At 61.6% G+C, this 56,054-nt stretch carries 56 protein-coding genes (2 of these 56 cut by a window edge); 16 read left to right on the top strand and 40 right to left on the bottom strand.

Features of this window, described 5'->3' with window-relative positions; all coding sequences use genetic code 11:
• Window positions 1–38 carry the beginning of a putative quinol monooxygenase gene (locus E8E75_RS08995; protein WP_280358561.1) on the bottom strand. It extends 265 nt beyond the left edge of the window, so 38 of the gene's 303 nt are visible here — the first part of the coding sequence; the start codon lies at window positions 36–38; its stop codon lies off the left edge, out of view.
• Window positions 39–98: 60 nt separating this feature from the next.
• Between E8E75_RS08995 and E8E75_RS08990 the strand changes: the two genes are divergently transcribed.
• A complete protein-coding gene (locus E8E75_RS08990) occupies window positions 99–512 on the top strand; it encodes a VOC family protein (RefSeq protein ID WP_120654897.1) in 414 nt (137 codons plus the stop codon).
• Window positions 513–570: 58 nt separating this feature from the next.
• Here E8E75_RS08990 and fpr read toward each other — a convergent pair whose 3' ends face one another.
• Window positions 571–1,350 (bottom strand): ferredoxin-NADP reductase, encoded by a 780-nt coding sequence (gene fpr / locus E8E75_RS08985; RefSeq protein WP_120654896.1) that lies wholly within the window; start codon window positions 1,348–1,350, stop codon window positions 571–573.
• Window positions 1,351–1,482: 132 nt separating this feature from the next.
• On the opposite strand from fpr, the gene E8E75_RS08980 reads away from it, so the two are divergent.
• Complete coding sequence (locus E8E75_RS08980; RefSeq protein ID WP_120654895.1) at window positions 1,483–2,409, top strand: LysR family transcriptional regulator; 927 nt, start codon at window positions 1,483–1,485, stop codon at window positions 2,407–2,409.
• Between the two features lie 3 nt (window positions 2,410–2,412).
• Here the strand turns inward: E8E75_RS08980 and E8E75_RS08975 are convergent, their stop codons facing one another.
• Window positions 2,413–2,778, bottom strand: coding sequence for a diacylglycerol kinase (locus E8E75_RS08975; RefSeq protein ID WP_077527711.1), 366 nt, complete (start codon window positions 2,776–2,778; stop codon window positions 2,413–2,415).
• Window positions 2,779–2,849: 71 nt separating this feature from the next.
• Window positions 2,850–3,500 carry a response regulator transcription factor ErdR gene (erdR, locus tag E8E75_RS08970; RefSeq protein WP_153920843.1) on the bottom strand — a complete coding sequence of 217 codons (651 nt, stop codon included), beginning with the start codon at window positions 3,498–3,500 and terminating at the stop codon, window positions 2,850–2,852.
• A 202-nt stretch (window positions 3,501–3,702) separates the two neighbouring features.
• On the opposite strand from erdR, the gene E8E75_RS08965 reads away from it, so the two are divergent.
• Complete coding sequence (locus E8E75_RS08965) at window positions 3,703–4,608, top strand: DMT family transporter (RefSeq protein WP_153920841.1); 906 nt, start codon at window positions 3,703–3,705, stop codon at window positions 4,606–4,608.
• Here the strand turns inward: E8E75_RS08965 and E8E75_RS08960 are convergent, their stop codons facing one another.
• A complete protein-coding gene (locus E8E75_RS08960; protein WP_120654892.1) occupies window positions 4,609–5,319 on the bottom strand; it encodes a tRNA-uridine aminocarboxypropyltransferase in 711 nt (236 codons plus the stop codon).
• A gap of 210 nt (window positions 5,320–5,529) precedes the next feature.
• On the opposite strand from E8E75_RS08960, the gene E8E75_RS08955 reads away from it, so the two are divergent.
• Window positions 5,530–5,943 carry a quorum-sensing-regulated virulence factor family protein gene (locus E8E75_RS08955; RefSeq protein ID WP_120654891.1) on the top strand — a complete coding sequence of 138 codons (414 nt, stop codon included), beginning with the start codon at window positions 5,530–5,532 and terminating at the stop codon, window positions 5,941–5,943.
• Between the two features lie 227 nt (window positions 5,944–6,170).
• Window positions 6,171–7,250, top strand: a complete 1,080-nt coding sequence (locus E8E75_RS08950) for an LOG family protein (protein ID WP_153920839.1) — start codon at window positions 6,171–6,173, stop codon at window positions 7,248–7,250.
• A gap of 78 nt (window positions 7,251–7,328) precedes the next feature.
• Here E8E75_RS08950 and recX read toward each other — a convergent pair whose 3' ends face one another.
• From recX to E8E75_RS08935, 3 genes are all read right to left on the bottom strand, one after another.
• Entirely contained in the window at window positions 7,329–7,790 is a 462-nt protein-coding gene (gene recX, locus E8E75_RS08945; RefSeq protein WP_120654889.1) for a recombination regulator RecX, read from the bottom strand.
• Between the two features lie 7 nt (window positions 7,791–7,797).
• The gene (gene recA / locus E8E75_RS08940) at window positions 7,798–8,844 is read right to left on the bottom strand and encodes a recombinase RecA (RefSeq protein WP_120654888.1); all 1,047 of its coding nucleotides are present in this window, start codon (window positions 8,842–8,844) and stop codon (window positions 7,798–7,800) included.
• Window positions 8,845–8,931: 87 nt separating this feature from the next.
• Window positions 8,932–9,444, bottom strand: coding sequence for a CinA family protein (locus E8E75_RS08935; protein WP_120654887.1), 513 nt, complete (start codon window positions 9,442–9,444; stop codon window positions 8,932–8,934).
• A gap of 70 nt (window positions 9,445–9,514) precedes the next feature.
• Here E8E75_RS08935 and mutS point away from each other — a divergent pair, with 70 nt between their 5' ends.
• A complete protein-coding gene (gene mutS / locus E8E75_RS08930; protein ID WP_178123540.1) occupies window positions 9,515–12,088 on the top strand; it encodes a DNA mismatch repair protein MutS in 2,574 nt (857 codons plus the stop codon).
• A 140-nt stretch (window positions 12,089–12,228) separates the two neighbouring features.
• On the top strand, window positions 12,229–12,552 hold the full coding sequence (fdxA, locus tag E8E75_RS08925) for a ferredoxin FdxA (RefSeq protein WP_120654885.1): 324 nt from the start codon (window positions 12,229–12,231) through the stop codon (window positions 12,550–12,552).
• A gap of 530 nt (window positions 12,553–13,082) precedes the next feature.
• Here the strand turns inward: fdxA and rpoS are convergent.
• From rpoS to E8E75_RS08885, 8 genes are all read right to left on the bottom strand, one after another.
• Window positions 13,083–14,087 (bottom strand): RNA polymerase sigma factor RpoS, encoded by a 1,005-nt coding sequence (rpoS, locus tag E8E75_RS08920; protein WP_120654884.1) that lies wholly within the window; start codon window positions 14,085–14,087, stop codon window positions 13,083–13,085.
• A 107-nt stretch (window positions 14,088–14,194) separates the two neighbouring features.
• A complete protein-coding gene (locus E8E75_RS08915; RefSeq protein ID WP_256661054.1) occupies window positions 14,195–15,097 on the bottom strand; it encodes a peptidoglycan DD-metalloendopeptidase family protein in 903 nt (300 codons plus the stop codon).
• A gap of 132 nt (window positions 15,098–15,229) precedes the next feature.
• Window positions 15,230–15,865 carry a protein-L-isoaspartate(D-aspartate) O-methyltransferase gene (locus E8E75_RS08910; protein ID WP_174235610.1) on the bottom strand — a complete coding sequence of 212 codons (636 nt, stop codon included), beginning with the start codon at window positions 15,863–15,865 and terminating at the stop codon, window positions 15,230–15,232.
• Window positions 15,866–15,906: 41 nt separating this feature from the next.
• Window positions 15,907–16,656: a 5'/3'-nucleotidase SurE gene (gene surE / locus E8E75_RS08905; protein ID WP_120654882.1), complete on the bottom strand. Its 750-nt coding sequence runs from the start codon at window positions 16,654–16,656 to the stop codon at window positions 15,907–15,909.
• Window positions 16,644–17,702: a tRNA pseudouridine(13) synthase TruD gene (gene truD, locus E8E75_RS08900; RefSeq protein ID WP_153920837.1), complete on the bottom strand. Its 1,059-nt coding sequence runs from the start codon at window positions 17,700–17,702 to the stop codon at window positions 16,644–16,646. Before truD ends, surE begins: the two co-directional genes overlap by 13 nt.
• On the bottom strand, window positions 17,699–18,172 hold the full coding sequence (gene ispF / locus E8E75_RS08895) for a 2-C-methyl-D-erythritol 2,4-cyclodiphosphate synthase (protein ID WP_120654880.1): 474 nt from the start codon (window positions 18,170–18,172) through the stop codon (window positions 17,699–17,701). The genes truD and ispF overlap by 4 nt, the downstream gene beginning before the upstream one ends.
• 53 nt (window positions 18,173–18,225) lie before the next feature.
• A complete protein-coding gene (fghA, locus tag E8E75_RS08890; protein WP_120654879.1) occupies window positions 18,226–19,071 on the bottom strand; it encodes an S-formylglutathione hydrolase in 846 nt (281 codons plus the stop codon).
• A gap of 68 nt (window positions 19,072–19,139) precedes the next feature.
• The gene (locus E8E75_RS08885) at window positions 19,140–20,252 is read right to left on the bottom strand and encodes an S-(hydroxymethyl)glutathione dehydrogenase/class III alcohol dehydrogenase (RefSeq protein ID WP_153920834.1); all 1,113 of its coding nucleotides are present in this window, start codon (window positions 20,250–20,252) and stop codon (window positions 19,140–19,142) included.
• Between the two features lie 102 nt (window positions 20,253–20,354).
• On the opposite strand from E8E75_RS08885, the gene E8E75_RS08880 reads away from it, so the two are divergent.
• Window positions 20,355–21,269 (top strand): LysR substrate-binding domain-containing protein, encoded by a 915-nt coding sequence (locus E8E75_RS08880; protein WP_120654877.1) that lies wholly within the window; start codon window positions 20,355–20,357, stop codon window positions 21,267–21,269.
• Here the strand turns inward: E8E75_RS08880 and ispD are convergent.
• From ispD to rpsB, 23 genes are all read right to left on the bottom strand, one after another.
• Window positions 21,245–21,955: a 2-C-methyl-D-erythritol 4-phosphate cytidylyltransferase gene (gene ispD / locus E8E75_RS08875; RefSeq protein WP_120654876.1), complete on the bottom strand. Its 711-nt coding sequence runs from the start codon at window positions 21,953–21,955 to the stop codon at window positions 21,245–21,247. The genes E8E75_RS08880 and ispD overlap by 25 nt on opposite strands.
• The gene (gene ftsB / locus E8E75_RS08870) at window positions 21,952–22,236 is read right to left on the bottom strand and encodes a cell division protein FtsB (protein WP_077527690.1); all 285 of its coding nucleotides are present in this window, start codon (window positions 22,234–22,236) and stop codon (window positions 21,952–21,954) included. Before ftsB ends, ispD begins: the two co-directional genes overlap by 4 nt.
• A 163-nt stretch (window positions 22,237–22,399) precedes the next feature.
• Complete coding sequence (gene eno, locus E8E75_RS08865) at window positions 22,400–23,689, bottom strand: phosphopyruvate hydratase (protein WP_120654875.1); 1,290 nt, start codon at window positions 23,687–23,689, stop codon at window positions 22,400–22,402.
• A 144-nt stretch (window positions 23,690–23,833) separates the two neighbouring features.
• Window positions 23,834–24,679, bottom strand: coding sequence for a 3-deoxy-8-phosphooctulonate synthase (gene kdsA / locus E8E75_RS08860; RefSeq protein WP_120654874.1), 846 nt, complete (start codon window positions 24,677–24,679; stop codon window positions 23,834–23,836).
• A 3-nt stretch (window positions 24,680–24,682) separates the two neighbouring features.
• Complete coding sequence (locus E8E75_RS08855; protein ID WP_120654873.1) at window positions 24,683–26,314, bottom strand: CTP synthase; 1,632 nt, start codon at window positions 26,312–26,314, stop codon at window positions 24,683–24,685.
• A 173-nt stretch (window positions 26,315–26,487) separates the two neighbouring features.
• A complete protein-coding gene (tilS, locus tag E8E75_RS08850) occupies window positions 26,488–27,804 on the bottom strand; it encodes a tRNA lysidine(34) synthetase TilS (protein WP_153920832.1) in 1,317 nt (438 codons plus the stop codon).
• Between the two features lie 69 nt (window positions 27,805–27,873).
• On the bottom strand, window positions 27,874–28,824 hold the full coding sequence (accA, locus tag E8E75_RS08845) for an acetyl-CoA carboxylase carboxyl transferase subunit alpha (RefSeq protein ID WP_120654871.1): 951 nt from the start codon (window positions 28,822–28,824) through the stop codon (window positions 27,874–27,876).
• A 127-nt stretch (window positions 28,825–28,951) separates the two neighbouring features.
• A complete protein-coding gene (gene dnaE, locus E8E75_RS08840) occupies window positions 28,952–32,476 on the bottom strand; it encodes a DNA polymerase III subunit alpha (RefSeq protein ID WP_120654870.1) in 3,525 nt (1,174 codons plus the stop codon).
• 106 nt (window positions 32,477–32,582) lie between these two features.
• Window positions 32,583–33,185, bottom strand: a complete 603-nt coding sequence (gene rnhB / locus E8E75_RS08835) for a ribonuclease HII (protein ID WP_120654869.1) — start codon at window positions 33,183–33,185, stop codon at window positions 32,583–32,585.
• The gene (gene lpxB, locus E8E75_RS08830) at window positions 33,185–34,318 is read right to left on the bottom strand and encodes a lipid-A-disaccharide synthase (RefSeq protein WP_120654868.1); all 1,134 of its coding nucleotides are present in this window, start codon (window positions 34,316–34,318) and stop codon (window positions 33,185–33,187) included. The genes rnhB and lpxB overlap by 1 nt, the downstream gene beginning before the upstream one ends.
• A gap of 4 nt (window positions 34,319–34,322) precedes the next feature.
• A complete protein-coding gene (gene lpxA, locus E8E75_RS08825) occupies window positions 34,323–35,099 on the bottom strand; it encodes an acyl-ACP--UDP-N-acetylglucosamine O-acyltransferase (RefSeq protein WP_120654867.1) in 777 nt (258 codons plus the stop codon).
• The gene (fabZ, locus tag E8E75_RS08820; RefSeq protein WP_077527680.1) at window positions 35,096–35,536 is read right to left on the bottom strand and encodes a 3-hydroxyacyl-ACP dehydratase FabZ; all 441 of its coding nucleotides are present in this window, start codon (window positions 35,534–35,536) and stop codon (window positions 35,096–35,098) included. The genes lpxA and fabZ overlap by 4 nt, the downstream gene beginning before the upstream one ends.
• 48 nt (window positions 35,537–35,584) lie before the next feature.
• Window positions 35,585–36,646, bottom strand: coding sequence for a UDP-3-O-(3-hydroxymyristoyl)glucosamine N-acyltransferase (gene lpxD / locus E8E75_RS08815; RefSeq protein ID WP_120654866.1), 1,062 nt, complete (start codon window positions 36,644–36,646; stop codon window positions 35,585–35,587).
• Window positions 36,646–37,149 (bottom strand): OmpH family outer membrane protein, encoded by a 504-nt coding sequence (locus E8E75_RS08810; protein ID WP_120654865.1) that lies wholly within the window; start codon window positions 37,147–37,149, stop codon window positions 36,646–36,648. The genes lpxD and E8E75_RS08810 overlap by 1 nt, the downstream gene beginning before the upstream one ends.
• 42 nt (window positions 37,150–37,191) lie before the next feature.
• On the bottom strand, window positions 37,192–39,543 hold the full coding sequence (gene bamA, locus E8E75_RS08805) for an outer membrane protein assembly factor BamA (RefSeq protein ID WP_120654864.1): 2,352 nt from the start codon (window positions 39,541–39,543) through the stop codon (window positions 37,192–37,194).
• A gap of 74 nt (window positions 39,544–39,617) precedes the next feature.
• Window positions 39,618–40,970, bottom strand: a complete 1,353-nt coding sequence (gene rseP, locus E8E75_RS08800) for a sigma E protease regulator RseP (RefSeq protein ID WP_153920830.1) — start codon at window positions 40,968–40,970, stop codon at window positions 39,618–39,620.
• Between the two features lie 39 nt (window positions 40,971–41,009).
• Window positions 41,010–42,200: a 1-deoxy-D-xylulose-5-phosphate reductoisomerase gene (gene ispC / locus E8E75_RS08795; RefSeq protein ID WP_120654862.1), complete on the bottom strand. Its 1,191-nt coding sequence runs from the start codon at window positions 42,198–42,200 to the stop codon at window positions 41,010–41,012.
• Window positions 42,197–43,012, bottom strand: a complete 816-nt coding sequence (locus tag E8E75_RS08790; protein ID WP_120654861.1) for a phosphatidate cytidylyltransferase — start codon at window positions 43,010–43,012, stop codon at window positions 42,197–42,199. Before E8E75_RS08790 ends, ispC begins: the two co-directional genes overlap by 4 nt.
• On the bottom strand, window positions 43,006–43,767 hold the full coding sequence (uppS, locus tag E8E75_RS08785; RefSeq protein ID WP_120654860.1) for a polyprenyl diphosphate synthase: 762 nt from the start codon (window positions 43,765–43,767) through the stop codon (window positions 43,006–43,008). Before uppS ends, E8E75_RS08790 begins: the two co-directional genes overlap by 7 nt.
• A 14-nt stretch (window positions 43,768–43,781) precedes the next feature.
• Window positions 43,782–44,339 (bottom strand): ribosome recycling factor, encoded by a 558-nt coding sequence (gene frr, locus E8E75_RS08780; protein WP_120654859.1) that lies wholly within the window; start codon window positions 44,337–44,339, stop codon window positions 43,782–43,784.
• Window positions 44,336–45,079, bottom strand: a complete 744-nt coding sequence (pyrH, locus tag E8E75_RS08775; protein ID WP_077527672.1) for a UMP kinase — start codon at window positions 45,077–45,079, stop codon at window positions 44,336–44,338. Before pyrH ends, frr begins: the two co-directional genes overlap by 4 nt.
• Window positions 45,080–45,277: 198 nt before the next feature.
• On the bottom strand, window positions 45,278–46,147 hold the full coding sequence (tsf, locus tag E8E75_RS08770) for a translation elongation factor Ts (protein WP_120654858.1): 870 nt from the start codon (window positions 46,145–46,147) through the stop codon (window positions 45,278–45,280).
• Window positions 46,148–46,273: 126 nt separating this feature from the next.
• On the bottom strand, window positions 46,274–47,014 hold the full coding sequence (gene rpsB, locus E8E75_RS08765) for a 30S ribosomal protein S2 (RefSeq protein WP_280358544.1): 741 nt from the start codon (window positions 47,012–47,014) through the stop codon (window positions 46,274–46,276).
• A 264-nt stretch (window positions 47,015–47,278) separates the two neighbouring features.
• On the opposite strand from rpsB, the gene map reads away from it, so the two are divergent.
• From map to E8E75_RS08725, 8 genes are all read left to right on the top strand, one after another.
• A complete protein-coding gene (map, locus tag E8E75_RS08760) occupies window positions 47,279–48,061 on the top strand; it encodes a type I methionyl aminopeptidase (protein WP_120654856.1) in 783 nt (260 codons plus the stop codon).
• Window positions 48,062–48,090: 29 nt separating this feature from the next.
• Complete coding sequence (locus E8E75_RS08755; protein WP_120654855.1) at window positions 48,091–50,793, top strand: [protein-PII] uridylyltransferase; 2,703 nt, start codon at window positions 48,091–48,093, stop codon at window positions 50,791–50,793.
• A 76-nt stretch (window positions 50,794–50,869) separates the two neighbouring features.
• Complete coding sequence (gene dapC / locus E8E75_RS08750) at window positions 50,870–52,066, top strand: succinyldiaminopimelate transaminase (RefSeq protein ID WP_120654854.1); 1,197 nt, start codon at window positions 50,870–50,872, stop codon at window positions 52,064–52,066.
• A gap of 19 nt (window positions 52,067–52,085) precedes the next feature.
• Entirely contained in the window at window positions 52,086–52,433 is a 348-nt protein-coding gene (locus tag E8E75_RS08745; protein ID WP_120654853.1) for an ArsC family reductase, read from the top strand.
• A 2-nt stretch (window positions 52,434–52,435) separates the two neighbouring features.
• Window positions 52,436–53,059, top strand: coding sequence for a LysE family translocator (locus E8E75_RS08740; RefSeq protein ID WP_153920826.1), 624 nt, complete (start codon window positions 52,436–52,438; stop codon window positions 53,057–53,059).
• Window positions 53,060–53,086: 27 nt separating this feature from the next.
• On the top strand, window positions 53,087–54,121 hold the full coding sequence (gene dapD / locus E8E75_RS08735) for a 2,3,4,5-tetrahydropyridine-2,6-dicarboxylate N-succinyltransferase (protein ID WP_120654851.1): 1,035 nt from the start codon (window positions 53,087–53,089) through the stop codon (window positions 54,119–54,121).
• A gap of 149 nt (window positions 54,122–54,270) precedes the next feature.
• On the top strand, window positions 54,271–55,476 hold the full coding sequence (locus E8E75_RS08730) for a cysteine desulfurase (RefSeq protein WP_153920824.1): 1,206 nt from the start codon (window positions 54,271–54,273) through the stop codon (window positions 55,474–55,476).
• Window positions 55,473–55,880 (top strand): SufE family protein, encoded by a 408-nt coding sequence (locus E8E75_RS08725; RefSeq protein ID WP_120654849.1) that lies wholly within the window; start codon window positions 55,473–55,475, stop codon window positions 55,878–55,880. The genes E8E75_RS08730 and E8E75_RS08725 overlap by 4 nt, the downstream gene beginning before the upstream one ends.
• A 46-nt stretch (window positions 55,881–55,926) precedes the next feature.
• Here the strand turns inward: E8E75_RS08725 and tcdA are convergent, their stop codons facing one another.
• Window positions 55,927–56,054, bottom strand: the end of a protein-coding gene (gene tcdA, locus E8E75_RS08720; protein WP_153920822.1) for a tRNA cyclic N6-threonylcarbamoyladenosine(37) synthase TcdA. The gene runs 676 nt beyond the window's last position; the window shows 128 of its 804 coding nt (coding positions 677–804); its start codon lies beyond the right edge, outside the window; its stop codon occupies window positions 55,927–55,929.

Below are 56,054 nucleotides of genomic sequence, written 5' to 3'. Positions count from 1 at the left end.
CCGGGACGCAGGCGGGTCTTGAGAAGAAGGCAGTACACGTTGAACTCCGTTTTGTCTTATATTTACAAAAAATTGTATACAAAAACGGAGTCAAAGAAATGCCCAGCCGTCCAAGTCGCCTCAATGGCCTGCGCCATATCGCCATCGTCGTGCCCAATCTGGAAGAGTGCGAACGCTTCTACGTGGACGTACTGGGCATGGAAGTCCTCAACCGCGCCAACGAGGACCTGGTTTACCTAACCTGCGGTAACGACAATCTCTCCCTCGGCCGAGCCTTTGCTCCCAGTAGCGGCATGCAGGCGGTGGATCACTACGGCTTCGTGGTGGACAGCCTTGACGAGCTGGAGGCCTGGTTCCAGTACCTCAAGGCTCATGGCGTGACCATGCTTGACCGTCCCTTCGCCCATGGCGACGGCGCCTACAGCTTCCATGTGCTGGACCCGGCGGGGAACAAGATCCAGCCGATCTACCACCCGGCTATCTCCGGGCAGCGCTTCAGTTCCCCGGTCTGATTCTCCGGGAACGACAAAGCCCGCCAATTGGCGGGCTTTGTTTTGGAGCTGTCGAGGCTTACTTCTCTACGAAGGCGCGCTCGATCAGGTAGTCACCCGGCTCACGCATGCGTGCGGAGATCTTCAGGCCGAAGCTGTCGAGCACTTCGCTGGTCTCGTCGAGCATGCTCGGGCTGCCGCAGATCATCGCGCGGTCGTCCTGCGGGTTGATCGGCGGCAGGCCGATGTCCTCGAACAGCTTGCCGCTGCGCATCAGGTCGGTCAGGCGGCCCTGGTTCTCGAACGGCTCGCGGGTCACGGTGGGGTAGTAGATCAGCTTGTCTTTCACCGCCTCACCGAAGAACTCGTTCTTCGGCAGGTGCTCGGTGATGAACTCGCGGTAGGCAACTTCGTTCACGTAGCGCACGCCGTGCACAAGGATGACCTTCTCGAAACGCTCGTAGGTTTCCGGGTCCTGGATCACGCTCATGAAGGGGGCGAGGCCGGTGCCAGTGCTCAGCAGGTAGAGGTGCTTACCGGGGTTCAGGTCATCGAGGACCAGGGTGCCGGTGGGCTTCTTGCTGATAATGATCTCGTCGCCTTCCTTGAGGTGCTGCAGCTGGGAGGTCAGCGGACCATCCGGCACCTTGATGCTGAAGAACTCGAGGTGCTCTTCCCAGTTCGGGCTGGCGATGGAATAGGCGCGCATCAGCGGACGGCCGCTGGGCTGTTGCAGGCCGATCATGACGAACTGCCCGTTCTCGAAGCGCAGGCCCGGGTCGCGGGTGCACTTGAAGCTGAACAGCGTGTCGTTCCAGTGATGAACGCTGAGGATGCGTTCGGAGTTCATGTTGCTCATTTACGGGGCTCCGAAAGTTTGGGAAGTCGCCAGCGCCGCACTGGTCAGGGGGCGCAATTGCGCGACATTGTAATGACCGCCACAATATCTGTTAACTGAATTATCAAGATATAGGTTATCGGTTATATAGATATGCGATTTACTCTCAGACAGATCCAGGTCTATGTCGCCGTCGCCCAACAGGAAAGCGTCTCCCGTGCTGCGGAGCAGTTGTCGCTCTCCCAGTCGGCGACCAGTACCTCACTAACTGAACTGGAGCGCCAATCCGGATGCCAGCTGTTCGATCGGGCCGGCAAGCGCCTCAGCCTCAGTGCCCTCGGTCGCCAGTTGTTGCCCCAGGCCGTCGCCCTGCTGGACCAGGCACGAGAGATCGAGGATCTACTCAATGGCAAGACTGGCTTCGGCTCCCTTGATGTCGGCGCCACACTCACCGTGGGTAACTATCTCGCCACACTGTTGATAGGCGCCTTCATGCAACGCCACCCGGAATGTCGCGTGAGCCTGCACGTGCAGAACACGGCGAATATCGTCCAGCAGATTGCCTTGTACGAACTTGATCTGGGTCTAATCGAAGGTGACTGTCAGCACCCGGATATCGAAGTCGTACCCTGGGTGGAGGATGAGTTGGTGGTGTTCTGCGCACCGCGGCATCCACTGGCAGCCAAGGGCCAGGCGAGCATGGAAGAACTCAGCCGCGAGGCCTGGATCCTTCGAGAACGGGGCTCAGGCACACGGCTGACCTTCGACCAGGCCATGCGCCATCACCCTACCCCGCTGAACATACGGCTTGAGCTTGAGCACACCGAGGCGATCAAGCGCGCGGTGGAGTCTGGGCTGGGCATAAGCTGCATCTCGCGGCTGGCCCTGCGCGATGCCTTCCGCCGTGGCAGCCTGGTGCCGCTGGAAACCCCGGGCATCGATTTGCGCCGGCAGTTCTACTTCATCTGGCACCGGCAGAAGTACCAGACAGCGGCCATGCGCGAGTTTCTCGACCAGTGCAGGGCATTGACCGCTGGCGTGAACCGAAGCGACGAGATCGTGCTACCACCGATAGCCTGAGGATTACCCGAGGAGGATCGTGGCCCAGACGGCGGTGATCAGGGTCAACGCCGTGAACTGAGCCGCACTGCCCATATCCTTGGCGTTCTTCGACAGCGGATGGCGCTCGAGCGAGATGCGGTCGATGGCCGCTTCCACCGCCGAGTTCAACAGTTCGACAATCAGCGCCAACAGGCACGCGCCAATCATCAGGGCGCGTTCGCCACGACTGACATCGAGAAAGAAGGACAGCGGGATCAGTACCACATTGAGCAGTACCAGCTGGCGGAAGGCAGCTTCGCCAGTGAAGGCGGCACGCAGGCCGTCGAAGGAATAGCCGGCGGCATTGAGGATGCGTTTGAGGCCAGTCTGGCCTTTGAATGGCGACATAGTAGAAGGGGCTTTAGAAAGGAGCGCGCAGCCTAACGCAACGCGCTTCAAATTTGCGTGAAATGCCGAACTCAGGCCGAAGGAATCGATTCCATCTGTTGCAGCAGCAGTGCAGCCTGGGTTCGCGTACGTACATTGAGCTTGCGGAAGATGGCCGTTACGTGGGCCTTCACCGTAGCTTCGGAGACATGCAGCTCGAATGCGATCTGCTTGTTCAACAGCCCTTCGCAGACCATGGTCAGTACGCGGAACTGCTGAGGCGTCAGGCTGGCGAGGCCTTCACTGGCCGCCTTGGCCTCATCGGACAGGGCCTGGGCCTCCTGAAGCTGAGGCGGCCACCAGGCGTCGCCATCGAGCACCGCGCGCACCGCGCTCTGGATCACTTCCAGTGGACTGGACTTGGGAATGAAGCCGCTCGCACCGAACTCACGCGAACGTGCGACTACCGCGGCCTCTTCCTGTGCAGAGATCATTACGACGGGAATCTGTGGGTACTGGCCACGCAATAACACCAGTCCGGAAAAGCCATAGGCGCCTGGCATGTTCAGATCGAGCAGGACCAGGTCCCAGTCGGCGCGCTCGCCCAGACGGGTCTCGAGTTCGGCAATGCTCGCCGCTTCCACCAGCCGTACATCAGGCCCGAGGCCCAGGGTCAGGGCTTGCTGCAAGGCGCTGCGAAACAGCGGGTGGTCATCGGCGATGAGAATTTCGTATGAGGCCATGGGCATGTCCTTTTTGTAATGGGCCCAGACACGCCTCTCTGGGGTGTGGAGAGGCATTTCGGCACGACGGGATACGCTAGCCAGGACCCGGAGCTTGATACGGGCAGGCCGTAAAGCGGCGCTCAGCATGCCGAGCCGGGACGGGGTGGTCAAGTCGAACGCTTTACGGCAAAGTTTCCGGCTTTTCCCGTCGAGAAACACCATGCGAAGCCAAGCACTGCGCGCCGATATCCTGATGCTGATCACTGCCGCCATCTGGGGCGCAGCTTTCGTCGCCCAGCGCCTGGGCATGGATGCGGTCGGCCCCTTCCTTTATACCGGCCTGCGCTTCGCCCTTGGCGCCCTGATCCTATTGCCCCTGCTGCTGGTGCTGCCCAAGCCAGCGGTCAAGCAACCACTCAATCGCGGCATGCTGCTCGGCGGCTTGCTGATGGGCCTGGCCCTGTCGCTGGGAATCAATCTGCAGCAGGTGGGCCTGCTGTTTACCAGCGTCACCAATTCCGGCTTCATCACCGGTCTCTACGTCATCATCGTGCCGCTGCTGGGACTCTTCCTCGGCCATCGCACTGGCATGGGGACCTGGCTGGGGGCCAGCCTGGCGGTCATCGGTATGTCCCTGCTCAGCGTCGGTGAAGGTTTCCAGGTTGCATCCGGTGACTGGCTGCAGCTGGCTGGCGCCTGCGTCTGGGGCGTGCATGTGCTGCTGGTGGGTTTCTTTGCCAGCCGCTATGACCCGATCCGCCTTGCGATCCTGCAATTCGCGGTATGCGCGTTGGTGAGCCTGGCGCTGGCCGTCGTGTTCGAAGAGATCCGGATAGACGCCATCCTCCAGGCCGGCCCGGCCATTCTCTATGGCGGCGTTATCGCCGTCGCCATCGGTTACACCCTGCAGGTGGTAGCGCAGCGCCACGCCATCGCCTCCCACGCCGCCATCATCCTCTCCCTGGAAGCGGTGTTCGCCGCTATCGCAGGTGCCCTGCTGCTGGATGAGTCCCTGCACACACGCGGCTACTTCGGCTGTGCCCTGATGTTCGCCGGCATGCTGGTGGCCCAGCTCTGGCCGCAGAAGCGTGAAGTGCAGGCGAGCCCGACCAGCGCCGAAGCCTGATCAGAGGAAAACACTGAGCGCCTGATGCGCCGGACTTGCCTCGTCCAGGGGCAACTTCCGCTTGGCGCCCAGGTAGCGTTCAGTGAACACATCCAGATAGGCGTTCAGCGCGCCACCGGCCTGTTCGTCACCGGCCAGCTCCAGGCAAAGCGCACCGACTTCGGCGGTGCATAGGTGCTCCTCGCGAGTGGAGCGGCGCAAGCGATAGCGGGAAATCTGCTCCGGGGTCAGGCTCAGCACTGGGAAGCGATCCAGATAGGGGCTCTTGCGGAACATCTTGCGCGCCTCGGTCCAGGTGGCATCGAGCAGGATAAACAGTGGCCGCTTGCCCGCCCCCGTCTCGACGTGATCCACCACACGCTCCGGCTCCGCATACTCGCCTGGAAACACCAGGTACGGCTGCCACTGCGAGTCTTCCAGCAGCGCCAGCAGTGCCTCATCCACCTCGGTGCGCGACCAGCCAAAAGCCCAGGTATCGGGCACCAGATCCGCAATCAGCCAACCGGTGTTGCTCGGTTTCATTGGCTCGGAGTGATACATCATCAGGCACACGCCGGAGCGCACAGGGACCTTGGGGCGCCAGGCGCAGAAGCAATACTCGAAAGCGACCCGGCACCCCGGGCAGCGGGGCGAACGCGATCCACGGGCCACGAAGGGACGGGTGCTGCGCGCAAGACACTCGGCGCGCAGGCGGAAAACAGCGTGACTCATCGAAGCGGATTCCAGTACGGCAGCTGATCAGCCCGCATACCGAATGGTGGCAGGTGAAATCAGATTGATCGGAAAGAATCGAGCGATTCTACCAGAGGCGTCGTAACGCACCGTCGACCGGACGACGCAGATTTTTCACGCGACAAGCCCCGCCTGCGAACGCACAATTGCCGCGCTGGTCAAACAGCTACTTTTCGTTAGGAGATTTCCATGCTGCGCCTCACTGCCCTCGCCCTTTGCGCGACCCTGCCATTGTTCGCCCAGGCCGCCTCACTGAAGGACTACGAGCTCAGCAAGATGCTCGATAAAGTGGCCAAGGAGAGCAGCGCCGGTACGCCGCGCGCGATCAACGAGGACATCCTCGACCAGGGCTACACGGTGGATGGCAACGAACTGGTGAATCACCTCAGCGTGCGTGAGGCCCATGCCGCCCAGATGCGCGCAAATCCCGATGCCGTGCGCGCACAACTAGGTGCGAGCGTTTGCCGCAACACCGGCTACCGTCAATTGCTGGCACGTGGCGCAGGCCTGCGCTATGAGTTCAGCGAGTACAAGACCAATCGCCCGGTGACTTCCGAGCGCTTCACCGCCAAGGACTGCGGCCTCAAGGCCAAGACCAACTAATCGTTTCTGCGGCGCTCCCCAGTTCGGAGCGCCTTCTCCTTCCCCTATGTGCAGCCGACGCGCTGCGCCATGCTCCAGAGCTTGGCCTCCCTACATTCAGGCGGAGGTCGGCTGGAAAAGATTCGTTCCCTGCCGCAAGCTGTAGTTGAGCGGCTCGACTGGGTCGCCCGGATTACGGACACAGCCAGCAGAGCGGCTCAGAGAAGTCGATGAGCAAGGAGAATGCTATGCCCTATGATCCGGACGATTATCTCTCCCGGCACTTCCAGACCAGTGGAATCGACCTGACCCAGAAAGTCGATGAGCTGATCAACCTTACCGTTCCCAGCGGCAGCCCCAACCTCGCGCTCTACCGCGAAATGCTGATTACCGTGGTGCGCATGGCGCAGGCCGACCGCAACCGTTGGGACGCCAAGATCATGCTGCAGACTCTGCGCGAAATGGAGCACGCCTTCAGCGTACTAGAGCAGTTCAAGCGGCGTCGCAAAGTCACCGTGTTTGGCTCGGCGCGAACCCCTGAGGGGCACCCCGTCTACACTCTGGCCCGCCAGTTGGGCGCTGAACTGGCCAAGCGCGACCTGATGGTTATCACCGGTGCAGGCGGCGGCATCATGGCCGCAGCCCATGAAGGTGCTGGGCTGGAAAACAGCCTTGGACTGAATATCACCCTCCCTTTCGAACAACATGCCAACACTACGGTCGATGGCACCGAACATTTGCTGTCGTTCCACTTCTTCTTTGTACGCAAGCTGTTCTTCGTCAAGGAAGCCGATGCGCTGGTGCTATGCCCAGGTGGTTTCGGCACGCTGGATGAAGCGCTGGAAGTGCTTACCCTGATCCAGACTGGCAAGAGCCCGGTCGTGCCAGTGGTGTTGCTGGACGAGCCGGATGGTAGCTATTGGGAAGACGCCATCGGATTCCTCCACGAGCAACTGGAACGCAACCGCTACATCCTGCCCAGCGACATGAACCTGATGCGTCTAGTGCGCAATGCCGACGAAGCCGCAGCAGAAATCGCGCAGTTCTACCGCAACTACCACTCCAGCCGCTGGCTGAAGAACAGCTTTGTGATTCGCATGAATCATACGCTCAGCGGACGGGCCCTCGACCAGATTCGGGAGCAGTTCGCAGACCTATGCCTGGAGGGCGATTTCAGTCAGCAAGCGTATCTAGAGCCGGAGAAGGATGAGCCGGAGTTCAGTGAGCTCATTCGCCTGGCATTTCGCTTCAATGGCCGTGACCACGGTCGCCTGCGCGAGCTGATCGACTTCATCAACCTGCCGCAACACTGGGCCAGCAAAGTCTGATCCGCCAAGCACAACCAATCCCATCCAGCGACCAGCCATGCGCGACCGCGCATGGCTCAAGGCTGCCCTTATGGAACGTCAGTCGTCGGAACTACCGCGCAGGAGACGGCTGATCATCTCCATGGAATAGCCACGGTAGGTGAGAAAGCGGCCCTGCTGAGCACGCTCGCGGGCGTCCTGGGGCTGCCGATTGAACTTACGACGCCAGACCTCGCGCAGCTGTTCGTTCCAGTCGATATCAGCCTCGCGCAGGGCCAGGTCGATATCGCTTCGTGGAAGACCGCGCTGGGCCAGCTCTTCGCGAATGCGTTGCGGCCCATAGCCGCCGCGGGCGCGGCTGGCGATGAAGCTTTCGAGATAGCGGGATTCGGAGAGCAGGCCCTCTTCCGTCAAACGGTCGAGGGCACTGTCGATCAACTCAGGAGGGGCGCCGCGCTGACGCAGCTTACGCGTCAGCTCGAATCGCCCATGCTCGCGCTGCGCCAGTAGGTCCATGGCGGCCCGCCGCACTGCGGCGGAGTTGTCGAGCACTACAGGCATAGGAGGATCAGAGGTCTACGTCGGCCAGATCGTCAACTGTGGCAGCCGACTTGGTGTTGGCGGACGAGTCGACCAGCAGCTTCTCGCGGATGATCTTCTCGATGGCGCTAGCAACTTCCGGGTTGTCTTCCAGGTACTTGGCGGCATTCGCCTTGCCTTGGCCGATCTTGTTGCCCTGGTAGCTGTACCAGGCACCGGACTTCTCCACCAGGCCCTGCTGCACACCCAGGTCGATGATCTCGCCGGTGCGGTAGATGCCTTTGCCGTACATGATCTGGAATTCGGCCTGGCGGAAGGGCGGAGCCACCTTGTTCTTCACAACCTTGACGCGGGTTTCACTGCCCACGACTTCCTCACCCTCTTTCACCGCGCCGGTGCGGCGAATGTCGAGGCGCACGGAGGCGTAGAACTTCAGGGCGTTACCGCCAGTGGTGGTTTCCGGGTTGCCGAACATCACACCAATCTTCATACGAATCTGGTTGATGAAGATGACCAGGCAGTTGGCGTTCTTGATGTTGCCGGTAATCTTGCGCAGTGCCTGGGACATCAGGCGCGCTTGCAGACCAACGTGGGAGTCACCCATTTCGCCTTCGATTTCGGCCTTGGGTACCAGAGCGGCCACGGAGTCGACGATGATCACGTCAACGGCGTTGGAGCGCACCAGCATGTCGGTGATTTCCAGGGCTTGTTCGCCAGTATCCGGTTGGGAAACCAGCAGATCGTCGACATTCACGCCGAGCTTGCCGGCGTAGTCCGGATCCAGGGCATGTTCGGCGTCGACGAAGGCGCAGGTAGCGCCCATTTTCTGGGCTTCGGCGATGACGGAGAGGGTCAGGGTGGTCTTACCGGAAGATTCGGGACCGTAGATTTCTACGATACGCCCCTTCGGCAGGCCGCCAATACCAAGCGCGATGTCCAGGCCCAGGGAACCGGTAGAAATAGCCGGGATAGCCTGGCGGTCATGGTCGCCCATGCGCATGACCGCGCCCTTGCCGAACTGTTTCTCGATCTGGCCCAGGGCAGCAGCCAAGGCGCGCTTCTTGTTCTCGTCCATTGAAGTCCTCACTAAAATCAAGAGGGCCTGGCGGCCACCAACAACTGTATAAGTAGACAGTATTATTCCATAGGGCAAGTCGCTCGCCTACCCCTGAACGGCTTTTTCTCCTGCAGCTAGTCGGATCAGTCCCTTGAGCGCTTCCGCAACAGTTTGTCGGCGCACGGCCAGGCGATCGCCCGGAAAGTGGCGGCGTACAGCCTCGACATCCCTTCCATTCCCCCACGCCAACCAGACCGTACCGACCGGTTTATCCGGCGAGCCACCATCCGGTCCGGCCACACCGCTGACCGCTATGGCGAAACGTGCGCCGCTACGCTGCTGGGCGCCATGCACCATTGCCTCGACCACCTCTCGGCTGACCGCTCCCACCTGCGGAAACAACTCCATCGGCACCGCGAGCTGCTCGGTTTTCTGCGTATTCGAGTAGGTGACATAGCCCGCCTCGAACCAGGCGGAGCTACCCGGAATACGGGTGATCGCTTCGGCGATGCCACCGCCGGTACAGGACTCTGCGGTGGTTACCGACTCACCACGCGCCTTTAGCTCCTCTCCCAGCCTGGCGGCCAGGGAAGTCAGCTCTTCATCGGTAACGGACATGTGCACTCCGGGGTTAAAGCGGGCCAGCGGGATACCGTACACTAGCGCCTTTTGCACGCAAGGCCAGCCAATGAGTCAGAGCGATCTCAGCGAACACACCCCGATGATGCAGCAGTACTGGAAGCTGAAAAATCAGCACCCGGACCAGCTGATGTTCTATCGCATGGGCGACTTCTACGAGATCTTCTATGAGGACGCCAAGAAAGCCGCCAAGCTGCTCGACATCACCCTGACCGCACGCGGCCAATCGGCAGGCAAGTCGATTCCCATGGCCGGCATCCCTTTCCACTCGGTGGAAGGTTACCTGGCCAAACTGGTGAAGCTTGGTGAGTCCGTAGTCATTTGCGAACAGATTGGCGACCCCGCCACCAGCAAAGGCCCGGTGGAACGCCAGGTGGTTCGTATCATTACGCCAGGCACCATCAGTGACGAAGCGCTATTGGATGAACGCCGCGACAACCTGCTCGCTGCCGTGCTCGGCGATGAGCGTCTGTTCGGCCTCGCAGTTCTGGACATCACCAGCGGGCGCTTCACCGTGCAGGAAATCAAAGGCTGGGAGAACCTGCTGGCTGAACTGGAGCGTCTCAACCCTGCCGAGCTGCTGATACCGGACGACTGGCCCCAGGGCCTGCCGGCCGAAAAGCGCCGCGGCGTACGCCGTCGTGCCCCCTGGGACTTCGACCGCGATTCGGCAAAGAAGAGCCTCTACCAGCAGTTCGGAGTTCAGGATCTCAAGGGCTTCGGTTGCGAAACGCTGACCCTTGCAATTGGCTCGGCCGGCTGCCTCCTGGGCTATGCGAAGGAGACGCAGCGCACCGCCCTGCCCCACCTACGCAGCCTGCGCCACGAGCGCATCGACGACACCGTCATCCTCGATGCTGCCAGTCGCCGCAATCTGGAGCTGGACGTGAACCTGGCCGGGGGCCGAGACAACACCCTGCAATCAGTGATCGACCGCTGCCAGACCGCAATGGGCAGCCGCCTCCTGAGTCGCTGGCTGAACCGCCCACTGCGCGACCGTGCCGTGTTGGTTGCCCGGCAGGACGCCATCGACTGTCTGTTGGATCGCTATCGTTTCGAAAGCCTGCAGCCGCAGCTGAAGGAGATCGGCGACGTCGAACGTATCCTCGCCCGAATCGGCCTGCGCAATGCGCGCCCCCGTGACCTGGCCCGCCTACGCGACGCCCTCGCCGCCCTGCCGCAACTGCAAGGCGCGATGACTGAACTGGAAGCTCCGCACCTGCAGGAGCTGGCAGGCAGTATCCGCACCTATCCGGAACTGGCCGACCTGCTGGCTCGCGCCATCATAGAAAACCCGCCAGCTGTCATTCGTGACGGTGGCGTGATCAAGACCGGCTACGACGCTGAACTGGACGAACTGCAGGCACTTAGCGAGAACGCCGGCCAGTACTTGATGGATCTGGAAGCGCGGGAAAAGGCCCGTACCGGCCTACCCAACCTCAAAGTCGGCTACAACCGCATCCACGGTTACTTCATCGAGCTGCCGCGCGTGCAAGCCGAACAGGCACCTGCGGACTACATTCGCCGCCAGACCCTGAAGGGCGCCGAGCGTTTCATCACGCCAGAACTGAAAGCCTTCGAAGACAAGGCGCTATCGGCCAAGAGCCGCGCCCTGGCACGGGAGAAGATGCTCTACGACGAGCTTCTGGAACTGCTGATCGAACAGCTGGCACCGCTGCAGGATACTGCCGCCGCCCTGGCTGAGCTGGATGTGCTGAGCAACTTCTCCGAGCGCGCGCTGAACCTCGACCTGAACCGACCACGCTTCGTCGACGAACCCTGCATGCGCATCAACCAAGGCCGTCACCCGGTGGTGGAACAGGTACTGGACACCCCCTTCGTGGCCAACGACCTGGCCCTGGATGACGCCACCCGCATGCTGATCATCACCGGCCCGAACATGGGCGGTAAATCGACCTACATGCGCCAGACCGCACTGATCGTGCTGCTCGCCCACATCGGTTGCTTCGTGCCGGCGGCCAGTTGCGAGCTGTCGCTGGTGGACCGCATCTTCACCCGCATCGGTTCCAGCGACGACCTGGCTGGCGGCCGTTCCACCTTCATGGTGGAGATGAGCGAAACCGCCAACATCCTGCACAACGCCAGCGCAAGCAGCCTGGTGCTGATGGACGAAGTGGGTCGCGGCACCAGTACGTTCGATGGTCTCTCGCTGGCATGGGCGGCAGCCGAGCATCTGGCCCAACTGCGTGCCTTCACCCTGTTCGCCACCCACTACTTCGAGCTGACCGTTCTGCCTGAAGCTGAACCGGTGGTAGCGAACGTCCATCTGAATGCCACCGAGCACAAAGAGCGCATCGTATTCCTGCACCATGTGCTGCCGGGCCCGGCAAGCCAGAGCTATGGCCTGGCGGTAGCGCAATTGGCAGGCGTCCCCGGCGGAGTGATCCAGCGCGCCCGCGAGCATCTGGCGCGGCTGGAAACCACCAGCCTGCCTCATGAAGCTCCGCGGCAGGCCCCCGGCCAGCCAAGCGCGCCAATGCAGAGCGACCTGTTCGCAAGCCTGCCGCACCCGGTGCTGGACGAATTGGCGAAGATCAAGCCGGATGATCTGACGCCTCGGCAGGCGCTGGAGCTGTTATATACACTGAAGTCACGCATCTAACCCCTTAACCGCACAAGCTGCTAGAATCCCGCGCGCTCTGGAGTGCACCCGGGAATCAGCCTACCCGGTACCGTGAGTTCCCGAGCCGAGAAGCCGGATATAGAAGGCTTCCGAGCCGCCGCTTGAGGAGAAGAATAGAAATGACCTTCGTCGTCACCGACAACTGCATCAAATGCAAATACACCGACTGTGTGGAAGTCTGTCCGGTGGACTGCTTCTACGAAGGCCCGAACTTCCTGGTCATTCACCCGGACGAGTGCATCGACTGCGCACTGTGCGAGCCCGAATGCCCGGCGCAAGCCATCTTCTCCGAGGATGAAGTGCCTGAGGACATGCAGGAGTTCATCGAACTGAACCGTGATCTGGCCGAAGTGTGGCCAAACATCACCGAGAAGAAAGAAGCCTTGGCCGACGCCGAAGAGTGGGATGGTGTCAAAGGCAAGCTGGAGCATCTGGAGCGCTGATTCGTCTGCGCATCCAAACGCAAAAAGGCCCGCATCTGCGGGCCTTTTGCTTTCCTGCGGGCGAAAAAAGGGGCGGGGGATACCCGCCCACTCTTTTGTCCCTATTCCCTGTATTCCTTGCTCATCATCCTGATGAATCGCATCCCGCGATGTCCTTGGTCGACGTCCTTATCAACCCGCGTACATCCTGTACGCAAGAGTGATATTAGTGATCCGGGAGCACAGAGCAAGTTGGCAGGTTGCCGCACAGACGACCAAGCCAGTTCAATGTAAAAAAATAAATTTCTTATTAATCAATAAGTTAAAAATTCTCCTATCAGATTTTCACCAATCACGAGCAGCAACCTCCTCTAATCACGCACATAGCGTGTAAGCAATGACTTACACCGCAACGCATAAAAGAGGACTTCGTTGATCCGTGAAACACGCCTTCAAGCCCGACTCCAGTCACAGCATCAGGCCGTTCTATTCCTCCACTCCGACCATGAAAAAGCCCGGCCTAAGCCGGGCTCTTTCGCTTTGCTCCAGGTTTACTGGAACAGGGCATCGCTAGACAAACCGTTCTTCTCCAGGATCTCCCGAAGCCGTTTCAGCGCTTCGACCTGGATTTGCCGCACCCGCTCACGGGTCAGGCCGATCTCCTGGCCCACTTCCTCGAGCGTGCAGCTTTCATGACCGCGCAATCCGAAGCGGCGAACAACCACTTCTCGTTGCTTGTCGGTAAGTTCGGACAGCCACTGGTCGATGCTCTGCGAGAGATCATCGTCCTGCAACAGCTCGCAGGGGTCGGTGGGTCGATCATCGGTCAGTGTGTCCAACAGAGTCTTGTCGGAATCCGGACCGAGGGAAACGTCCACGGAAGTCACCCGCTCGTTGAGACCGAGCATGCGCTTGACCTCGTCAACAGGCTTTTCCAGCAGATTGGCGATTTCTTCAGGCGAAGGCTCGTGATCCAGTTTGTGGGTCAACTCACGTGCGGCTCGCAGATAGACATTGAGCTCCTTGACCACATGGATCGGCAGGCGGATGGTCCGGGTCTGGTTCATGATGGCCCGTTCAATGGTCTGACGGATCCACCAGGTCGCATAGGTAGAGAAGCGGAAGCCTCTCTCCGGATCAAACTTCTCCACAGCCCGGATCAAACCGAGGTTGCCCTCTTCGATCAAGTCGAGCAGCGACAAACCGCGGTTGACGTAACGTCGTGCGATCTTCACTACAAGGCGGAGGTTACTTTCGATCATGCGCTTGCGCCCGGCAGGATCACCACGCTGCGCAAGGCGCGCGAAGTGCACTTCTTCTTCCGGGGTTAGCAGGGGGGAAAAACCGATTTCGTTGAGGTACAGCTGAGTCGCGTCTAGCGCGCGGGTGTAGTCGATATACTTGTGTTGCTTTGGTGAGGTTGAATGCCGGGATTTTGCGGTAGGCAGAGGCGCGTCGTTCTCCTCGCTCAACGCATCATCCAATATGACGCCCGGCTCCAGAAGGAGCAGTTCGTCATCGACGTCAAACTCCGGCGCTTCTTTATTGAGTGCCATTGTTGTTGTCCCTTGCTGAGTTCGACAACAAGCCCTGGCGAAGCCTTATATCCCTGGCGCCGCCCGAGCCCGTCCTTACCACGTGGTGGAACGGGCTGAATAACGGGTCAACGACGTGGCAGGTATTGCAGCGGATCTACAGGCTTACCCTGACGGCGAATTTCAAAATGAAGCTTCACCCGGTCAGTTCCCGTTGAGCCCATCTCGGCAATTGTCTGCCCGACCTTGACCTGCTGTCCCTCCCGCACCAGCAGCCTGCGGTTATGACCGTAGGCGCTTACGTAGGTATCGCTGTGCTTGATGATGACCAATTCGCCGTAGCCCCGTAATCCACTTCCGGCATAAACAACTGATCCATCTGACGCAGCCAAGACAGGCTGGCCTAATTCCCCAGCGATATCAATCCCTTTATTCAAACTGCCGTTTGACGAAAAACGGCCGATCAAAGGCCCACTCGCGGGCCATACCCAACCGGCTGCAGAGCGCGTAATAGACGCGTTCTGGGTAGATACAGGTGCAGTCGCGACCGGTTGCGGTGCTTGCGATTGGGGGCGGACAGCCGGTTGCTGGGGCTGCACGGGCGGGCGGGTCGAAGTAGCGCTACTACCCGTTCTTGAATTGGTCACCACGGGCGCGGTAGCGACCGTTGTCGGACGAGCCTGGCTAGGTTGGCCATCGAAACGGATGATCTGGCCGGGACGAATCACGTAGGGTGCAGGAATGCTGTTGCGCGCTGCCAGGGCTTTCCAGTCCCAGCCAAAGCGAAACGCTATGGAATAGAGGGTGTCGCCGCGCTGGACGCGGTACTGGCCGCTGGTGACGGGTTGTCGCTGTGGCGCGGAAGTCGCCCCCGAATGATTGCGATCGACGATGCTGACACCATCTTTCTGGGTACTGGAGCAGCCGGCAAGCAGAATGCCGACGGCCAAAACGGGCAACCAGGTGAGCCCATTCCCCACGCGAATCCACTGCCGAATGGCCTTCAGGCTCACTCTTGTCCCCTTTCCCAACATTCGAAGGTCTTGATCATTGTGCCGGAAATATCCGGACGAGCCAGTCGCCTGCCGCACAAAGTACTGCAGGAAGACCGCTTGGCGGTGCATCAGAAAGTTGCCCTAGACGCAGGTTCCCTGAAATCGGCCTCAGGCGAGCGGGCCACTGAGCAGCGGCACGAAGCGTACGGCGTCGAGCACATGGCGAGTGAATCCCTGCTCCTCGCGAACGATCAGCATCAATTGCTGGACATCGCCCGCACCCACCGGAATCACCAGACGCCCACCGGGAGCCAGTTGATCCAGCAGCGCCTGGGGAACATCCGCCGCCGCCGCCGTCACGATGATACCGTTGTAAGGCGCCAGCGCTGGCCAGCCTTCCCATCCATCGCCCCAGCGGAACACCACATTGCGCAGGTTGAGAACCGCCAGACGTTCCTTGGCCTTGTCCTGCAGGACCTGAATGCGTTCAACGGAAAACACGCGCTCGACCAGCTGCGCGAGGATTGCGGTCTGATAGCCCGAGCCGGTACCAATCTCCAGCACCTTGTCCAGCGGTCCCGCAGCCAGCAGGAGCTCGGTCATCCGAGCGACCATATAGGGTTGCGAGATGGTCTGGTTGTGGCCGATCGGCAGCGCAGTGTCCTCGTAGGCGCGATGGGCCAGGGCCTCATCGACGAACAGGTGACGCGGTGTCCGGCGAATGGTTTCGAGCACACGGGCGTTGGACAGCCCTTCCTCGTACAGACGCTGGATAAGGCGTTCGCGAGTGCGCTGGGAGGTCATGCCAATCCCACGGCGCATCAGGTCATCCTGTTCCCGGGACATCAGAGCAGGCCCTCCAACCAGCTATCGAGGCCCTGGAAGGCCTCATTGAAAGTCCGATCGAGCTGCAGGGGTGTGATGGACACATAGCCCTGCATCACTGCATGGAAATCCGTACCGGGCCCGCCGTCTTCAGCGTCACCGGCCGCCGAGATCCAATATCCCTCCTTGCCCCTGGGGTTGACCACCTTTACCGGTGCGGCAGCACGTGCGCGATGGCCCAGGCGGGTCAGTTGGATACCCCGGATGCGCTCGAGCGGCAGGTTGGGAATGTTCACATTGAGCACGGTGCGCGGCGGCAGGTCGAGCTGATCATGCGCAGCCACAAGCCGGCGCGCGATGTGCGCGGCGGTGGGCAGGTTGTCGGCCTGGCGCGACAGCAGCGAGAAGGCGAACGCGGGCAAGGCGAGGAAGCGCCCTTCCAGAGCCGCGGCCACGGTCCCCGAATAGAGCACGTCATCGCCCAGGTTGGCGCCGAGGTTGATCCCCGAAACCACCATGTCAGGCAATTGCTCGAGCATGCCGTTGAGCCCGAGGTGGACGCAGTCGGTCGGCGTGCCGTTGAGGCAGATGAAACCGTTGTCCAGCGTACTGGGGTGAAGCGGGCGGTCCAGGGTCAGGGAACTGCTGGCGCCGCTCTTGTCCTGGTCCGGTGCGATGACCACGCAGTCGGCGTAATCCTTGAGCGCACCATGCAAAGCGGCCAGACCGGGTGCATTCACCCCGTCGTCGTTGGAAATCAGAATGCGCATGGGTTTTCCGTCTGCCCTGTCGGCAGCAGATCGACGAGCTCACGCACCACTGCGGTGGCGAAGCATCCAGCCGGCAGGACGAATTCCAGTTGCAGAACGTCAGGCTCGGGATAATGCCACGTCAGGCCGCCGATGGGGAGGCGGAGGATGCGCCGTTCGTGCGCCATTCCCGCTTCGGCCAACCAGTGGCAAAGTGCCGGCTCCGCCGCGGCAATCGCCGCTTCCAGCATCTGAGGCTGACCTTGAGCAGGCGATGCGCCCTCTCCCCACAGCGGCCCGGTCGGATGCAGATCCAGCTCGGCCAGACGGGGGTCGCTGCACTCGGCCTCGCCTGCAGGGAAGAAGCTGCGACTGGTGGTGAAAGCGAGCAGATCACCAACTTGAGCCCGGTTCCAGGTACCGGCAGCAATACGCTCGGCCAACACCCGATTGAAGAGAAAGCTGCGACCTGCCGAGAGCAGCCGCGAACGAAGATTGCGCTGCACCGGCAGTTCCTTGCGCTCAGCAAAGGCGCGGGCGTCAACCACGTTTCCACCGCCATGACCAAAGCGCTGCAGGCCGAAATAGTTGGGCACCCCGGCCTCGGCCAGTTGCTTGAGTCGCGCGTCCAGTGCTTCTCGATCAGCAACCAGGTGGGTCAGGCGCAGGGTGAAGCCATTGGCCGAATGGGCCCCGCGTTGCAGCTTGCGCTTGTGACGGACGATCTTGAGTATCCGCAGATTGGCGTTCTCAGCGGCAGACAGGTCCGGATCAGCCTTGCCCGGCAAGTGCAGGCTGAACCATTGGCGGGTCAACGCCTGACGGTCCTTCAGCCCGGCATAGCTCACCACTTTCAACGGCACGCCGGCAGCCCGGGCAATGCGCCGCGCGGCTTCCTCGGTGTTCAGCTCACGCTTCTCCACCCAGAGCCAGAGGTGCTCGCCCTCACCTTCCAGCGGAATGTCCAGCACTTCGTCGACCTGGAAATCCTCTGCCACGGCCTTCAGTTGTGCCTGCCCGAGGGGCTCACCATGGGCGCGCGGGCCCAGCAGTTCGAGCTCGTTCATACCGGTAGCAGCAGGGCAACCGCGTGTACGGCGATGCCCTCCTCACGTCCCGTGAAACCGAGCTTCTCGGTAGTGGTGGCCTTGACGTTGACGTGGTCCAGGTCGACCTCCAGATCGGCTGCAATATTGGCGCGCATGGCCTCGATATGTGGTGCCATCTTCGGCGCCTGTGCAACGATGGTTCCGTCGACATTGCCGACTTTCCAGCCCTTGGCTTTCACCAGGGAGAGCACATGACGCAGCAGCGCACGGCTGTCAGCACCCTTGAACTGTGGGTCGGTATCAGGGAAGTGCTTGCCGATGTCGCCCAGCGCGGCTGCGCCAAGAAGGGCATCGGCCAATGCATGCAGCAGCACGTCGCCGTCGGAATGGGCAATGAGCCCGAACTTGTGGGGTATGCGCACGCCGCCGAGGGTGATGAAGTCGCCTTCACCGAAGCGGTGTACATCGTAGCCGTGGCCAATTCGCATAGAGAAGAACGCCCTGAAAAGTCAGGGCGTGATTCTACCCATTTTGCAGACGCTTAGCCCTTGAGGGCCTCGGCGTGATGCTTCAGGTGGTCGCCAATGAAACTGGCAATGAAGTAGTAGCTGTGGTCGTAGCCAGGTTGCAGGCGCAGAGTCAGCGGGTGCCCGGCTGCATTGGCTGCTGCCTGCAGGGCTTCGGGCTTGAGCTGATTGGCAAGGAAGTCATCACGGTCGCCCTGGTCCACCAGGATCGGTAAACGCTCGTTAGCCTCGGCCAGCAACACGCTGGCATCCCACTCGCGCCAGCGGGCTCGGTCGTCACCCAGATAGCGACTGAATGCCTTTTCGCCCCAAGGGCAGGCCATAGGATTGCTGATAGGGGCGAACGCCGACAGCGACTGATAGCGCCCCGGATTGCGCAACGCGCAAACCAATGCACCGTGGCCTCCCATCGAGTGCCCGCTGATACCGCGCTTCCCAGACACAGGGAAGTTGGCCTCGATAAGCGCGGGCAACTCGTGCACCACGTAGTCATGCATGCGGTAGTGACGTGCATAGGGCTCCTGGCTGGCATTCAGGTAGAAGCCGGCGCCAAGACCGAAATCCCAGGCATTGTCTGGATCAGCAGGTACATCTGCGCCACGTGGGCTGGTGTCCGGCGCAACGATGATCAGCCCCAGCTCCGAGGCCAGGCGTTGCGCGCCGGCCTTCTGCATGAAGTTCTCATCGGTGCAGGTCAGCCCCGACAGCCAGTAGAGCACTGGCAACTTTCCACCTTGCTCCGCCTGGGGCGGCAGGTAGACCGCGAACACCATCTCGCAGTTGAGACTGGTCGAGCGGTGACGGTAGCGCTTGTGCCAGCCGCCGAAGCTCTTGTTGCTGGAAACGATCTCAAGAGTCATGGAGCGATCTCCGTCAAAGCCGGGCGCCCGAAGCTGAAGGCCTTGCCTGCCTCGGGCTGCCCGCCTGATTAGTAGTGGACGACCGAGCGGATGCTCTTGCCTTCGTGCATCAGGTCGAAGGCCTTGTTGATGTCGTCCAGCCCCATGGTGTGGGTGATGAAGGTATCCAGCGGGATTTCACCCTTCTGTGCCTTGTCCACATAACTCGGCAACTCGGTACGCCCCTTCACGCCGCCAAAGGCCGAACCGCGCCACACACGACCGGTCACCAACTGGAACGGACGGGTGCTGATCTCCGCACCAGCCGGCGCTACGCCGATGATGACGGACTCGCCCCAACCCTTGTGGCAACACTCGAGCGCCGCGCGCATCAGGTTGACGTTACCGACGCACTCGAAGCTGTAGTCGACGCCGCCATCAGTCATTTCGACGATGACGTCCTGGATCGGCTTGGCATGGTCCTTCGGATTGACGAAATCGGTGGCACCCAGTTCTCGGGCCACATCGAACTTCTCCGGGTTGATGTCGATGGCGATGATGCGCGATGCCTTCGCCATCTTGGCGCCAATGATCGCCGCCAGACCGATGCCGCCCAGACCGAAGATGGCCACTGTGGCGCCCTCTTCTACCTTGGCGGTGTTGAGCACAGCGCCGATGCCGGTGGTCACGCCGCAACCCAGCAGGCAGGCCTTCTCCAGCGGAGCTTCCTTCGGGATCTTCGCCAGGGAGATTTCCGGCAGCACAGTGTACTCGGAGAAGGTGGAGCAGCCCATGTAGTGGTAGATCGGCTGACCGTTGTAGCTGAAACGGGAAGTGCCGTCCGGCATCAGACCCTTTCCCTGAGTGGCGCGTACTTTCTGGCACAGGTTGGTCTTGCCGGATTTGCAGAACTTGCACTCGCGGCATTCGGCTGTGTAGAGCGGGATGACGTGATCACCCACCGCCAGCGAGGTAACGCCCTCGCCCACCGCTTCGACGATGCCGCCACCTTCATGGCCAAGGATGCAGGGGAACACGCCTTCGGAGTCGGCGCCGGACAGGGTATAGGCATCGGTATGGCAAACGCCCGTTGCCACGATCCGAACCAGGACTTCGCCGGCCTTGGGCGGCGCGACGTCGACTTCGACGATCTGCAGCGGCTGGTTGGGCGCAAAGGCCACAGCGGCACGGGACTTGATCATGGTCATTCTCCTGCTGATTGAAATGGCCAAGGAGTGTAGTTGAGGCACCAATGGTAAATAATCGACCACAAAGCAAAACTTTATTGCTGTGGAGGGATAATGATGAGTCGTTGGGAAGGCCTGGACGAATTCGTCGCCGTTGCCGAAACCGGCCAGTTCACCGCTGCGGCGGATCGCCTGGGTATTTCGTCATCCCATGTCAGCAGGCAGATCGCCCGACTCGAAGAACGCCTGCAGACACGCCTGTTCTATCGAAGTACCCGGAAGGTAGCCCTTACCGAGGCCGGACAGACCTTCCTGCAGCACTGCCAACGCCTGATGGATGCACGCGAGGAAGCGCTTCGAGCAGTGAGCGACCTCGCCAGCGAACCCAAGGGTTTGCTGCGCATGACCTGCGCGGTGGCCTATGGCGAACGGTTCATCGTGCCACTGGTCAACGAGTTCATGGCACGCCATCCACAGTTGCGCGTGGACATCGAATTGAGCAATCGCACCCTGGACCTGGTGCATGAAGGACTCGACCTGGCGATACGCCTGGGCCGTTTGCAGGATTCGCGGCTGGTGGCGACGCGCCTTGCGCCGAGGGTCATGTACCTCTGCGCAGCGCCTTCCTATCTGGAGCGTTATGGTCGCCCGCACAGCCTCTCGGAGTTGGCGCGGCACAACTGCCTGATTGGCAGCGCGGACCATTGGGATTTCCTCCAGCAAGGGCGCGAGCATGCGATCAGGGTCCAGGGCAACTGGCGCTGCAACAGTGGCCAGGCCGTGCTAAATGCGGCGCTGCGGGGGTTCGGCCTATGCCAGTTGCCCGACTACTACGTGCTGGAGCATCTGCGTAGCGGTGCGTTGGTGTCGCTGTTGGAACAACACCGCCCGCCGAACACGGCGGTCTGGGCACTTTATCCACAGCAGCGGCACCTCTCGCCAAAGGTGCGGCAACTAGTGGACCTACTGAAGGCTGGGCTGGCCGAACGGCCGGAATATGCGACGGATCAGACGCGTGTCGACCAACGCTGACGCAGCCAGTCGAGATCTTCGGGACGGGTGATCTTGAGGTTGTCGGCGCGACCCTCTACCAGCCTGGGCGCGTTGCCGGCCCACTCCATGGCAGAGGCTTCGTCGGTGATGGCAACACCTGCTACCAAGGCATCAGCCAGCGCCCGGTGCAGGGCACCGAAGCGAAACATCTGTGGCGTGTATGCCTGCCAGATCAGGCTGCGGTCTACGGTTTCCGCTACCCGGCCATCGGCGCTTGCACGCTTCAAGGTGTCCCGGGCCGGCACGGCCAGCAGGCCACCCACCGGGTCATCAGCCAACTCTGCCAGCAGCAGGTCAAGATCGTAGCGCGACAGGTTCGGTCGCGCCGCATCATGCACCAGCACCCAGTCGTTGGCTCGGGCGCCGTGCTCGGCCAGCCGCAACAAAGCGCTGAGCACCGAATCCGAGCGCTCCTTGCCGCCATCGGCACGGATGATGCGCTCGTCGGTGGCGCAGGGCAGCGTTGGCCAGTAGGGATCGTCGACCGAAAGGCTGACTACCAGTCCCTTGAGCTGTGGATGATCCAGGAAGCAGTCGAGGCTGTGCTCGAGAATGGTTCGCCCGGCGAGTTCGAGATACTGCTTGGGACGGTCGGCGCGCATGCGGGCACCGACACCGGCGGCAGGAATCACCGCCCAGAAAAAGGGGATATCGGCCTGGTTCATTCGGAAATCTGGTAGAGGGTTTCGCCTTCCTTGACCATACCCAGCTCGTGCCGGGCACGCTCTTCGACGGTCTCCATACCCTTTTTCAGCTCCATCACTTCCGCTTCCAGAATGCGGTTTCGCTCCAGCAGGCGTTCGTTCTCGCCTTTCTGTTCGGCAATCTGGTGTTGTAGATCCTGGACCTGCGCCAGGCTACCGTCGCCCACCCAGAGGCGATACTGCAGGCCCGCCAGCATCAGGATCAGGACAACGAACAACCAGTAAGTGTTAGGGCGAGTCATTTTGCCAGGGAGTATCCATGCGAAAAGGGCAGCTTGCGCTGCCCTTCTACCAGTCCCTGCCGGCTGGGCAGGTTGAAATCAGGTGATAACGCGCAGTTTACATGAAGTAAAGAGGCATTCAGCGGCTGATTTCAACCCGGCCTGACCGATTGCAGCTGCGGACTTAGCCGCGGAACTCGGCACGGCCACGGTACGGCGCTTTCTCGCCCAGTTGCTCTTCGATACGCAGCAGCTGGTTGTACTTGGAAACGCGGTCGGAACGGCACAGGGAGCCAGTCTTGATCTGACCGGCGGCGGTGCCTACGGCCAGGTCGGCGATGGTGCTGTCCTCGGTCTCACCGGAACGGTGGGAGATCACCGCGGTGTAGCCGGCAGCCTTGGCCATCTGGATGGCTTCCAGGGTTTCGGTCAGGGAGCCGATCTGGTTGAACTTGATCAGGATCGAGTTGGCAATGTTCTTTTCGATGCCTTCCTTGAGGATCTTGGTGTTGGTCACGAACAGGTCATCACCTACCAGCTGAACCTTGGTGCCGATCTTGTCGGTCAGGTCTTTCCAGCCGGCCCAGTCGGACTCGTCCATGCCGTCTTCGATGGAGATGATCGGATAACGCTGGGTCAGGCCAGCCAGGTAGTCGGCGAAGCCTGCAGCGTCGAACACTTTGCCTTCACCGGCGAGGTCGTACTTGCCTTCCTTGAAGAATTCGCTGGAGGCGCAGTCCAGAGCCAGGGTCACGTCAGTGCCCAGCTTGTAGCCGGCATTGGCGACAGCTTCGGCGATCGCGGCCAGGGCGTCTTCGTTGGAGGCCAGGTTCGGAGCGAAACCGCCTTCGTCACCGACGGCGGTGTTCAGGCCACGGGCCTTCAGCACGGCTTTCAGGTGGTGGAAGATCTCGGCGCCCATGCGCAGGGCGTCGGCGAAGTTCTTGGCGCCAACCGGCTGCACCATGAATTCCTGGATGTCGACGTTGTTATCGGCATGCTCGCCACCGTTGATGATGTTCATCATCGGTACCGGCATGGAGTACTGACCGGGAGTGCCGTTCAGGTCGGCAATGTGGGCGTAGAGCGGTACACCCTTGGCCTGGGCAGCGGCCTTGGCGGCGGCCAGGGACACGGCGAGGATGGCGTTGGCGCCCAGCTTGGCCTTGTTCTCGGTACCGTCCAGCTCGATCATGGCGCGGTCGAGGGCTTTCTGGTCAGCAGCGTCCTTGCCCAGCAGCAGGTCGCGGATCGGGCCATTGATGTTGCCCACAGCTTTCAGTACGCCCTTGCCCAGGTAACGGCTCTTGTCGCCATCACGCAGTTCCAGTGCCTCGCGGGAACCGGTGGAAGCACCGGACGGCGCGCAAGCGCTGCCGATGATGCCGTTCTCGAGGATCACATCGGCTTCCACGGTGGGGTTGCCACGGGAGTCCAGAACCTCGCGGCCCTTGATGTCGACGATCTTTGCCATTGTTGTTAGCACTCCAAAAGTTGACGAAAACGCTCAGCAGAAAGTGAGGCAATTCGCCGGGCCTCGGGGTCGGCTGACCCGGCGAACGTCCTGACCGATCGGTCAGATTGTGCCCACGCGGCACTTTACCGGAGATCGGCCCGTTCAGGCAGTCTCGATCGGCGGAAAACTCTTGACCAGGTCGTCCAGCTGCTTGAGCTGGGACAGGAAGGGTTCGAGTTTGTTCAGGCGCAAAGCGCAGGGACCATCGCACTTGGCGTTGTCCGGATCCGGATGGGCTTCAAGGAAGAGGCCCGCCAGCCCCTGGCTCATGCCGGCCTTGGCCAGGTCGGTGACCTGGGCACGGCGGCCGCCAGCGGAGTCGGCACGGCCACCCGGCATTTGCAGGGCGTGAGTGACGTCGAAGAAAACCGGGTACTCGAACTGCTTCATGATGCCGAAGCCGAGCATGTCCACGACCAGGTTGTTGTAGCCGAAGGAGGAACCACGCTCGCAGAGGATCAGACGATCATTACCGGCTTCCTCGCACTTGGTGAGGATGTGCTTCATCTCGTGGGGTGCAAGGAACTGGGCCTTCTTGATGTTGATCACCGCACCGGTCTTCGCCATCGCGACCACAAGGTCGGTTTGGCGAGACAGGAAGGCCGGCAGTTGGATGATGTCGCAAACTTCAGCCACCGGAGCTGCCTGATAGGGCTCATGGACGTCGGTGATCACCGGCACGCCGAAGGTCTTCTTCACTTCCTCGAAGATCTTCATGCCCTCTTCCAGGCCCGGGCCGCGGAAGGAGTTGATCGAGGAGCGGTTGGCCTTGTCGAAACTGGCCTTGAACACGTAAGGGATACCGAGCTTCTCGGTCACCTTGACGTACTCCTCGCAGACCTTCAGGGCGAGGTCGCGGGACTCCAGCACGTTCATACCGCCGAACAGCACGAAGGGCTTGTCGTTGGCAATCTCGATGTTACCGACGCGGACGATCTTCTGCGCCATGGCTCAGGCCTTCTTCGCTTTCTGCGCCAAGGCGGCGTTGACGAAGCCGCTGAACAGCGGGTGGCCATAACGCGGCGTGGAGGTGAACTCCGGGTGGAACTGGCAAGCCACGAACCACGGATGATCCGGAGCTTCGACCACTTCTACCAAGGCACCGTCGCCAGAGCGGCCAGTGACCTTCAGGCCGGCTTCCTGCAATTGTGGCAGCAGATTGTTGTTCACTTCGTAGCGGTGGCGATGGCGCTCGACGATCTCGTCCTTGCCATAGCAATCGTGTACCAGGGAGCCGTTCTCCAGCTGGCACGCCTGGGCGCCAAGGCGCATGGTGCCACCGAGGTCAGAGGCTTCAGTACGGATTTCGGTGGCGCCAGTGGCGTCTTCCCACTCGGTGATCAGGCCCACGACCGGGTGGCCGCTGGACTTGTCGAATTCGGTGGAGTTGGCATCGGTCCAGCCCAGCACGTTACGGGCGTACTCGATTACCGCCACCTGCATGCCGAGGCAGATGCCGAGGTAGGGAATCTTGTTCTCGCGGGCAAAGCGCACGGTGGAGATCTTGCCTTCCACGCCGCGCAAGCCGAATCCACCCGGAACCAGGATGGCGTCAACACCTTCCAGCAAGCTGGTGCCCTGGGTTTCGATGTCTTCGGAGTCGATGTAGCGCAGGTTTACCTTGGTGCGACTCTGGATGCCGGCGTGGCTCATCGCTTCGATCAGCGACTTGTACGCATCCAGCAGCTCCATGTACTTGCCGACCATGGCGATGGTGACTTCCTTCTCGGGATTCAGCTTGGCATCCACCACGCGATCCCATTCGGAAAGGTCGGCACTGCCGCATTGCAGGCCAAAACGCTCGACGACGAAATCGTCCAGGCCCTGGGCGTGCAGCACAGACGGGATCTTGTAGATGGTGTCGACGTCCTGCAGGGAGATCACCGCGCGCTCTTCAACGTTGGTGAACAGGGCGATCTTGCGACGGGAGGACAGGTCGACGTCATGGTCGGAACGGCAGACCAGAACATCAGGCTGCAGGCCAATGGAGCGCAGCTCCTTAACCGAGTGCTGGGTCGGCTTGGTCTTGGTCTCGCCAGCGGTGGCGATATACGGAACCAGGGTCAGGTGCATCAGCATGGCGCGCTTGGCGCCCACTTCCACACGCAGCTGACGGATGGCTTCAAGGAACGGCTGGGATTCGATGTCACCAACGGTGCCGCCGATTTCCACAAGGGCCACGTCCGCGCCGGCGGCTCCCTTGATGATGCGGTGCTTGATCTCGTCGGTGATGTGCGGAATCACCTGGATGGTCGCACCCAGGTAGTCACCACGACGCTCCTTGCGCAGCACGTCGGCATAGACGCGGCCGGTGGTGAAGTTGTTGTTCTGGGTCATGGTGGTGCGCACGAAGCGCTCGTAGTGGCCCAGATCGAGGTCGGTCTCGGCGCCGTCCTCGGTCACGAAGACTTCGCCGTGCTGGAAGGGGCTCATGGTACCCGGATCGACGTTGATGTACGGATCGAGCTTGAGCATGGTGACCTTCAGTCCCCGCGCTTCCAGAATGGCGGCCAAGGATGCCGAGGCGATGCCTTTCCCCAAAGAAGAAACAACACCGCCCGTGACGAAGATGTAGCGCGTCATGAAAAACCCTAGAAGTCTGCGTTTAGGCGGAAAGCCGCCGGGGAAAGCGATGAAGGGCTATGGCCTTCAACCATGGAGCGCCGCTGGGGCGCTGCTTCAAAAGCAACAACCGCCGATTCCGAAGGAATCAGCGGAAGCTATGTAAGACGGGAGCGTAGTCTACCGGAAAGACCCTACCAGCTCAAACCTTGGTCATTCGTCGGTGGCATCCAGCGCAGTTGCCCGTCGCCCGCTCCCGGACGGTCCAGCCCCGAAAGGTTGGCGACGGCCAGCAACTCGCCGTCGACAAACAACAGCGGCAATCGGCCGCGGACAAAAGCAGGCAGACGAGCTTCGTTAAGCAGCCGTTTGAGATCGCGACGCCCTCGCCCCGGCAGTTCCAGCACCTCACCTCCCCGGCGATAGCGGACTTCGAGCCTGCCGGCCGGCGGCTCACCCAGCAGGCTCAACCTGCCGTTGCCAGGCAGTTCGAGCGGCAGAGCAGGGTCGGCCCACGAAAAATCGCACTCCGGCGCCGCCAGCCACTCCCCGGACAGCCACCACAACCGTCCGTCGGCACGATGCAGCTCCCCCATCGCAAGGCGCCAGATCGGAGTTGTATCGACGGCGGCATCGCGGAGGTCTTCCCATCCTGCCCAGTGGTTGCTGTCCGGAAGCGTCGTCAACTGTGCGAGCCAGTAACGCAAGGCATTGCGCTGTCGTGGCGGCGATAACGACGCCAGCGCGCCCAGCTCCAGGGACGGCAGTGGCAGCCATGGGAAATCGCTGCCAACTTGGGCACGTTCCAGATCAGCCTCGGCCAACTCACCCAGCAAGCCCTCTGCCTCAGCCATGTGCTCCGCGCTACGGACCAGGCTTTCCGTCACCCTAGGCCAGCGAGACTGCAGCAGCGGGAACACATCGCGACGGAGAAAGTTGCGAGCGAGCGAAGTGTCTGAATTGCTCGGGTCCTCCACCCACTCAAGTCCTTCAGCGCGGGCATAGGCTTCCAGCTCGGCACGGGACGCTTGCAGCAATGGCCTGACCAGGCTACCCAGGCCCAGAGGTCGGCATTGCGGCATACCGGCCAGTCCGCGCACGCCAGCACCTCGCAACAGACGGAAAAGAAGCGTTTCGGCTTGGTCGTCCCGATGCTGTGCGCTGAGCAGCACGTCCCCGGCGCCCATTTGGCCGATGAAAGCGGCGTAGCGTGCGTCCCGCGCAGCGCGCTCCAGGCTCGGCCCGGTATCAACGGTTACCCGCAGCACCGTGAGCGGCACGCCCAATGCGTCGCAGGCCCGTTGGCAGTGGTTTGGCCAGGCATCGGCCGCGGCCTGGAGGCCGTGATGCACATGGATGGCGGATAGCGGCGGCAAGGATTCGCGAATGGCGAGGCGCGCCAACATATGCAGCAGGACAGTGGAATCGAGCCCGCCGGAAAAGGCGACGCGCCAGGCCGGCGCGTGGCGCCAGGACGCCAGGTTCGTCAGAAGGCGGGACTCGGGGGACATGGACGGCTCAAAAAGAAATCGGGCCCCAAGCATAAAGCCGGGGCCCGATCTTTACAGCCTGAAGCGGGATCAGGCTACGCCGTAGCTCATCAGTCGATCATAACGACGAGCCAGCAGATCCTCGTTACTGAGCTTCTGCAGGGTCTTCAGTTGCTCGGAGAGCTCCTTGCGGATCGACTCGGCCGCAGCGGCCGGATCGCGGTGCGCGCCGCCCAGGGGCTCGGCGATCACCTTGTCGACGATACCCAAGCCTTTCAGGCGTTCGGCAGTGATGCCCATGGCTTCAGCTGCGTCCGGCGCTTTCTCGGCCGTTTTCCACAGAATGGATGCGCAACCTTCCGGCGAAATCACCGAGTAGGTGGAGTACTGCAGCATGTTCAAGCGGTCGCAGACACCAATGGCCAGCGCGCCGCCGGAACCACCCTCGCCAATCACGGTGGCGATGATCGGGGTCTTCAGGCGGGCCATGACACGCAGGTTCCAGGCGATGGCTTCGCTCTGGCCGCGCTCCTCGGCATCGATACCCGGGTAGGCACCGGGGGTATCGATGAAGGTGAGGATCGGCATCTTGAAGCGCTCGGCCATTTCCATCAGGCGGCAAGCCTTGCGGTAGCCCTCCGGGCGCGGCATGCCGAAGTTGCGGCGAACCTTCTCGCGCACTTCACGGCCCTTCTGATGGCCGATGACCATGACCGGCTCATCGTTCAGACGGGCGATACCGCCAACGATCGCGGCGTCGTCGGAGAAATGACGATCCCCGTGCAGCTCGTCGAACTCGGCGAAGATGTGCTCGATGTAGTCAAGGGTGTAGGGCCGGCGCGGATGGCGCGCCAGCTGGGCGATCTGCCAGCTGCTGAGATTGCCGAAGATGCTTTCGGTGAGCGCACTGCTCTTCTCCTGCAGGCGCGAAATCTCGTCGGTGATATTCAGGGCGTTGTCGTTACCGACCAGACGCAGCTCCTCGATCTTGGCTTGCAGATCGGCGATGGGCTGTTCGAAATCCAGAAAGTTCGGGTTCATAGGCTTCCGTCGTGCGCTTGGGGCCAGGCGGCTGGTTCCATTTGGCGCCCTACCTTAAGGGATCGGGCGCGTTCGGGTCGAGATCAAATCGAAATCGGGCCGCTGCGAGCGTGCAATCACGTTCGCATCAGCGGTAGTGCAGGAAGACGTTGTCGCGCCCGAACTGGTCACGCAATGCCTGAATCAAAGCGTCGGCCGGTGCGATTCGCCAGTTGTCGCCGAACTGCAGCACAGCCTTCGCGTCATTACCGCTGTAGTCCAGCGTCAGCGGGCAGGAGCCGCGATGGCGGCCGCAAAGTTCAGCCAACCAGCGCAAGCGATCGCCTTGCAGGGCGCTGAAATCCACTTTCATGCGCAGGCTCTCGGCGAGGCCGGTGCGCGCCTCTTCCAGGCTAAGCACGCGCTTGGCGCGCAAGCGCAGGCCGCCGGAGAAATCGTCATGGCTGACCTCCCCTTCGACAACCACCAGGGCGTCGGTCTGCAGCAGCCCCTGGGCAGTGTTGAAGGCCTCGGCGAAGAGCGAGGCTTCGATGCGGCCGGAGCGGTCGTCAAGGGTGATGAAGCCCATCTTGTCGCCTTTCTTGTTCTTCATTACCCGCAAGTTGACGATCAGGCCGGCAATGATCTGGGTGTCGCGCGCTGGCTTGAGCTCGACGATGCGCTGGCGGGCGAAGCGGCGGATCTCGCCTTCGTACTCGTCGATCGGGTGACCGGTGAGGTACAGGCCCAGGGTTTCCTTCTCGCCCTTCAGGCGCTCCTTGAGGGATAGCTCCTTGGCGTTGCGGTGATTGGCGTACATGTCGGCCTCAGGCTCGGCGAACAGGCCGCCGAAGAGGTCCATGTGCCCGCTGTCATGACTGCGAGCGGTCTGCTCCGCCGCCTGGATGGCCTCTTCCATGGCGGCCAGCAGCACCGCTCGGTTGCGGTCAATGCCAGCCTGATAAGCCTTGGGCTCGTTGCTGAAGAACGGTCCTAGGCGATCGAGCGCTCCACCCCGAATCAGGGCCTCCAGGGTGCGCTTGTTGATGCGCTTGAGGTCGACACGGTTGCAGAAGTCAAACAGGTCCTTGAACGGACCACCTTCGGCGCGGCATTCGGTAATGGCCTCCACCGGTCCCTCACCCACGCCCTTGATGGCGCCCAGGCCGTAGACGATCTGGCCGTCATTGTCGACGGTGAAGCGGTATTCGGAATTGTTCACGTCTGGGGCGACGATGCGCAGCTTCATGTGCCGGCATTCTTCGATCAGCGTCACCACCTTGTCGGTGTTGTGCATATCCGCAGTGAGCACCGCGGCCATGAAGGGTGCCGGGAAGTGCGCCTTGAGCCACGCGGTCTGGTACGAGACCCAGCCGTAGGCGGCGGAGTGGGACTTGTTGAAGCCGTAGCCGGCGAACTTTTCCACCAGGTCGAAGATGTTGCCCGAGAGGTTCGGGTCGATGCCGTTGTTGGAGCAGCCTTCAATGAAGCCGCCGCGCTGCTTGGCCATTTCCTCGGGTTTCTTCTTACCCATGGCACGTCGCAGCATATCCGCGCCACCAAGGGTGTAGCCGGCCATCACCTGAGCGATCTGCATCACCTGTTCCTGGTACAGGATGATGCCGTAGGTGGGCTTGAGCACCGGCTCGAGGCCGGCGTACTGGTAGTCGGGGTGCGGGTAGGAAAGCTCGGCACGGCCGTGCTTGCGGTTGATGAAGTCATCCACCATGCCGGACTGAAGCGGACCCGGGCGGAACAGCGCCACCAGGGCGATCATGTCCTCCAGGCAGTCGGGCTTGAGCTTCTTGATCAGTTCCTTCATGCCGCGCGATTCGAGCTGGAAGACCGCGGTGGTCTCCGCCTTCTGCAGCATGTCGTAGGTTTTCTTGTCGTCCAGCGGGATGCGGTCGATGTCGACCAGGGGCTTGCCCAGCTTCTCCTGCTCCCGATTGATCATCTCCATGGCCCACTTGATGATCGTCAGGGTACGCAGGCCGAGGAAGTCGAACTTCACCAGGCCGGCGGCCTCCACATCGTCCTTGTCGAACTGGGTCACCAGGCCGGTGCCCTCTTCGTCACAGGCGATCGGAGAAAAATCGGTAAGTTTGGTCGGCGCGATCACTACACCACCGGCGTGCTTGCCGGTGCCCCGGGTGATGCCTTCCAGCTTCAGGGCCATGTCCCAGATTTCCTGGGCCTCTTCGTCCACCTTGAGGAAGTCCCGCAGCGCTTCTTCCTGGTTGAACGCGGCCTCCAGGGTCATACCCACTTCGAACGGGATCATCTTCGACAGACGATCCGCCAATCCGTAGGACTTGCCCTGCACGCGCGCCACGTCGCGCACCACCGCCTTGGCCGCCATGGAGCCGAAGGTGATGATCTGGCTCACCGCATTGCGTCCGTACTTGTCGGCCACGTAGTCGATCACCCGGTCGCGGCCATCCATGCAAAAGTCGACGTCGAAGTCGGGCATGGATACCCGCTCAGGGTTGAGGAAGCGCTCGAACAGCAGGTCGTAGGCCAATGGGTCGAGGTCGGTGATCTTCAGTACGTAGGCAACCAGGCTGCCGGCACCCGAGCCCCGGCCCGGCCCTACCGGCACGCCATTGTTCTTGGCCCACTGGATGAAGTCCGCAACGATCAGGAAGTAGCCGGGGAAGCCCATCTGGATGATCGTGCCGAGTTCGAACTCCAGGCGATCGATGTAGAGCTGGCGTTTCTCTTCGTAATCGGGCGTGGTTTCCTTCGGCAAGAGCACGGCCAGGCGCTCTTCCAGGCCCTCGAAGGAGGCATGACGGAGGTAGTCATCGATGCTCATGCCGTTGGGTGTGGGGAAATCGGGCAGGAAGTGCTTGCCCAGTTGCACCTCGATGTTGCAACGCTTGGCAATCTCGACGGTGTTCTCCAGCGCTTCCGGAATATCGGCGAACAGCTCGGCCATTTCCTCAGGAGACTTGAGGTACTGCTGATCGGAGTAGTTGCGAGGACGGCGCGGGTCATCGAGGACACGGCCCTCGCCGATGCAAACGCGGGTCTCGTGGGCCTCGAAGTCGCCGGGCTTGATGAAACGCACGTCGTTAGTGGCCACGAGCGGCGCACCACAGCGGCTGGCCAGGGCGACGGCAGCGTGGACGTGCTCCTCGTCGTTGATGCGAGAGGTACGCTGCAGCTCCAGATAGAAGCGGTCGGGGAACACACTCTGCCACTCAGCCAGCATGGCCTCGGCGCTCGCCGGGTCATTGTTGAGGAGGGCCATGCCGATCTCGCCCTCCTTGGCACCGGACAGGGCGATCAGGCCTTCGGCCGCCTCCTTCACCCATTCGCGCTGGATAATCACCAGGCCATTGCTCTGACCGTCGGACCAGCCGCGGGAAACTAGCTCGGTCAGGTTGCGGTAACCCTTGGCGTTCATCGCCAGGAGCGTCATGCGGCTGAGCGGGCCGTCCTCGAAGGGACTGGCCAGCCAGATGTCCGCGCCGCAGATGGGCTTGATGCCGCCGCCCATGGCGGTCTTGTAGAACTTCACCAGCGAGCACATGTTGCTCTGGTCGGTGATCGCCACCGCCGGCATGCCCGCTCCCGCCACGGCCTTGACCAGTGGCTTGACCCGTACCAGGCCGTCTACCAGGGAGTATTCGGAATGCAGACGCAGATGGACGAAAGAAGCGGTCATGGAAGTCCTATGCAAAACGCGAAAACGACAGGGCCCGGATTGTACCGGGCCCTCGGACAAAGCTACAGGCTTGGGGCAAGGTCGCGGATAGGCGCGACATTGCGCCTCAATAACCGCCTTCGATGAGATCCCGGACCGGGCCGAAAGAACGGCGATGGATTGAGGTGGGGCCCAGTCGGCGCAAGGCTTCCAGATGGACGGCCGTGGGGTAACCCTTGTGTCCGGCGATGCCGTAACCCGGGTAAAGCGCGTCCAGTTCGGCCATTTCACGGTCACGGCTGACCTTGGCCAGGATGGACGCGGCGGCGATCGCGGGAACCTGGCTGTCGCCTTTGACCACAGGAGCGCTGGGCACCTTGAGCTTGGGACAACGGTTGCCGTCGATAAGGGCCAGCTTCGGCGTCACACTGAGGCCCTCCACTGCGCGCTGCATGGCCAGCATGGTCGCGTGAAGGATGTTCAGCTGATCGATCTCTTCCACTTCGGCGCGCGCGATACACCAGGCCAGAGCCTTTTCGCGTATTTCGTCGAACAGCGCATCACGACGGGCTTCGGAGAGCTTCTTCGAATCGTTAAGGCCGAGGATCGGCCGTGCCGGGTCGAGGATCACCGCGGCCGTCACCACCGGACCACAGAGGGGGCCACGGCCAACTTCGTCGACACCAGCCACCAACTCTTCTACCAGACTGAAATCCAGACCGAGTTGCATCAGGACACTCCAATCAATTTCAGGATGGCATCGGCCGCCTCGCGCGAGGCGTCTCGGCGCAGAGCGCGATGAATGACGTCGAAACCGTGCGTCTGCACCTCGCCGTCGTCGAGCAGGGGCGAAACGGCCTGGGCAAGCGCCTCCGGCGTAGCGGCATCCTGCAGCAGCTCGGGCACCAGCAAGCGCTGGGCCAGCAGGTTGGGCAAGGACACGTACGGGCTTTTCACCAGGCGCTTGAGAATCCGATAAGTCAGCGGTGCCACCTTGTAGGCCACCACCATCGGGCGCTTGTACAACAGTGCCTCCAGGGTGGCTGTCCCAGAGGCGATCAGTACCGCGTCGCAAGCGGCCAGAGCGTCATGGGAGCGGCCGTCGAGCAACTTCAACGGCAAGTTTCGACTGGCTAGCATCGCCTCGATCTGCACCCTCCGCTCCGGGCTCGCACACGGCAGAACGAAACGGATACCGGGGCGAATCGAACGCAGACGCTCGGCAGCATCGAGGAACAACTCCCCCAGCCTGCCCACTTCACCACCGCGGCTACCGGGTAGTAGCGCTACAACGGCAGAGTCTTCCGGCAAGTCCAGCGCCCTGCGAGCGGCTGAGCGATCGGCCTCCAGCGGGATGGCATCGGCCAGCGGATGCCCGACAAATCGGACCGGAACGCCTTTCTCTTCGTAGAAACGTGCTTCGAAGGGGAAGAGCGTGAGCATCAGATCGCAGCCTTCGCGGATCTTCAGTACACGTTTCTGCCGCCAAGCCCAGACCGAAGGGCTGACGTAATGCACTGTCTTGATACCGGCACGACGAAGCTTGAGTTCGACGCCGAGGGTGAAGTCAGGTGCATCGATTCCAATAAAAACGTCAGGGCGCTCGTCGATCAGGGTCCGGATGAGCTGTTTGCGGCGTGCCAGCAGCTCCGGGAGGCGCCCAAGGACTTCCACCAGTCCCATGACTGCCAGGCGTTCCATGGGGAAATAGGATTCCAACCCTTCTGCCTGCATAAGCGGGCCGCCAACGCCAATGAACTGGGCGTCAGGATGGCGCGCCTTTAGCGCGTGCATCAGGGTGGAGCCGAGAATATCGCCGGACGCCTCGCCGGCAACCAGCGCGATGCGCAATGGACGGTTCATGTGCTCAGCGGGTAATGCCGCGGGTCGAGGACTGGATGGAGTCGCGGAAAACTGCCACTTCCGGGAACTGCGCAGCGGACTCGGCCAGTTCGGCCAGCGCCTGCTCCACGGTCAACCCCTGGCGATAGACCACCTTGTAGGCACGACGCAGAGCGGCGATGGCCTCGGCACTGAAGCCACGACGTCGCATGCCTTCGAAGTTCATGCTGCGGGCCTCGGCTGGGTTGCCGAAAACCGTGACGTATGCCGGAACATCCTTGCCGATTGCCGTGCCCATACCGGAGAAGCTGTGGGCGCCGATGCGGCAGAACTGGTGGACCAGGGTATAGCCGGACAGGATCGCCCAGTCATCCACATGTACGTGGCCGGCCAGTGCGGTGTTGTTGACCAGGATGCAATTGTTGGCGATCACGCTGTCGTGACCGATATGCACGTAGGCCATCAGCAGATTGTGGTCGCCGATAGTGGTCTCGGAGCGGTCCTGCACGGTGCCACGATGGATGGTCACGCCTTCGCGGATCACATTGTGGTCACCGATCACCAGGCGCGTGGGTTCACCCTTGTACTTGAGGTCAGGCGTGTCTTCACCCACCGAAGAGAACTGGTAGATGCGATTGTGCTTGCCAATACGGGTCGGTCCCTTGATGACCACATGCGGTCCGACCACGGTCCCCTCGCCGACTTCCACATCGGGTCCAATGATCGACCAGGGGCCGACCTGAACTCCATCCGCCAGCTTGGCTGCCGGATCGATAATGGCGCGAGGGTCAATCAAACTCATAGTTTGCGTTCCGCACAGATAATCTCGGCCGAGCATACTTCCTTGCCATCGACGCTGGCATGGCAGTCGAACTTCCAGATGCCGCGTTTGACGCTGAGGAACTGCGCACTGAGGATCAACTGATCGCCCGGTAGCACCGGCTGGCGGAAGCGCAGCTTATCGGAACCCACGAAGTAATAAAGGGTGCCGTCCGCAGGCTTGACGTCGAGCATCTTGAAGCCAAGGATGCCCGCCGCCTGGGCCATGGCCTCGATGATCAGTACGCCCGGCATGATGGGATGCTGCGGGAAGTGGCCATTGAAGAAGGGCTCGTTGATGCTGACATTCTTGTAGGCGCGAATGCGCTTGCCTTCAACATCCAGCTCCACCACCCGATCTACCAGGAGGAAAGGGTAGCGGTGCGGCAGATATTCGCGAATCTCGTTGATGTCCATCATGTTCCTGGAGCCTTTTCAGAGGATTGGGGATGCACGGCGCGGCGTGAATCACGCTTCTGATGAAGCATCCCCGCCCGGGGTCACTGCCGCCAGGCGTTTTTCCAGTTGCTGCAGACGACGCGCCATGTCGTCCAACTGGCGGATCCGGGCAGCGCTCTTCTTCCAATCCGCGGCAGTCTGCATCGCGGTACCGGAGGAATAAGCACCCGGCTCGGTGATATTGCGAGTCACCATGGTCATGCCGGTGACAAACACGTTGTCGCAGACCTCGATATGGCCAACCATGCCCACGCCACCGGCGATCATGCAGTTGCGGCCAATCTTGGTGCTGCCGGAAATGCCCACACAGCCAGCCATGGCGGTGTTGTCACCGACCTGCACGTTGTGGGCGATCATGATCTGGTTATCCAGCTTCACGCCATTGCCGATCAGCGTATCGGAGAGGGCACCACGGTCGATGGTGGTATTGGCCCCCACTTCCACGTCGTCGCCCAGGGTAACGCCGCCGATCTGTGCGATTTTCTGCCAAACGCCCTTTTCGTTGGCGAAGCCGAAGCCCTCACCGCCTATCACGGCACCGGACTGGATCACGACACGCTTGCCGATCTTCACGTCGTGATAAAGGGTCACGCGTGGCGCGAGCCAGCCGCCCTCACCAATCACGGTACGGGCACCTACGACGCAGTGGGCGCCCAAGGTCACTCCGGCCCCGATCTGCGCACCGGACTCGATCACCGCATAAGCTCCAACGCTGGCACTCGGGTCAACCTTGGCATCAACCGCCACCACAGCGGTCGGATGAATGCCGGGCTGAGCCTTCGGCTTCGGGTCGAACAAGTGGGATAGCTCGGCGTAGGCCAGATAGGGATTGGGTACCACCAGCGCGTCGCCGGCAAAGCCCTCGGCATCAGCCTGAGTCAGCAACACCGCTCCCGCCTTGCAGTCGGCAAGGAACTTGCGGTACTGCGGATTAGCCAGGAAGCTGAGGTGGCCAGGGCCGGCCTCCTGCAGGGTGGCCAGGCCGGTGATCGCTTTTTCCTCGGAACCACGCACGGTGGCTCCGAGACGCTCAGCCAGTTGGCCCAGAGTGAAGACCGGAGTTGCCATCATCAGCGCTGCTGGTTCATGCGCTCAATGACTTGGCGGGTGATGTCGTACTGCGGCTTGACATCAACCACAGCACCACGCTCCAGCACCAGGTCATAGCTGCCTTGCTTCAGGACTTCTTCAACAGCCTTGTCCAGCTTCGGCTTGAGCTGCTTGAGCATGTCGCGGTCAGCAACGGCCTTGGCTTCGTTCAGTTCCTTGGACTGGAACTGGAAATCGCGGGCCTTCTGCTTGAATTCAAGCTCCAAGCGCTCACGTTCGGCTTGTTGCATCTTCTCGCCGTCTTTCACCAGACGGTCCTGGATACGTTTGGCGTCGCTCTCCAGGGTCTTCAGTTTGTTCAGCTGGGGACCGAATTTCTTCTCGGCATCGACCGCGTACTTCTTGGCGGCGTCGGACTCGAGCAGGGCCATTTGATAGTTCAGTACCGCAATCTTCATTTCCGCGAAGGCCGGAGTCGCCATCATGGCAGCGGCAACCAGAACGAATTGAGTCAACTTACGCACGATGCAACTCCTGCAACACTTACTGTTGTCTTGAAATAACACTTAGAAGGTCTGGCCCAGAGAGAACTGGAACACCTGGGTATCGGCATTGTCCGGTTTCTTGACAGGCATGCCCAGACTGAAGCTCAGCGGACCCAATGCAGTGATCCAGGTCAGGCCGACACCCACGGAACTGGCCAGGTCACCGGCGTTGATGCTGCTGCAGTTGGTCGCAGTAGACGAGCAACTGGTATCGAATACGTTACCCACATCCCAGAACAGCACAGTACGCAACTGGCGCTGGTCCTTGACGAATGGCATCGGGAACAGCAACTCGACACCACCCTGGATCAGAACGTTGCCACCGAAAGGCAGCGGATCCTGGTCCGGGTCGAAAGCAGTGCCCGGCTTGGTACCTTTGCTCGGTGTGCTGCGTGGGCCCAGGCTGCTGTCTTCGAAGCCACGCACGGAGTTGAAGCCACCCGCGAAGTAATGCTCGTAGAACGGCAGCTCGGAAGTGGAGCCGTAGCTGTCGCCGTAGCCCAACTCGGTGTGCCAGCGCAGGGCAGTGTTCTGGCTCAGCGGAGTGAACAACTGACCGCGGTAGTCGAGCTTGTAGAACGACAGGTCGCTACCCGGAATGGTGCTTTCCAGCACCAGGCTCTGGGAATGACCACGAGTGGCCAGCACGCCTTTGTTCAGGGTCGATTCGGACCAGCCGATGGAGCCCTTGAAGTTCAGGTAGCTGTCGCCTTCCTGATCGATGAAGTCAAAGATCTCGTCGACGGTATAGATGCCGGTGTTGATCTTGTCCTGCTGCACGGTCAGGCCGTAGGTAAGGCGCCCGGTCTCACTGATCGGGTAGCCGATGCTGACGCCCGCGCCGTAGCTGTCCACCGCATAGCTGGATACGTCCACGTCGAGGTCGTCGTAGTCGGTGCTGCGATAGAAGGCGTTGTAGCCCAGGCTCACGCCGTCCGGTGTCCAGTAGGGGTCAACGAAACCGAAGTTGTAGCGGGTCTGGTACTCGGAACGCGTCAGGCCAATGCTGACCTTGTTACCGGTGCCCAGGAAGTTGTTCTGGCTGATGGAGCCGCCCAGGATCAGGCCCGCACTCTGGGCGAAGCCCACGCTGGCGGTGATGGAGCCGGACGGCTGCTCTTCCACGGTGTAGTTCACGTCGACCTGGTCGTCGGTGCCAGGCACCTGCGGGGTCTCGACGTTGACTTCCTTGAAGAAGCCGAGACGCTCAAGACGAGTCTTGGACTGGTCGATGAGGTAGGTCGAGGCCCAGCCACCTTCCATCTGACGCATTTCGCGGCGCAGTACTTCGTCTTCGGTCTTGGTGTTGCCGCGGAAGTTGATACGGTTGACGTAGGCACGTTTACCCGGATCGACCACGAAGGTGATGGAAACGGTGTTGTCCTCGTCATGGGCCTCCGGGACGCCGTTCACGTTGGCGAAGGTATAGCCCTCGTTACCCAGGCGACGGGTTATCAGCTCGGAAGTGGTAGTCATTACCTTGCGCGAGAAGACCTGCCCCTTCTGCACCAGCAGCAGCTTCTTCACTTCGTCTTCGGGAACCTTCAGGTCACCGGAGAGCTTGACGTCGCTGACGGTGTACTTCTCGCCCTCGTCCACGTTCACGGTGACGTAGACGTGCTTCTTGTCCGGAGTGATGGATACCTGGGTGGAGGAGATATCCATGTTGATGTAGCCGCGGTCCAGGTAGTAGGAGCGCAGACGCTCCAAGTCACCGGAGAGTTTCTCGCGGGCGTACTTGTCGTCGTTCTTGAAGAAGGACAGCCAGTTGGTGGTCTTCAGTTCGAACAGGTCGATCAGGTCTTCATCAGAGAAGACAGTATTGCCGACGATGTTGATGTGCTGGATGGCCGCAACGGAGCCTTCGTTGATCTTGATCTTCAGCGCTACGCGGTTACGCGGCTGCGGATTCACATCAGCCTCGATCTCGGCGGAGTATCGGCCTTGGGCCACGTACTGGCGCTGCAGTTCGTTACGCACACCTTCAAGGGTCGCGCGCTGGAAGATTTCACCTTCGGCAAGGCCCGACTGTTTTAGCCCTTTGAGCAGGTCTTCGGTGCTGATGGCCTTGTTGCCTTCGATCTCGATGCTGGAAATCGACGGGCGCTCGACTACGGTAATGACCAGCACATCGCCATCGCGACCCAGTTGGATATCCTGGAAGAAGCCGGTCTTGAACAGTGCGCGGGTAGCTTCGACCAGACGACGGTCGTCCGCGGTGTCACCGACGTTGAGCGGAAGTGCGCCGAACACGCTGCCAGCGGAAACCCGCTGCAGGCCGTTGACGCGAATGTCGGAGATGTTGAAGGACTCGGCGTGAACCTCGGCGATCATGAGTGCGGCAAGCACCGCAGGTAGCAGCAGGCGTTTCATGAAGTCCTTTTTTATTCCAACCGGTAATAAAGAATCTGCCGCACAAGGCGGCAGACTCGAAATTCAGTGACTCGTTACAGACGGCTCAGATCGTTAACCAGGGCGAGCAACATCACCCCCACGACCAGACTGATACCGATCTGCACCCCCCAAGCCTGCACCCGCTCCGATACTGGGCGACGCCGCACCAGTTCGATCAAGTAGAACAGCAGGTGCCCCCCGTCCAGGACAGGAATTGGCAACAGATTGAGAACCCCCAGGCTTATGCTCAGATAGGCGAGGAAGTTCAGAAAATCCCCCACCCCGGACTGGGCCGAAGCGCCCGCCACTTTAGCAATGGTTATCGGCCCGCTCAAGTTTTTTACCGAGAGCTCGCCAAGCAACATTTTCTTTAAGGAATCCAGAGTTAGCAGGCTCATGGACCAGGTTCTGGCCATCGCTTCGGTAACAGCATCCAGCGGTCCGAAACTGACCTCCCGTAGCATTTCAGCGGGCCAATCCACACCTTTCACCCCAGCGCCCAGGTAGCCACTGCGAGCTTCGCCTTCGCCCCGAGCAGCCAGGCTCAATTGAACATCGCGCACATGCCCATCGCTCTCGACACGCAAGGTAACGCGCTCAGCAGGACGTTTGCGGACCCGCTCCACCACCTGCTGCCAATCGTCCAGAGGCTGCCCATCAAGTGCCAACAGGCGGTCGCCAAGCTTGAGACCGGCAGCCTGGGCAGGGCCTTTCGGATCGAGTTCAGCGAGAATCGGCGGAATCGCCGGGCGCCAGGGCGTGATACCAAGGGCGCCGATCGGATCGGGCTCGTCGACGCCTTTGAGCCAGTTGCTCAACTGCAGCTCATGGCTTTGCTCGGTCGAAGCACCGGACTCGCGCACACTCACCCGCAGCGTGCCGCTTTCACCCAGACGGCGCACCAGCTGAAGGTTGACCTGCGACCAGCCAGTGACGACCTCACCATCTACAGAAATGATTTCTTCGCCAGCTTCAAGACCGGCACGGGCAGCAATGCTGTCCGGCGCAATGCTGCCTATCACCGGCTTCACCTGCTGACTGCCGAGCATGGCCAGTACCCAGAAGAACAGCAGTGCGAGTAGGAAGTTGGCGATGGGACCGGCAGCCACAATGGCGATGCGCTGCCCAACAGGTTTGCGATTGAAGGACTGACCAAGCAGCTCTTCGGGCACTTCAGCCTCGCGCTCGTCCAACATCTTCACGTACCCACCGAGGGGGATGGCAGCGACTACGAACTCGGTGCCGTGGCGATCATGCCAGCGGAACAGGGCCTTGCCGAAGCCCACGGAAAAGCGCAGGACCTTGACCCCGCAGCGCCGTGCAACCCAGAAGTGACCAAACTCGTGGAAGGTCACCAGCACCCCGAGGGCGATCAGGGTGCCAACAATCATGTATAGAGCGCTCATCGGTTTCCTCCGGAACAGGCGGGCTGTCTAGGCCACCTGTTACCGCCCTTGACGGACTAACCACTGCTGCGCCGCCGCCCGAGCACGGGCATCCGCCAGCAGTACGGAATCCAGCGTTTCGACCGCATTCGCCGCTTCGCGGTTCAGCACTTCGTCGATGATACTCGCGATCTCTGTGAAGCGGATGCGCCTATCCAGGAATGCCGCCACAGCCACCTCGTTGGCGGCATTGAGCATCGCCGGGGCGCTGCCCCCCTCCTCTGCCGCCTGCCGCGCAAGACGCAGGCATGGGAAGCGCTCTTCGTCCGGCGCCTGGAAGTCCAGACGAGCCACCGCGAACAAGTCCAGCGGCGACACACCGGAATCGATGCGCTCCGGCCAAGCCATTGCGTGGGCGATGGGGGTGCGCATGTCCGGATTGCCGAGCTGCGCCAGTACCGAACCATCCACGTAGTCCACCAGGGAGTGGATAACACTCTGCGGATGTATCACCACTTCAACCTGGGCCGGCCGCGCATCGAAAAGCCAGCAGGCTTCGATCAGCTCGAGACCCTTGTTCATCATGCTGGCCGAATCAACGGAGATCTTTCGCCCCATGGACCAATTCGGGTGGGCGCAGGCTTGCTCGGGCGAAACATCCGGCAGTTGCGCCAGCGGCATCTCACGGAACGGACCGCCTGAGGCGGTCAGCAGGATGCGCCGAACGCCTACGGGAGCCAAACCCTGAGCGTAATCCCGAGGCAGGCACTGAAAGATCGCGTTGTGCTCGCTGTCGATGGGCAGCAGCACGGATCCGCTCTTGCGTACGGCCTGCATGAATAGGGCGCCGGACATGACCAGCGCTTCCTTGTTGGCCAGCAGCACGCGTTTGCCAGCCTCCACGGCTGCCAGGGTAGGCTTGAGGCCGGCGGCACCGACAATAGCGGCCATTACTGCGTCGACCTGCGGATGCGCAGCGACTTCGCAAAGACCCTGCTCGCCAACCAGGACGCGAGTGTGCAATCCGGCCGCCAGCAGGCCGCCTTGCAAGTGACGGGCGGAATCGGCGTCCGGCACCACAGCGAACTCGGGCCGATAGCGCAGACACAGCGCCTCCAACTCGCTCAGGCGACTGAAGCCACTGAGCGCGAAAGCCTGATAGCGATCAGGATGACGACCTATGACGTCGAGGGTGCTGAGACCTATCGAGCCAGTCGCACCCAGAACGGTAATGCGTTGCGGCTGAGTCACAGGGCTCCCCAGCCAGCGGCCCAGAGCAGCGCGGCGAACAGCGGGATGGCCGCGGTCAGGCTATCGATTCGGTCCAGTACGCCACCGTGGCCCGGCAGCAGATTGCTGCTGTCCTTGATGCCGGACTGACGCTTGAACATGCTTTCGGTCAGGTCCCCTACCACCGAGATCAGCACAACCAGGGCTGCACCCACCAAGGCCAGCAACAGCTCGGAACCGACCCATCCACGATAGAAACCGACACCTGCGGTAATCAGGAGACTGGCCAGCAATCCACCCACCAGGCCTTCCCAGCTCTTACCGGGACTCACCTGAGGCGCAAGCTTGCGTTTACCGAAAGCCTTGCCGGAGAAATAGGCGCCGATATCGGCTGCCCAGACCAGCACCATCACTGCCAGGATCAGCCAGTTGGCCAGCGGCCACTGCTTGAACAGGATCAGGCCCTGCCAGGCGGGCAGCAGGATCAACAAACCGATGACCAGCTTGCCAGGTGTTCCACCCCAGTAGCGGCTGGTTTCGGGGTATCCCAACACGAAAACCGTGGCAGCCCCCCACCAGAGCACACCAAGCACCAGTACCAGGGGCGCCATGGCCGGCACGAGATAAAGCCCATAGAGCAGCGCCGCCACGAGAAGTCCGTAAGCGACGCGCAAGGGCTGGGAAGAGAAGCCCGCCAGGCGCGCCCATTCCCAGGCACCGAGGCTCACAACGGCACCGATGAACAGCGCGAAGGCGCCACCGTCCAGCCAGAAGAAACCCGCAAGGGCAATGGGCAGCAACACCAGCGCGGTGATGACGCGTTGTTTCAGCATTTGGCTCGGGCCTCGGCTTCTAGCTGCTCGCTCGTCTTGCCGAAGCGACGCTGGCGCTTTGCGTAGTCGGTCAGCGCCTTACGCATGGCTTCGTGCTTGAAGTCGGGCCAGTAGAGATCGGAGAAATACAGCTCTGCATAAGCGAGCTGCCAAAGCAGGAAGTTGCTGATGCGGTGCTCGCCACCGGTGCGGATGCACAGGTCGGGCAGCGGCAGGTCGCCGGTAACCAGGCAACTTTGCAGCAACTGCGGGGAAATATCGTCCACTTGCAGGTGACCAGCCTGGACCTCTCGCGCCAGGCGCTGTGCGGCCTGGGTGATGTCCCACTGACCGCCATAGTTGGCGGCGACCTGGAGGACGAACTTCTGATGGCTGGCGGTCAACTGTTCGGCTTCGCGCATGGCGGCCTGCAACTCCGGATGGAAGCGCGAGCGATCGCCGATGATGCGCAGCCGGATGTCATTCTGGTTCAGGCGCCGTGCCTCACGGCGCAGCGCCCCCAGGAACAGCTCCATCAGGGCGCTCACCTCGTCAGCCGGGCGCTGCCAGTTCTCACTGGAGAAGGCGAACAGGGTGAGCACTTCGACGCCTGCCTCGGCGCACACCTCGATCACAGCCCGGACCGCATCCACGCCGGCCTTGTGGCCGGCTACGCCAGGCAGCAGACGCTTCTTCGCCCAACGGTTGTTACCGTCCATGATAATCGCCACATGCCGTGGCACCGCGGGGTTCGCGCCTTGCTGGTTCTTGTCCATGACGATTCCGGACGTCAGACGGCCATCAGGTCTTTTTCTTTGTTTTCCAGAGCCTTGTCGACTTCGCCGACGAACTTGTCGGTCAGCTTCTGGACGTCATCAGCGCCACGACGCTCGTCGTCTTCGCTGATTTCCTTTTCCTTGACCAGGTCCTTCAGCTGCGCCAGGGCATCGCGACGGATGTTGCGCACGGCAACACGGGCGTTCTCGGCTTCAGCTCGCGCCTGCTTGGTGAAACCCTTGCGGGTTTCCTCGGTCAGCGCGGGCATCGGTACGCGAATGGTGGTGCCGGCAGTGGCCGGGTTCAGGCCCAGGTCGGAGGTCATGATGGCCTTTTCCACAGCCTGGATCATGCTCTTGTCGAACACGGTCAGGGCCAGGGTACGGGAGTCCTCGGCAATCACGTTGGCAACCTGGCGCAGCGGAGTGTCAGTACCGTAGTAGGACACCATCACGCTATCCAGGATGCTCGGATGCGCGCGCCCGGTGCGGATCTTGGCGAAAGCATGATCCAGCGATTCCAGGGTTTTCTTCATGCGCTCCTGCGCTTCTTGCTTGATCTCGTTGATCACTGTTCGCCCTCCTCGATCAGGGTTCCTTCGGCGCCGCCAACCACGATGTTCAGCAAGGCACCCGGTTTATTCATATTGAAGACCCGCAGCGGCATCTTCTGGTCACGGCACAGACAGATGGCCGTGAGATCCATGACGCCCAGCTTGCGATCCAGCACCTCGTCGTAGGTCAGGCGCTCGAATTTCTCGGCATTGGGGTCCTTGAACGGGTCGGCAGTGTACACGCCATCGACCTTGGTGGCTTTCAGTACCACGTCCGCATCCACCTCGATGGCACGCAGGCACGCGGCCGAGTCAGTGGTGAAGAAGGGGTTGCCGGTACCGGCAGAGAAGATCACCACTTCGCCGGAAGCCAGGTGGCGCATGGCCTTGCGGCGGTCGTAGTGATCGGTCACGCCGACCATGGATATCGCCGACATCACGATGGCCGGGATATTGGAACGTTCCAGCGCATCGCGCATGGCAAGGGCATTCATCACGGTAGCCAGCATGCCCATGTGGTCGCCGGTCACGCGGTCCATGCCAGCGGCGCTGAGGGCCGCACCGCGGAAAAGATTGCCGCCGCCGATTACCAGGCCGACCTGCACGCCGATACCGACCAGTTGGCCGATCTCCAGCGCCATGCGATCGAGGACCTTCGGATCGATACCGAACTCCTCGGACCCCATCAGGGCCTCACCGCTGAGTTTGAGCAGAATGCGTTTATAGCGAGGTTGGCGACCACTCACCTGCTGAGCCATTGCGTATCTCTCCTGCGGCGCTATTGAATTCTTGGGCCTAAAGGCCCGATGTACTGGCGAGTCCTGAGACTGCGCAAACGGCGGTTGGTGCCCGACAACCGGGCCCGCCGTGGAAGCCACCCCAAAATGGCTCCCCAGTTTGACGAAGAGGCCGCGCGCGTGAGCGGGCAGCCTCTTGGGGCGACAGCCGGAGCCGTCTTATTGCTTGGTAGCAGCGACTTGAGCAGCTACTTCGGCAGCGAAGTCGACTTCGACTTTCTCGATGCCTTCACCTACTTCATAACGAACGAAGGAAACGATCTCGGCGCCGGCTTTCTTGGCCAGATCACCTACCTTGACTTCCGGATCCTTGACGAAAGGCTGCTCGACCAGGCTGGCCTCGGCCAGGAACTTGGCGATACGGCCCTTGACCATGTTCTCGACGATGTTTTCCGGCTTGCCGGCGATCTTGTCGGCGTTCAGGGCCAGGAAGATTTCCTTTTCCTTGGCGATGGCTTCTTCGGAAACCTGGGACGAGCTCAGGAACTGCGGATTGCTGGCTGCCACGTGCATGGCGATGTCCTTGGCCAGCTCCGGGTTGCCACCCTTCAGGTTCACGACTACGCCGATGCGGTGGCCGTGCAGGTAGGCGCCAACCACGTCACCTTCAACGCGGCTCAGACGACGGATGTTGACGTTCTCACCGGTCTTGGAAACCAGGGCCAGGCGAGCCTCTTCGCGGGACTCAACCAGCGGAGCAGCGTCGGTCAGCTTCTCGTTGAAAGCCTGTTCCAGGGAAGCGGCAACGAAGGATTTGAAGTCGTCCTGCAGGGCCAGGAAGTCGGTCTGGGAGTTGACTTCGATGATGACGGCAACCTTATTGTCGTCAGCAACCTTGACAGCGATGGCACCTTCGGCGGCGATGTTGCCAGCCTTCTTGGCAGCCTTGATGGCACCAGCGGCACGCATGTCGTCGATGGCCTTTTCGATGTCGCCGTCAGCGGCGGTCAGGGCCTTCTTGCAATCCATCATGCCGAGGCCGGTACGCTCGCGCAGTTCTTTAACCAGGGCTGCAGTAATCTCTGCCATGTCGCAATCCTCTTGAATAGGTTTTCAACCATTCAGCCCGGAATCCGGGCATTCACAATTCGGAGGTGGCAAAAAGGGGGCCTAGCCCCCTTCTTGCGCACCGGGTAACGCTAGAGGGCTGTCAAATCAGCCTTCAGCGGCCTCGGAAGCAGCTTCTTCAACGAACTCGTCAGGGCCACCAACGGCATTCTGACGGCCGCGGATTACAGCATCAGCAACGCTGGCCAGGTACAGCTGAACGGCGCGAATGGCGTCGTCGTTACCCGGAATGACGTAATCAACGCCTTCAGGGCTGCTGTTGGTATCGACTACGCCGATTACCGGGATACCCAGCTTGTTGGCTTCGCTGATGGCGATGCGCTCGTGGTCAACGTCGATCACGAACAGAGCGTCCGGCAGGCCGCCCATATCCTTGATACCACCCAGGCTGCGCTCGAGCTTCTCGAGGTCGCGGGTACGCATCAGGGCTTCTTTCTTGGTCAGTTTGGCGAAGGTGCCGTCCTGGGCCTGGGTTTCCAGGTCGCGCAGACGCTTGATGGACTGACGGATGGTCTTGTAGTTGGTCAGCATGCCGCCCAGCCAGCGGTGATCGACGTACGGGGAGCCGCAACGAGCAGCTTCTTCGCGAACGATCTTGCCAGCGGAACGCTTGGTGCCGACGAACAGAACCTTGTTCTTGCCTACAGCCAGTTTCTCAACGAAGGACAGAGCTTCATTGAACATCGGCAGGGTTTTTTCAAGGTTGATGATGTGGATCTTGTTACGCGCGCCGAAAATGTACTTGCCCATTTTCGGGTTCCAGTAACGGGTCTGGTGGCCGAAGTGCACACCGGCCTTCAGCATATCGCGCATATTGACTTGGGACATTTCTATTCCTCGATAGTCGGGTTAGGCCTCCACGCATCCCAATTTCCAACCCTTGCGGGCACCCAGGAAATCGTGTCGATACGTGTGTGGGTTTGTGCCTTGCAGACAGGTCGTCCGTAAAGCGGCGCGTTTTATAGCACAAAAAGCAGACCCAAGCTACTGGAACAATGCCCAGCAAAACAGGCCGCTTGCTGCCAGCCGCTTATGGCTTGCGGCTTGAAGCTGTTAATATCAAGCCTTTTCCGTTTGCGCCCGAGAGCCAATATGACCGTCACCATCAAGACGCCCGCAGAAATCGAGAAAATGCGCGTTGCCGGCCGCCTGGCCGCCGAAGTGCTGGAGATGATCGGCGAGCATGTCAAAGCCGGCGTGACCACCGACGAACTGGACCGCATCTGCCATGACTACATCGTCAACGTGCAGCAGGCCATCCCCGCGCCCCTCAATTACAAGGGTTTCCCCAAGTCGATCTGCACCTCGATCAACCACGTGGTGTGCCACGGCATTCCCAACGAGAAGCCGCTGAAGGATGGCGACATCGTTAATATCGACGTCACCGTCATCAAGGACGGCTACCACGGCGACACCAGCAAGATGTTCATGGTGGGCAAGGCGCCGGAATGGGCGGACAAGCTCTGCCGCGTGACCCAGGAATGCATGTACAAGGGCATCGAGCTGGTCAAGCCTGGCGCTCGCCTGGGCGACATCGGCGAGGTGATCCAGAAGTATGCCGAGAAGCAGGGCTACTCCGTGGTCCGTGAGTACTGCGGCCACGGCATCGGTGCCGTGTTCCACGAAGAACCCCAGGTCCTGCACTACGGCCGCGCCGGCACCGGCATGGAACTCAAGGAAGGCATGACCTTCACCATCGAGCCGATGATCAACCAGGGCCGCCCGGAAACGCGCTTGCTCGGCGACGGCTGGACCGCCATCACCAAGGACCGCAAGCTCTCCGCACAGTGGGAGCACACCGTACTGGTCACCGCCGACGGCTATGAGATCCTCACCCTGCGCAGCGACGATACCCTGCCGCGCACCTCGTCCTGATCAACAACCTATATAAGGAATGCCGCCCCATGCCGCAGGTGGATCCCGAGTTGTTCGACCGCGGGCAGTTCCAGGCGGAACTGGCCTTGAAGTCCAGCCCCATCGCTGCCTTCAAGAAAGCCATCCGCCAGGCCCGCGACGTGCTCGACAACCGTTTCACCAACGGTCGCGACATCCGTCGCCTGGTGGAGGATCGTGCCTGGTTCGTCGACCAGATACTGCGGGCGGCCTGGGAGCGCTTCGATTGGAGCGAAGATGCCGACATCGCCCTGCTGGCAGTGGGCGGCTATGGTCGCGGCGAGCTGCATCCTTACTCTGACATCGACCTGCTGATCCTGCTGGACAGCGCCGACCACGAAGTCTTCCGCGCGCCCATCGAAGGCTTCCTCACCCTGCTCTGGGACATCGGCCTGGAAGTCGGTCAGAGCGTTCGCTCGGTTGCCGAATGCGCCGAAGAAGCACGTGCCGACCTGACGGTGATCACCAACCTGATGGAAAGCCGCACCATTGCTGGTCCCGAGCACCTGCGTCAGCGCATGCTGGACGTCACCAGCCCCGAGCAGATGTGGCCGAGCAAGCACTTCTTCCTCTCCAAGCGCACCGAGCAGAAGGCACGCCACGCCAAATACAACGACACCGAATACAACCTGGAACCCAATGTGAAGGGTTCCCCCGGCGGCCTGCGTGACATCCAGACCATTCTCTGGGTCGCTCGCCGGCAGTTCGGCAGCCTCAACCTGCACGGCCTGGTGCAGCAAGGCTTCCTTGTAGAAAGCGAGTGCAGCATGCTGGCCTCCAGCCAGGAGTTTCTCTGGAAGGTCCGCTACGCGCTGCACATGCTCGCCGGTCGAGCCGAAGACCGACTGCTGTTCGACCACCAACGCAAGATCGCCGCCCTCCTCGGCTTCGGGGACGGAGACGGCAAGCTCAACATCGAACGTTTCATGCAGAAGTACTACCGGGTGGTGATGGGCGTCTCCGAACTCAGCGACCTGATCAACCAGCATTTCGAGGAAGTCATCCTGCGTGCAGGGGAAACCGGTCAGGCACAGCCGCTCAACAGCCGCTTCCAGCTGCGCGACGGCTACATCGAGGTGACCCACCCGAACGTCTTCAAGCGCACGCCCTTCGCAATGCTGGAAATCTTCGTGCTGATGGCCCAGCACCCAGAGATCAAGGGCGTTCGCGCCGATACCATTCGCCTGCTGCGTGAAAGCCGTCATCTGATCGACGACGAGTTCCGCAAGGACATCCGCAATACCAGCCTGTTCATCGAGCTGTTCAAGTCCGCCCAAGGCATCCACCGCAATCTTCGCCGGATGAATCGCTACGGCATCCTTGGCCTGTACCTACCGGAGTTCGGCCAGATCATCGGGCAGATGCAGCACGACCTGTTCCACATCTATACGGTGGATGCCCACACTCTCAACCTGATCAAACACCTGCGCAAGTTGAAGTGGCCCGAGCTGGCGGAGAAATTCCCCCTGGCCAGCAAGCTGATGGACAAGCTGCCCAAGCCCGAACTGATCTACCTCGCCGGGCTCTACCACGACATCGGCAAGGGCCGTGGCGGCGACCACTCCGAGCTGGGCGCCGTGGATGCCGAGGTCTTCTGCGCACGACACCAGTTGCCGGTATGGGACTCACGACTGGTGGCCTGGCTGGTGCAGCATCATCTGGTGATGTCCACCACAGCGCAGCGCAAGGACCTTTCCGATCCGCAGGTGATTTACGACTTCGCGCGTCTGGTAGGCGACCAGACCCGTCTGGATTACCTCTATGTGCTCACCGTGGCCGATATCAACGCCACCAACCCGAGCCTTTGGAACTCCTGGCGCGCCAGCCTGCTGCGCCAGCTCTACACCGAGACCAAGCGCGCATTGCGCCGTGGCCTGGAAAATCCACTGGACCGCGAAGAGCAGATTCGCCAGACCCAGTCCGCCGCCATCGATACCCTGGTGCGCAACGGCATCGACCAGGACGAGGCCGAACAGCTCTGGAGCCAGTTGGGCGACGACTACTTCCTGCGCCATACCGCCAGCGATGTGGTTTGGCACACCGAGGCGATACTCCAGCATCCGGCCGGCAACGACCCGCTGGTACTGATCAAGGAAACAGCCCAGCGCGAATTCGAAGGCGCTACACAGATATTCATCTACGCGCCGGACCAGCACGACTTCTTCGCCGTGACCGTGGCGGCCATGTCGCAGTTGAATCTGAACATTCATGACGCACGGATCATCACGTCCACCAGCCAGTTCACCCTCGACACCTACATCGTGCTCGACGCGGACGGCGGGCGGATCGGCGAGAACCCGGCGCGTATCCGCGAAATCCGTGAAGGCCTGATAGACGCCCTGAAGAATCCGGACGAGTACCCGGCCATCATCCAGCGCCGCGTCCCGCGCCAGCTCAAGCACTTTGCATTCCCGCCACAAGTGACCATCTCCAATGACGCGCAGCGTCCGGTGACCATCCTCGAACTGATCGCCCCCGACCGCCCTGGCCTGCTGGCGCGCATCGGGCGTATCTTCCTGGAGTTCGACCTGTCGCTGCAGAACGCCAAGATCGCCACCCTGGGCGAGCGCGTGGAAGACGTTTTCTTCGTCACCGATGCGGACAACCAGCCACTCTCCGACCCTGAGCTCTGCCTGCGGCTGCAGGAGGCGATCGTCTCCCAGTTGTCCGAAGCCAATGGGCAGAGCCTGGACCCCACGCGAATAAGCATCTGAACCCGTAGGGTGCAATAAGGCCGCAGGCCGGATTGCACCGTTTTACCCACGACCTCCCTGTTGACGCCCTACAACCATGAACGACGCCCTGAATCATCTGCAGCCCTACCCCTTCGAGAAACTCCGTGCCCTGCTGGCCGGCGCCCAGTCACCGGCGGAGAAGAAGGCCATCGCCCTGTCCATCGGCGAACCCAAGCACCGCTCTCCGGCTTTCGTCGCCGAAGCCCTGTCGGCCAATCTCGACCAACTGGCGGTCTACCCCACGACCCTGGGCATTCCGGCGCTGCGCGAGGCCATTGCCCAATGGTGCGAGCGTCGTTTCAAGGTACCGGGTGGCTGGCTCGATGCTGCCCGCCACGTACTGCCGGTGAATGGCACCCGCGAGGCGCTGTTCGCTTTCACCCAGGCAGTGGTCAATCGTGCAGATAACGGACTGGTAGTCAGCCCGAACCCCTTCTACCAGATCTACGAAGGTGCAGCCCTGCTGGCCGGTGCCGAGCCCCATTACCTGCCATGCCTGGCGGAGAACGGCTTCAACCCGGACTTCGACGCCGTTCCAGCTGACGTCTGGCAGCGTTGCCAGGTCCTCTTCCTCTGCTCTCCGGGCAACCCTACCGGCGCGCTGATCCCGGTAGATACCCTGAAGAAGCTGATCGCCCTGGCCGACGAGCACGACTTCGTGATCGCGGCCGACGAGTGCTACAGCGAGCTCTACTTCGACGAGCAGAACCCGCCGGCTGGACTGCTCACCGCTTGCGCCGAACTCGGCCGCTCCGACTTCAAGCGCTGCGTCGTGTTCCACAGCCTGTCCAAGCGCTCCAACCTGCCTGGCCTGCGCTCGGGCTTCGTCGCCGGCGACGCAGGCATCCTCAAGTCCTTCCTGCTGTACCGCACCTACCACGGCTGTGCGATGCCTGTGCAGACCCAGCTGGCCAGCGTCGCAGCCTGGAATGACGAAGTGCACGTGCGCGCCAACCGCGCCCTGTACCGAGAGAAATTCGACGCAATGCTGGATATCCTTGGTCCGGTCCTCGATGTGCAGCGCCCGGACGGCGGCTTCTATCTCTGGCCGAAGACGCCGGTGGACGACGAGACCTTCACCCGCGAACTGTTCGCCCGCGAGCACGTCACCGTGGTCCCCGGCTCCTACCTGTCGCGCGCTGTGAATGGCTTCAACCCCGGTGCGGGCCGCGTACGCATGGCCCTGGTGGCCCCGCTGGCCGAGTGTGTCGAAGCCGGTGAACGTATCCGCGACTTCATCAGGGGCCTGTGAGATTCAAAGGAAATACACGATGAGCATCACCCTCTACGGCATCAAAGCGTGCGACACCATGAAGAAGGCCCGCACCTGGCTCGAAGAGCAAGGCGTCGCCTACAGCTTCCATGACTACAAGGCATCGGCCATCGATCGCGCCAATCTCGACAAATGGTGCGCCGAACACGGCTGGGAAACCGTCCTGAACCGCGCCGGAACCACATTCCGCAAACTGGACGACGCGCAGAAGGCCGACCTTGACCAGGAAAAGGCAATCGCCCTGATGCTGGCCCAGCCCTCGATGATCAAGCGTCCGGTGCTGGACCTAGGTGATCGCACCCTGGTTGGCTTCAAGCCGGACCTTTACGCGGCCGCCTTCAAGTAACCATGGAAATCGCCTGGGCGCTCTTCATCCCGGCCTGCTTCGCGCTGAACATGGCGCCGGGGCCGAACAACCTGCTGTCGCTGCATAACGCAGCGCGCCAGGGTCTGCGCCCCGCCTGCCTCGCTGGTGCCGGACGATTGCTGGCCTTCGCCGGAATGATCGCCCTCGTCGCCTCAGGGCTGGCCCTGGTCCTGCAGGCTTCGGCCACGCTGTTCCTGGCCATCAAGCTGCTGGGCGCCGGCTACCTGTTCTGGCTGGCCTACCAGCTCTGGCGCGCACCAGGTGGCCACTTCGCCGAACCCGGCGAGGTCGTTCGCCTGTCCCTGTGGAAGCTGTCGCGCCAAGAGTTCTGGGTAGCCGCGGGCAATCCTAAGGCGATCCTGATCTTCACCGCCTTCCTGCCGCAGTTCGTCAATCCGCAGCAGGCGGTCGGCCCGCAATTCCTGGCTCTAGGCCTGGCCTTCCTGGCCCTGGAATGGCTGGCCATCCTGCTTTACGCCCTGGCCGGGCTGAATCTCGGCCGCCTGCTCGCCGGGCCTCGTGCCCGGCGCCTGTTCAACCGTGGCTGCGCTGTCCTGCTGGGCAGCGCCGGCCTGGGCCTGCTGCTCAGCCGCCGCCCCGCCTGATCAACCCCTTCAGCAAGAGGAATCCTCATGTCCAACGCTCTCTTCAGCATCGCCTTCGGCGTCGGTACCCAGAATCGCCAGGGCAACTGGCTGGAAGTCTTCTACGCCCTTCCGCTGCTCAAGCCGTCCGAGCAACTGGTCGCTGCAGTCGCCCCGGTGCTCGGCTACAGTGCCGGCAACCAGGCCATCACCATCAGCAATGCCCAGGCCGCCCAACTGGCGACCGTGCTCAAGGATATCGACGCAGCGCAGTCAGCCCTGTTGACCCGCCTGGCCGAAAGCCACAAGCCGCTGGTCGCCACCCTGCTGGCCGAAGACGCCGCCCTGACCTCCACCCCGGAGGCCTACCTCAAGCTGCACCTGCTGTCTCACCGCCTGGCCAAGCCCCATGGCCTGAACCTGACCGGCATTTTCCCGCTGCTGCCGAACGTGGCTTGGACCAGCCAGGGCGCCGTCGACCTGGCCGAACTGGCCGAGCGCCAGCTGGAAGCCCGCCTGAAGGGCGAGCTGCTGGAAGTCTTCTCCGTGGACAAGTTCCCGAAAATGACCGACTACGTGGTTCCGGCCGGCGTGCGTATTGCCGATACCGCCCGCGTACGCCTGGGCGCCTACGTGGGTGAAGGCACCACCGTGATGCACGAAGGCTTCGTCAACTTCAACGCCGGTACCGAAGGTCCGGGCATGATCGAAGGCCGCGTGTCCGCAGGCGTCTTCGTACGCAAAGGCTCGGACCTGGGCGGCGGTTGCTCCACCATGGGCACCCTGTCCGGCGGCGGCAACATCGTCATCTCCGTAGGCGAAGGCTGCCTGATCGGCGCCAACGCCGGCATCGGCATTCCGCTGGGTGACCGCAATATCGTTGAAGCCGGCCTGTACATCACCGCTGGCACCAAGGTGGCCCTGCTGGACGACCAGAACCAATTGGTGAAAGTGGTCAAGGCCCGCGACCTGGCTGGCCAGGCTGACCTGCTGTTCCGCCGCAACTCGCAGAACGGCGCCGTTGAGTGCAAGACCAACAAGACTGCCATCGAACTCAACGAAGCCCTGCACGCTCACAACTGAGCCATGGTCCCGAAGCCTCGGCTTCGGGACAGTTTCCGACCAGGCCCGGACGCTCGTTTACACTCAGTAGAACGTGTGTCCGGGCCTGTTCATGTTTCAGCTGGCCGTTATTCGCAACGCTTCACTCCTTATTTTGCGTGCTGCAAGCCATGTCCCTGATTTCACCCTGGCGCTCCGACTTCCCCGCCCTTTCGGCCCTGGCGGCCGAGGGGCAGACCTATCTGGACAGTGCCGCCACCTCGCAGAAGCCCCAGCCAGTGCTCGACGCCCTGCTCGGCTACTACGCCAGTGGCGCGGCTAATGTACATCGCGCCCAACACTTGCCCGGAGAACGCGCCACCCGAGCCTTTGAAGGGACCCGGATGCGCGCAGCGCAGTGGCTGAATGCCGCGAATCCGGCGGAAATCCTCTTCACCCGAGGCGTCACCGAGGCAATCAACTTGCTGGCCTACGGCCTGGAGCACCTGTTCCAGCCTGGCGATGAGATCGCCATCAGCGCGCTGGAGCATCACGCCAACCTGCTGCCCTGGCAGCAACTCGTCCTGCGCAGGCAGCTCAAGCTGGTGGTGCTGCCACTGGATGATCGTGGCCTGATAGATCTGGAGCAGGCCCGGCAGTTGATTGGCCCGCGTACCCGCTTGTTGGCGATGAGTCAGCTGTCCAATGTGCTCGGTCGCTGGCAGCCGCTGACCGAACTGCTGCCCCTGGCGCGCAGCCAAGGCGCCATTACCGTGGTCGACGGTGCCCAGGGCGCAGTCCATGGCCGCCATGACGTACAGGCTATGGGTTGCGACTTCTACACATTCTCCAGCCACAAGCTCTACGGCCCGGACGGCGTCGGCGTGCTCTATGGCCGTAACGAGGCCCTGGGCCGCCTGAAGCATTGGCAGTTTGGAGGTGAGATGGTCCATACCACCGGCTACCAGACGGCCGATTTCCATGGCGCGCCCCTGGGCTTCGAAGCCGGTACCCCGGCGATTGCTTCGGTTATCGGCCTGGGCGCGGCGCTGGACTACCTGGGCAACCTGGAAGCTGCCGCCATCGCCGGGCATGAGGCGGCCCTTCACGCCAAGCTACTGGCCGGCCTTGGCGCACGAGACGGCGTGCGTCTCCTCGGTGCCCCGGAACTGGCGCTCGCCAGTTTCAGCATCGATGGCGTGCATAGCGCTGACCTGGCCCACCTTCTCACCGAGCAGGGTATTGCCGTGCGTGCCGGGCATCACTGTGCCATGCCGCTCATGCAGACCCTTGGCGTGCAAGGTGCTGTTCGCGTGTCCCTCGGCCTGTATAACAACGGCGATGATCTGGAGCGGTTCTTCACCGCGCTGGACAAGGCCCTGGAGTTGCTGCGATGAGCCTACCCGCAAAGGCACAGGAAGCCCTGGACGCCTTCACTGCCGCCGGAGGCTGGGAACAGCGCGCGCGTCTATTGATGCAATGGGGTGAGCGGCTGGAGCCGCTTACGGATACCGAGCGCAACGACACCAATCGGGTGCATGGCTGTGAAAGCCAGGTGTGGCTCGTGGGCGAACGGCAAGACGAGCATTGGCACTTTCGTGCTGCCAGCGACGCCCGGTTGATTCGCGGCCTGCTGGCAGTGCTGGTAGCACGGGTGGAAGGGCTGTCGGCGGGCGAACTGGCTGCCGTCGATCTGGCGGACTGGTTCAGCCAGCTCGGCCTCGGCCGCCAACTGTCGCCTTCACGCAGCAATGGCCTGAACGCCGTCCTCAAGAAAATGCGGGAAATGGCGCAGGCATGAGCACTCTGGGGGCTAATTCATTCGCAAAAGGACGGCGCAGCCGTCCCTAGCCCGCCTGGCGCTCCGACGGCCTGCGCGCCCCTGCCACCAACTTATCCACAATCCTCGCTGCCGCTACCATGCCGAAGGTCGCGGTCACCATCATCACCGCACCGAATCCGCCAGCGCAGTCCA

This window comes from Pseudomonas sp. BN606 (assembly GCF_029873115.1).
GTDB lineage: Bacteria > Pseudomonadota > Gammaproteobacteria > Pseudomonadales > Pseudomonadaceae > Metapseudomonas.
Note: the sequence above shows the minus strand (reverse complement) of the source record. Positions and strands in the feature narration are given on the sequence as shown.

Excerpts from the sequence above, each read along its gene's own strand:
- recX (WP_120654889.1), bottom strand. The coding sequence starts at position 7,790 with ATGCCTGTAGTGCTCGACAACTCCGCCGCAGTGCGGCGGGCCGCCATG.
- E8E75_RS08965 (WP_153920841.1), top strand. The coding sequence starts at position 3,703 with ATGCGAAGCCAAGCACTGCGCGCCGATATCCTGATGCTGATCACTGCC.
- fabZ (WP_077527680.1), bottom strand. The coding sequence starts at position 35,536 with ATGATGGACATCAACGAGATTCGCGAATATCTGCCGCACCGCTACCCT.
- E8E75_RS08790 (WP_120654861.1), bottom strand. The coding sequence starts at position 43,012 with ATGCTGAAACAACGCGTCATCACCGCGCTGGTGTTGCTGCCCATTGCC.
- fpr (WP_120654896.1), bottom strand. The coding sequence starts at position 1,350 with ATGAGCAACATGAACTCCGAACGCATCCTCAGCGTTCATCACTGGAAC.
- tilS (WP_153920832.1), bottom strand. The coding sequence starts at position 27,804 with ATGTCCCCCGAGTCCCGCCTTCTGACGAACCTGGCGTCCTGGCGCCAC.
- rseP (WP_153920830.1), bottom strand. The coding sequence starts at position 40,970 with ATGAGCGCTCTATACATGATTGTTGGCACCCTGATCGCCCTCGGGGTG.
- lpxB (WP_120654868.1), bottom strand. The coding sequence starts at position 34,318 with ATGAACCGTCCATTGCGCATCGCGCTGGTTGCCGGCGAGGCGTCCGGC.
- E8E75_RS08935 (WP_120654887.1), bottom strand. The coding sequence starts at position 9,444 with ATGTCCGTTACCGATGAAGAGCTGACTTCCCTGGCCGCCAGGCTGGGA.
- E8E75_RS08725 (WP_120654849.1), top strand. The coding sequence starts at position 55,473 with ATGAGCCTACCCGCAAAGGCACAGGAAGCCCTGGACGCCTTCACTGCC.
- truD (WP_153920837.1), bottom strand. The coding sequence starts at position 17,702 with ATGAACGAGCTCGAACTGCTGGGCCCGCGCGCCCATGGTGAGCCCCTC.
- mutS (WP_178123540.1), top strand. The coding sequence starts at position 9,515 with ATGAGTCAGAGCGATCTCAGCGAACACACCCCGATGATGCAGCAGTAC.
- uppS (WP_120654860.1), bottom strand. The coding sequence starts at position 43,767 with ATGGACAAGAACCAGCAAGGCGCGAACCCCGCGGTGCCACGGCATGTG.
- fdxA (WP_120654885.1), top strand. The coding sequence starts at position 12,229 with ATGACCTTCGTCGTCACCGACAACTGCATCAAATGCAAATACACCGAC.
- E8E75_RS08955 (WP_120654891.1), top strand. The coding sequence starts at position 5,530 with ATGCTGCGCCTCACTGCCCTCGCCCTTTGCGCGACCCTGCCATTGTTC.
- E8E75_RS08745 (WP_120654853.1), top strand. The coding sequence starts at position 52,086 with ATGAGCATCACCCTCTACGGCATCAAAGCGTGCGACACCATGAAGAAG.
- kdsA (WP_120654874.1), bottom strand. The coding sequence starts at position 24,679 with ATGGCGCAGAAGATCGTCCGCGTCGGTAACATCGAGATTGCCAACGAC.
- dnaE (WP_120654870.1), bottom strand. The coding sequence starts at position 32,476 with ATGACCGCTTCTTTCGTCCATCTGCGTCTGCATTCCGAATACTCCCTG.
- E8E75_RS08950 (WP_153920839.1), top strand. The coding sequence starts at position 6,171 with ATGCCCTATGATCCGGACGATTATCTCTCCCGGCACTTCCAGACCAGT.
- erdR (WP_153920843.1), bottom strand. The coding sequence starts at position 3,500 with ATGGCCTCATACGAAATTCTCATCGCCGATGACCACCCGCTGTTTCGC.
- lpxA (WP_120654867.1), bottom strand. The coding sequence starts at position 35,099 with ATGAGTTTGATTGACCCTCGCGCCATTATCGATCCGGCAGCCAAGCTG.
- E8E75_RS08880 (WP_120654877.1), top strand. The coding sequence starts at position 20,355 with ATGAGTCGTTGGGAAGGCCTGGACGAATTCGTCGCCGTTGCCGAAACC.
- E8E75_RS08975 (WP_077527711.1), bottom strand. The coding sequence starts at position 2,778 with ATGTCGCCATTCAAAGGCCAGACTGGCCTCAAACGCATCCTCAATGCC.
- E8E75_RS08755 (WP_120654855.1), top strand. The coding sequence starts at position 48,091 with ATGCCGCAGGTGGATCCCGAGTTGTTCGACCGCGGGCAGTTCCAGGCG.
- rnhB (WP_120654869.1), bottom strand. The coding sequence starts at position 33,185 with ATGCAACTCGGTCTGGATTTCAGTCTGGTAGAAGAGTTGGTGGCTGGT.
- dapC (WP_120654854.1), top strand. The coding sequence starts at position 50,870 with ATGAACGACGCCCTGAATCATCTGCAGCCCTACCCCTTCGAGAAACTC.
- surE (WP_120654882.1), bottom strand. The coding sequence starts at position 16,656 with ATGCGCATTCTGATTTCCAACGACGACGGGGTGAATGCACCCGGTCTG.
- E8E75_RS08730 (WP_153920824.1), top strand. The coding sequence starts at position 54,271 with ATGTCCCTGATTTCACCCTGGCGCTCCGACTTCCCCGCCCTTTCGGCC.
- E8E75_RS08990 (WP_120654897.1), top strand. The coding sequence starts at position 99 with ATGCCCAGCCGTCCAAGTCGCCTCAATGGCCTGCGCCATATCGCCATC.
- fghA (WP_120654879.1), bottom strand. The coding sequence starts at position 19,071 with ATGACTCTTGAGATCGTTTCCAGCAACAAGAGCTTCGGCGGCTGGCAC.
- pyrH (WP_077527672.1), bottom strand. The coding sequence starts at position 45,079 with ATGGCTCAGCAGGTGAGTGGTCGCCAACCTCGCTATAAACGCATTCTG.
- ispF (WP_120654880.1), bottom strand. The coding sequence starts at position 18,172 with ATGCGAATTGGCCACGGCTACGATGTACACCGCTTCGGTGAAGGCGAC.
- E8E75_RS08885 (WP_153920834.1), bottom strand. The coding sequence starts at position 20,252 with ATGATCAAGTCCCGTGCCGCTGTGGCCTTTGCGCCCAACCAGCCGCTG.
- ftsB (WP_077527690.1), bottom strand. The coding sequence starts at position 22,236 with ATGACTCGCCCTAACACTTACTGGTTGTTCGTTGTCCTGATCCTGATG.
- E8E75_RS08980 (WP_120654895.1), top strand. The coding sequence starts at position 1,483 with ATGCGATTTACTCTCAGACAGATCCAGGTCTATGTCGCCGTCGCCCAA.
- E8E75_RS08855 (WP_120654873.1), bottom strand. The coding sequence starts at position 26,314 with ATGACGCGCTACATCTTCGTCACGGGCGGTGTTGTTTCTTCTTTGGGG.
- recA (WP_120654888.1), bottom strand. The coding sequence starts at position 8,844 with ATGGACGAGAACAAGAAGCGCGCCTTGGCTGCTGCCCTGGGCCAGATC.
- accA (WP_120654871.1), bottom strand. The coding sequence starts at position 28,824 with ATGAACCCGAACTTTCTGGATTTCGAACAGCCCATCGCCGATCTGCAA.
- rpoS (WP_120654884.1), bottom strand. The coding sequence starts at position 14,087 with ATGGCACTCAATAAAGAAGCGCCGGAGTTTGACGTCGATGACGAACTG.
- tsf (WP_120654858.1), bottom strand. The coding sequence starts at position 46,147 with ATGGCAGAGATTACTGCAGCCCTGGTTAAAGAACTGCGCGAGCGTACC.
- dapD (WP_120654851.1), top strand. The coding sequence starts at position 53,087 with ATGTCCAACGCTCTCTTCAGCATCGCCTTCGGCGTCGGTACCCAGAAT.
- bamA (WP_120654864.1), bottom strand. The coding sequence starts at position 39,543 with ATGAAACGCCTGCTGCTACCTGCGGTGCTTGCCGCACTCATGATCGCC.
- E8E75_RS08960 (WP_120654892.1), bottom strand. The coding sequence starts at position 5,319 with ATGAGTCACGCTGTTTTCCGCCTGCGCGCCGAGTGTCTTGCGCGCAGC.
- map (WP_120654856.1), top strand. The coding sequence starts at position 47,279 with ATGACCGTCACCATCAAGACGCCCGCAGAAATCGAGAAAATGCGCGTT.
- E8E75_RS08910 (WP_174235610.1), bottom strand. The coding sequence starts at position 15,865 with ATGACCTCCCAGCGCACTCGCGAACGCCTTATCCAGCGTCTGTACGAG.
- lpxD (WP_120654866.1), bottom strand. The coding sequence starts at position 36,646 with ATGATGGCAACTCCGGTCTTCACTCTGGGCCAACTGGCTGAGCGTCTC.
- ispD (WP_120654876.1), bottom strand. The coding sequence starts at position 21,955 with ATGAACCAGGCCGATATCCCCTTTTTCTGGGCGGTGATTCCTGCCGCC.
- E8E75_RS08740 (WP_153920826.1), top strand. The coding sequence starts at position 52,436 with ATGGAAATCGCCTGGGCGCTCTTCATCCCGGCCTGCTTCGCGCTGAAC.
- eno (WP_120654875.1), bottom strand. The coding sequence starts at position 23,689 with ATGGCAAAGATCGTCGACATCAAGGGCCGCGAGGTTCTGGACTCCCGT.
- rpsB (WP_280358544.1), bottom strand. The coding sequence starts at position 47,014 with ATGTCCCAAGTCAATATGCGCGATATGCTGAAGGCCGGTGTGCACTTC.